Source organism: Thalassospira sp. CH_XMU1420-2 (genome assembly GCF_037029325.1).
Taxonomy (GTDB): domain Bacteria; phylum Pseudomonadota; class Alphaproteobacteria; order Rhodospirillales; family Thalassospiraceae; genus Thalassospira; species Thalassospira povalilytica.
The window spans coordinates 866,509-924,179 of sequence record NZ_JAYMEG010000001.1 but is presented as its reverse complement, the minus strand read 5'-3'; the positions used below and the strand labels follow the sequence as shown (position 1 = coordinate 924,179).

At 54.8% G+C, this 57,671-nt stretch carries 48 protein-coding genes and 2 tRNA genes (2 of these 50 only partly in view); 16 read left to right on the top strand and 34 right to left on the bottom strand.

Translation table 11 applies throughout. From position 1 onward, the window contains the following. Positions 1 to 296: the final stretch of a DoxX family protein gene (locus WA429_RS04145; RefSeq protein WP_287466690.1), read on the top strand. It extends 373 nt beyond the left edge of the window; only the last 296 of its 669 coding nucleotides appear in the window; the start codon falls outside the window, past its left edge; its stop codon occupies positions 294 to 296. Between the two features lie 65 nt (positions 297 to 361). Here WA429_RS04145 and WA429_RS04140 read toward each other — a convergent pair. The 10 genes from WA429_RS04140 to WA429_RS04100 form a co-directional block, all read right to left on the bottom strand. Beyond that, positions 362 to 439 (bottom strand) — tRNA-Ile (locus WA429_RS04140). A gap of 154 nt (positions 440 to 593) precedes the next feature. After that, the gene (locus WA429_RS21415; protein WP_353799186.1) at positions 594 to 794 is read right to left on the bottom strand and encodes an MbcA/ParS/Xre antitoxin family protein; all 201 of its coding nucleotides are present in this window, start codon (positions 792 to 794) and stop codon (positions 594 to 596) included. Positions 795 to 1,065: 271 nt separating this feature from the next. After that, entirely contained in the window at positions 1,066 to 2,619 is a 1,554-nt protein-coding gene (locus tag WA429_RS04135; protein WP_287466689.1) for a TniQ family protein, read from the bottom strand. Then, positions 2,606 to 3,556 (bottom strand): TniB family NTP-binding protein, encoded by a 951-nt coding sequence (locus tag WA429_RS04130; RefSeq protein ID WP_287466688.1) that lies wholly within the window; start codon positions 3,554 to 3,556, stop codon positions 2,606 to 2,608. Before WA429_RS04130 ends, WA429_RS04135 begins: the two co-directional genes overlap by 14 nt. Next, positions 3,549 to 5,639 carry a Mu transposase C-terminal domain-containing protein gene (locus WA429_RS04125; RefSeq protein WP_287466687.1) on the bottom strand — a complete coding sequence of 697 codons (2,091 nt, stop codon included), beginning with the start codon at positions 5,637 to 5,639 and terminating at the stop codon, positions 3,549 to 3,551. The genes WA429_RS04130 and WA429_RS04125 overlap by 8 nt, the downstream gene beginning before the upstream one ends. Further along, positions 5,636 to 6,274 carry a TnsA endonuclease N-terminal domain-containing protein gene (locus WA429_RS04120; protein ID WP_287466686.1) on the bottom strand — a complete coding sequence of 213 codons (639 nt, stop codon included), beginning with the start codon at positions 6,272 to 6,274 and terminating at the stop codon, positions 5,636 to 5,638. The genes WA429_RS04125 and WA429_RS04120 overlap by 4 nt, the downstream gene beginning before the upstream one ends. A gap of 791 nt (positions 6,275 to 7,065) precedes the next feature. Continuing rightward, positions 7,066 to 7,142 (bottom strand) — tRNA-Ile (locus WA429_RS04115). Between the two features lie 112 nt (positions 7,143 to 7,254). Beyond that, positions 7,255 to 9,312 (bottom strand): RNA polymerase sigma factor RpoD, encoded by a 2,058-nt coding sequence (gene rpoD, locus WA429_RS04110; protein ID WP_101245610.1) that lies wholly within the window; start codon positions 9,310 to 9,312, stop codon positions 7,255 to 7,257. A gap of 114 nt (positions 9,313 to 9,426) precedes the next feature. Beyond that, positions 9,427 to 11,316: a DNA primase gene (dnaG, locus tag WA429_RS04105; RefSeq protein WP_250282104.1), complete on the bottom strand. Its 1,890-nt coding sequence runs from the start codon at positions 11,314 to 11,316 to the stop codon at positions 9,427 to 9,429. A gap of 169 nt (positions 11,317 to 11,485) precedes the next feature. Next, the gene (locus WA429_RS04100) at positions 11,486 to 11,941 is read right to left on the bottom strand and encodes a GatB/YqeY domain-containing protein (RefSeq protein WP_068518837.1); all 456 of its coding nucleotides are present in this window, start codon (positions 11,939 to 11,941) and stop codon (positions 11,486 to 11,488) included. A 368-nt stretch (positions 11,942 to 12,309) separates the two neighbouring features. Here WA429_RS04100 and carA point away from each other — a divergent pair, with 368 nt between their 5' ends. The 3 genes from carA (at position 12,310) to greA (ending at position 17,394) form a co-directional block, all read left to right on the top strand. Continuing rightward, positions 12,310 to 13,476 carry a glutamine-hydrolyzing carbamoyl-phosphate synthase small subunit gene (carA, locus tag WA429_RS04095; protein WP_287466685.1) on the top strand — a complete coding sequence of 389 codons (1,167 nt, stop codon included), beginning with the start codon at positions 12,310 to 12,312 and terminating at the stop codon, positions 13,474 to 13,476. A 96-nt stretch (positions 13,477 to 13,572) separates the two neighbouring features. After that, positions 13,573 to 16,815 carry a carbamoyl-phosphate synthase large subunit gene (gene carB, locus WA429_RS04090; RefSeq protein WP_068518839.1) on the top strand — a complete coding sequence of 1,081 codons (3,243 nt, stop codon included), beginning with the start codon at positions 13,573 to 13,575 and terminating at the stop codon, positions 16,813 to 16,815. 105 nt (positions 16,816 to 16,920) lie between these two features. Then, on the top strand, positions 16,921 to 17,394 hold the full coding sequence (greA, locus tag WA429_RS04085; RefSeq protein WP_068518840.1) for a transcription elongation factor GreA: 474 nt from the start codon (positions 16,921 to 16,923) through the stop codon (positions 17,392 to 17,394). A gap of 168 nt (positions 17,395 to 17,562) precedes the next feature. Here the strand turns inward: greA and WA429_RS04080 are convergent, their stop codons facing one another. From WA429_RS04080 to WA429_RS04070, 3 genes are all read right to left on the bottom strand, one after another. Further along, on the bottom strand, positions 17,563 to 19,026 hold the full coding sequence (locus WA429_RS04080; protein WP_287466684.1) for a methyl-accepting chemotaxis protein: 1,464 nt from the start codon (positions 19,024 to 19,026) through the stop codon (positions 17,563 to 17,565). A 17-nt stretch (positions 19,027 to 19,043) separates the two neighbouring features. Next, a complete protein-coding gene (locus tag WA429_RS04075) occupies positions 19,044 to 19,421 on the bottom strand; it encodes a hypothetical protein (protein ID WP_287466683.1) in 378 nt (125 codons plus the stop codon). A 323-nt stretch (positions 19,422 to 19,744) separates the two neighbouring features. Further along, a complete protein-coding gene (locus tag WA429_RS04070) occupies positions 19,745 to 20,230 on the bottom strand; it encodes an Lrp/AsnC family transcriptional regulator (protein ID WP_068518843.1) in 486 nt (161 codons plus the stop codon). Positions 20,231 to 20,575: 345 nt separating this feature from the next. Between WA429_RS04070 and trxB the strand changes: the two genes are divergently transcribed. The 5 genes from trxB to WA429_RS04045 all read left to right on the top strand — a co-directional run bounded on the left by trxB (position 20,576) and on the right by WA429_RS04045 (position 29,045). Continuing rightward, positions 20,576 to 21,526, top strand: a complete 951-nt coding sequence (gene trxB / locus WA429_RS04065; protein ID WP_068518883.1) for a thioredoxin-disulfide reductase — start codon at positions 20,576 to 20,578, stop codon at positions 21,524 to 21,526. Positions 21,527 to 21,912: 386 nt separating this feature from the next. Next, on the top strand, positions 21,913 to 22,842 hold the full coding sequence (locus WA429_RS04060) for a LysR family transcriptional regulator (protein WP_068518844.1): 930 nt from the start codon (positions 21,913 to 21,915) through the stop codon (positions 22,840 to 22,842). 1,290 nt (positions 22,843 to 24,132) lie between these two features. Beyond that, on the top strand, positions 24,133 to 25,509 hold the full coding sequence (locus tag WA429_RS04055; RefSeq protein WP_287466682.1) for an adenylate/guanylate cyclase domain-containing protein: 1,377 nt from the start codon (positions 24,133 to 24,135) through the stop codon (positions 25,507 to 25,509). Positions 25,510 to 26,345: 836 nt separating this feature from the next. Further along, on the top strand, positions 26,346 to 28,406 hold the full coding sequence (locus WA429_RS04050) for an elongation factor G (protein ID WP_287466681.1): 2,061 nt from the start codon (positions 26,346 to 26,348) through the stop codon (positions 28,404 to 28,406). 168 nt (positions 28,407 to 28,574) lie between these two features. Beyond that, positions 28,575 to 29,045: a Dps family protein gene (locus tag WA429_RS04045; RefSeq protein ID WP_068518847.1), complete on the top strand. Its 471-nt coding sequence runs from the start codon at positions 28,575 to 28,577 to the stop codon at positions 29,043 to 29,045. Between the two features lie 78 nt (positions 29,046 to 29,123). Here the strand turns inward: WA429_RS04045 and WA429_RS04040 are convergent, their stop codons facing one another. The 7 genes from WA429_RS04040 to WA429_RS04010 form a co-directional block, all read right to left on the bottom strand. Continuing rightward, the gene (locus WA429_RS04040; protein WP_287466680.1) at positions 29,124 to 30,392 is read right to left on the bottom strand and encodes an amidase family protein; all 1,269 of its coding nucleotides are present in this window, start codon (positions 30,390 to 30,392) and stop codon (positions 29,124 to 29,126) included. A 49-nt stretch (positions 30,393 to 30,441) separates the two neighbouring features. Continuing rightward, on the bottom strand, positions 30,442 to 31,125 hold the full coding sequence (locus tag WA429_RS04035; RefSeq protein WP_068518849.1) for a DUF2848 domain-containing protein: 684 nt from the start codon (positions 31,123 to 31,125) through the stop codon (positions 30,442 to 30,444). 159 nt (positions 31,126 to 31,284) lie between these two features. Continuing rightward, the gene (locus WA429_RS04030; protein ID WP_068518850.1) at positions 31,285 to 32,565 is read right to left on the bottom strand and encodes a TRAP transporter large permease; all 1,281 of its coding nucleotides are present in this window, start codon (positions 32,563 to 32,565) and stop codon (positions 31,285 to 31,287) included. Beyond that, the gene (locus tag WA429_RS04025) at positions 32,562 to 33,110 is read right to left on the bottom strand and encodes a TRAP transporter small permease subunit (protein WP_082817813.1); all 549 of its coding nucleotides are present in this window, start codon (positions 33,108 to 33,110) and stop codon (positions 32,562 to 32,564) included. Before WA429_RS04025 ends, WA429_RS04030 begins: the two co-directional genes overlap by 4 nt. Positions 33,111 to 33,138: 28 nt before the next feature. Beyond that, positions 33,139 to 34,191 carry a TRAP transporter substrate-binding protein gene (locus WA429_RS04020; RefSeq protein ID WP_068518852.1) on the bottom strand — a complete coding sequence of 351 codons (1,053 nt, stop codon included), beginning with the start codon at positions 34,189 to 34,191 and terminating at the stop codon, positions 33,139 to 33,141. 26 nt (positions 34,192 to 34,217) lie between these two features. Continuing rightward, complete coding sequence (locus tag WA429_RS04015) at positions 34,218 to 35,081, bottom strand: putative hydro-lyase (RefSeq protein ID WP_082817808.1); 864 nt, start codon at positions 35,079 to 35,081, stop codon at positions 34,218 to 34,220. Between the two features lie 89 nt (positions 35,082 to 35,170). Further along, positions 35,171 to 36,064: a LysR family transcriptional regulator gene (locus WA429_RS04010; RefSeq protein ID WP_101245893.1), complete on the bottom strand. Its 894-nt coding sequence runs from the start codon at positions 36,062 to 36,064 to the stop codon at positions 35,171 to 35,173. A 223-nt stretch (positions 36,065 to 36,287) separates the two neighbouring features. Between WA429_RS04010 and msrP the strand changes: the two genes are divergently transcribed. Then, positions 36,288 to 37,256 (top strand): protein-methionine-sulfoxide reductase catalytic subunit MsrP, encoded by a 969-nt coding sequence (msrP, locus tag WA429_RS04005; RefSeq protein WP_287466679.1) that lies wholly within the window; start codon positions 36,288 to 36,290, stop codon positions 37,254 to 37,256. A gap of 199 nt (positions 37,257 to 37,455) precedes the next feature. On the opposite strand, the gene WA429_RS04000 is transcribed toward msrP, so the two are convergent. Both WA429_RS04000 and uvrB read right to left on the bottom strand, forming a co-directional pair. Further along, a complete protein-coding gene (locus WA429_RS04000; protein WP_287466678.1) occupies positions 37,456 to 38,232 on the bottom strand; it encodes a substrate-binding periplasmic protein in 777 nt (258 codons plus the stop codon). Between the two features lie 177 nt (positions 38,233 to 38,409). Beyond that, positions 38,410 to 40,545, bottom strand: a complete 2,136-nt coding sequence (gene uvrB / locus WA429_RS03995) for an excinuclease ABC subunit UvrB (protein ID WP_068518856.1) — start codon at positions 40,543 to 40,545, stop codon at positions 38,410 to 38,412. A gap of 320 nt (positions 40,546 to 40,865) precedes the next feature. Between uvrB and WA429_RS03990 the strand changes: the two genes are divergently transcribed. Together WA429_RS03990 and WA429_RS03985 are read left to right on the top strand one after the other, a co-directional pair. Continuing rightward, positions 40,866 to 42,068 (top strand): aspartate transaminase, encoded by a 1,203-nt coding sequence (locus tag WA429_RS03990; protein ID WP_101245600.1) that lies wholly within the window; start codon positions 40,866 to 40,868, stop codon positions 42,066 to 42,068. Between the two features lie 127 nt (positions 42,069 to 42,195). Further along, positions 42,196 to 43,002, top strand: a complete 807-nt coding sequence (locus WA429_RS03985; RefSeq protein WP_287466821.1) for an alpha/beta fold hydrolase — start codon at positions 42,196 to 42,198, stop codon at positions 43,000 to 43,002. A gap of 85 nt (positions 43,003 to 43,087) precedes the next feature. On the opposite strand, the gene WA429_RS03980 is transcribed toward WA429_RS03985, so the two are convergent. Both WA429_RS03980 and WA429_RS03975 read right to left on the bottom strand, forming a co-directional pair. Then, positions 43,088 to 43,624 carry a carboxymuconolactone decarboxylase family protein gene (locus tag WA429_RS03980; protein ID WP_068518859.1) on the bottom strand — a complete coding sequence of 179 codons (537 nt, stop codon included), beginning with the start codon at positions 43,622 to 43,624 and terminating at the stop codon, positions 43,088 to 43,090. A gap of 178 nt (positions 43,625 to 43,802) precedes the next feature. Further along, positions 43,803 to 44,330 carry a peroxiredoxin gene (locus WA429_RS03975; RefSeq protein WP_068518860.1) on the bottom strand — a complete coding sequence of 176 codons (528 nt, stop codon included), beginning with the start codon at positions 44,328 to 44,330 and terminating at the stop codon, positions 43,803 to 43,805. 166 nt (positions 44,331 to 44,496) lie between these two features. On the opposite strand from WA429_RS03975, the gene WA429_RS03970 reads away from it, so the two are divergent. Genes WA429_RS03970 through WA429_RS03955 form a run of 4 tightly spaced genes read left to right on the top strand, consistent with a single transcriptional unit; the run spans position 44,497 to position 48,048 of the window. After that, entirely contained in the window at positions 44,497 to 45,420 is a 924-nt protein-coding gene (locus WA429_RS03970; protein ID WP_068518861.1) for a LysR substrate-binding domain-containing protein, read from the top strand. Positions 45,421 to 45,477: 57 nt separating this feature from the next. Next, positions 45,478 to 46,455, top strand: a complete 978-nt coding sequence (locus tag WA429_RS03965; protein ID WP_287466820.1) for a rhomboid family intramembrane serine protease — start codon at positions 45,478 to 45,480, stop codon at positions 46,453 to 46,455. Positions 46,456 to 46,497: 42 nt separating this feature from the next. Beyond that, on the top strand, positions 46,498 to 47,538 hold the full coding sequence (locus tag WA429_RS03960) for a zinc-dependent alcohol dehydrogenase family protein (protein ID WP_068518863.1): 1,041 nt from the start codon (positions 46,498 to 46,500) through the stop codon (positions 47,536 to 47,538). Positions 47,539 to 47,541: 3 nt separating this feature from the next. After that, on the top strand, positions 47,542 to 48,048 hold the full coding sequence (locus tag WA429_RS03955; RefSeq protein ID WP_068518864.1) for a DUF2478 domain-containing protein: 507 nt from the start codon (positions 47,542 to 47,544) through the stop codon (positions 48,046 to 48,048). Positions 48,049 to 48,172: 124 nt separating this feature from the next. Here the strand turns inward: WA429_RS03955 and WA429_RS03950 are convergent, their stop codons facing one another. The 10 genes from WA429_RS03950 to rfaD form a co-directional block, all read right to left on the bottom strand. Then, positions 48,173 to 48,901, bottom strand: a complete 729-nt coding sequence (locus WA429_RS03950) for a glutamine amidotransferase-related protein (protein WP_250282078.1) — start codon at positions 48,899 to 48,901, stop codon at positions 48,173 to 48,175. A 151-nt stretch (positions 48,902 to 49,052) separates the two neighbouring features. Continuing rightward, entirely contained in the window at positions 49,053 to 50,156 is a 1,104-nt protein-coding gene (ychF, locus tag WA429_RS03945) for a redox-regulated ATPase YchF (RefSeq protein WP_068518865.1), read from the bottom strand. Between the two features lie 65 nt (positions 50,157 to 50,221). Beyond that, positions 50,222 to 51,007, bottom strand: coding sequence for an aminoacyl-tRNA hydrolase (gene pth / locus WA429_RS03940; protein ID WP_068518866.1), 786 nt, complete (start codon positions 51,005 to 51,007; stop codon positions 50,222 to 50,224). A gap of 15 nt (positions 51,008 to 51,022) precedes the next feature. Beyond that, positions 51,023 to 51,646, bottom strand: coding sequence for a 50S ribosomal protein L25/general stress protein Ctc (locus WA429_RS03935; RefSeq protein WP_068518867.1), 624 nt, complete (start codon positions 51,644 to 51,646; stop codon positions 51,023 to 51,025). A 123-nt stretch (positions 51,647 to 51,769) separates the two neighbouring features. Further along, positions 51,770 to 52,702, bottom strand: coding sequence for a ribose-phosphate pyrophosphokinase (locus tag WA429_RS03930; protein ID WP_068518868.1), 933 nt, complete (start codon positions 52,700 to 52,702; stop codon positions 51,770 to 51,772). Positions 52,703 to 53,040: 338 nt separating this feature from the next. Next, complete coding sequence (locus tag WA429_RS03925) at positions 53,041 to 54,054, bottom strand: hypothetical protein (protein WP_287466819.1); 1,014 nt, start codon at positions 54,052 to 54,054, stop codon at positions 53,041 to 53,043. 114 nt (positions 54,055 to 54,168) lie between these two features. Then, positions 54,169 to 54,990: a peptidoglycan editing factor PgeF gene (gene pgeF / locus WA429_RS03920; RefSeq protein WP_287466818.1), complete on the bottom strand. Its 822-nt coding sequence runs from the start codon at positions 54,988 to 54,990 to the stop codon at positions 54,169 to 54,171. A 34-nt stretch (positions 54,991 to 55,024) separates the two neighbouring features. Continuing rightward, positions 55,025 to 56,158, bottom strand: coding sequence for a class I SAM-dependent methyltransferase (locus tag WA429_RS03915; protein WP_250282071.1), 1,134 nt, complete (start codon positions 56,156 to 56,158; stop codon positions 55,025 to 55,027). Next, positions 56,155 to 56,988, bottom strand: a complete 834-nt coding sequence (gene lgt, locus WA429_RS03910; RefSeq protein ID WP_068518870.1) for a prolipoprotein diacylglyceryl transferase — start codon at positions 56,986 to 56,988, stop codon at positions 56,155 to 56,157. Before lgt ends, WA429_RS03915 begins: the two co-directional genes overlap by 4 nt. Before the next feature lie 130 nt (positions 56,989 to 57,118). Beyond that, positions 57,119 to 57,671, bottom strand: partial view of an ADP-glyceromanno-heptose 6-epimerase gene (gene rfaD, locus WA429_RS03905; RefSeq protein WP_287466817.1) — the 3' portion only. 434 nt of this gene lie beyond the right edge of the window; 553 of the gene's 987 nt are visible here — the last part of the coding sequence; its start codon lies off the right edge, out of view; the stop codon is at positions 57,119 to 57,121.

Sequence of the window (57,671 nt, the reverse complement as noted above, 5' to 3'; positions counted from 1 at the left end):
CAGCAGCCATACTTCTTGTGTTTCGCGCGACACGCCTACTCGGTGCAGCATTAGCAGGAAGCGTTATGATCGCGTCAGCTGGAACACTCATAATAAACGGTGAATACGCCTACAGCATCGAACCAATAACGGTTCTGGTCCTCGTTGCGGCCTACGCGATGATTCATGCCAAAATGAACGATGAAGAAAGAAGCGATCCATCAAAGAGCCACATAACGGACCTGAAGGCTCAGCAACCGAGCAACATTGTTGCCTCATTTTCCAATGCGAGACTACTCGAAAACCCCGAATTATGACAATTCAGCTCACAACAGTTTAGCGCGAGACAGGCAATAAAGTTCTTGGTCACAAAATTGGGGAGTGGTGGGCCCGGCGAGACTTGAACTCGCAACCAGACCGTTATGAGCGGTCGGCTCTAACCAAATTGAGCGACAGGCCCTGCATGAGCAGGCTCGCAAATGCGCGCAACCCAACGCGGTTGGACAAACTAGATATTTTCCGAGCTGCGTCAAGCACTATGACATTACGCAAAAATCATACGACAGCCACAGTCTTGTTCTTACCTGCATCACTCCGCTTAAAAGTTGCTTCCTTCATCCGAAACGCCACGCATTTAGATAGCTAGCCACAGTGTCTATCCCGTTGTCTTCAGTTTCCAACAAAACAGCCAAAGGAGCGCGTCCGCCAAAATCCTGCGCAAAATGCTTACCACTCAGCCACGTTAGCGCCTCCTCTTTGACCGGAAACAGCTCTATGAGACTTCTGTGAACATTCAACACCCCCGAAATTCGCATAAGTACGGCATACGGAATGACCAACTGCTCTCCAGACCTCTGCTTTCTCAGCCATCTGTAGTAAGTTGACCTTGAGGGCTGCCCAAGCAACTTGACTTGGTCATTTCTACTTAGCCCCCAAGCGGATGTAACATGGCAAAACGCCTTTAACCCCGGACCACTGAGACGAGCACAGTCTTCCTCTGCAATTGAGGCCGGAAAGGATAGAGCATCACCGTTCAACGACATCAGACCACTCCACTAAGTTATGTCAAAGATTACCGAAATGTTGTTAGTGGACGTTGCTATACCAGTTTTCCAACTGAGCTTCGTCGACGTGAAGAGCCTGTAAACCCGTCTCCTCATCTTTCCGAAGGACATACAGCTTCAAGAGACCTTGATTGATTGCAGTCAGAAGCTTGCTGTAGCTCAAACCCTGCTTGTTAAACTTGGCAACAGCCTGCCCCAAACGCAGTGTCTTTTTGACCTTTGGAGGTCGTTTTGCACCTGCTCTCAGATCCGTCATCCAAGAGTCAACAACCTTGCGGTCGTAGAACCACTTCGGCCAACCGTCTCCATCCGGGGAATGTATCGGCGTCAAGATGTTCGCTGCACTGAGACAATACAGCACATGCTGGGATATCCCGAGCTCATCTGCCAGTTGCTTACGTTCCACAAGACGGCTTCTGGTCTCTCCGTACTCCTTGACGCTCTCGCGGTGAACACAGATCATCCGACCGTAGTTTGTCTCAAATACCCTGCTCTGGAGATATTTACGCTCCACCAGCCTTTTGAACTCTTGCTTGCCAACGCCCAGCTGTTTGCGGGCAACAAACCCCGGCATAAAGGCCCTGCGATCTCTCACCTTAAACACCGCAGGACTTCCACGCGCACTCACATAACCCGCACTCAGCCGGTTGTTCATATAGTCCTGTAAAGCATCGAAGAGGAACCCGAGCTGAGTTCGCTGTGACACCAGTGCCTTATAAAAACTCCCAAACATCTGGTGCATTACAATCATGCCGCTTGGTGCCCCCTTGCCGGCACAAACATCATCTACGAAATCACAGAAACCATGTGGCCAATTCGCTAGCGCTGCGGCTACCCGCTCGACATTTGAAATAACGATATCACTGGTTTCTTCGTGCCACTTCTCGTCCAAATCTTCATTCTCGTGCCATAGGCGCGTCGACAAGAAAGATATCGTGCGCAGAAGAAAATATAGATCTCCATCGACCAGCTGAGCTGGCAACCGTTGCGCACTGAAGTCGAACTGTGTGCCCATGAACTTGTTAGAGATCAATTGCATCAAGGCTATTACTGGGCTCGAACACTCAGCGGTTGCAGCCTTGAACTGACACCCGGGAAGGCAGGGGACTACACGCCCCCTGTTAGAAACGACATCTTCTCCGCAGGATGGACAAGCATTCCTGAGAAGCTCTCCATGCTCTGGGCAATGAGTGACAAATTTGAGGTCCCAAAGCCCTGAAACAAAACCCTTCTCCCTCAAACACGAGAAACAGACGCGCTCACTCGGCCAATAGAGGAATTGCCTCGGGATGATTTCACCTGTGGAAAGAATCACATGAGAGTTGTTACCGCGTGCGCTTGTGTAGAAGGACAGAGACTTCATCTCATCCTCCGCCACACCGATGATTTTGGAGAGTTTCCCAAGCTTATCGGCGATTTTCGATTGCGCTTGGTCAGTTAGGCTCACACCAGCCAGATTTCCGATCCAGGACATTCTGGGATACCGGTTTAGTTCTGCAACACGGATAAGGTAACCGATTAAGCTCTCATGCTTGATTGGTGGAGACTGGAACAAAAGCGTTTTAGAAGATGTCATGATCATCCTCCTTACCGATGCCTTTGTCTTTTGGCGTTTTCTTTTTTCCCGGTCGGATTGTCGCTTCTCCGACATCAAATTCTACCGCCCCCAAAATCCGGACAGCTTCATGAAGATGATTTAGGCGAAGGGTTTCATCGCCTTCAAGCATTGCTAGCTCAGTCGCACAATGCACAGTCCGCATCATGTATCCAAGCAATCCCTTGTTTTCATCAACGACATACTTGATCGCAACAGGATCATTTAGTGCCGAGACCTCTGGCCTCGGCAAAGGCAGGTGCTTATTGAGCATGTGGAAAAAGAGAACCACGGACTTTCGTGCTTCCTCCGCATCAAGATTGAATGGCTCAATCCCGATTTTTCCATTTCTTCTCGTCTCAAGCTGAGGATTCACAGAGAATATATTGTGAACTTCTGGCAAGCCTGCGAACACGATGGGTTTTCGCAGTATTTCTACCTGCGTCTTTAGCCAGTCTGCAGCATCATATTGTCTTCGTGCACTACCGCGGTTCGTTAGATGCTGGAACTCGTCAAAGATCAGCAATTCAACGCCAGTCCGACCAATATAATCTTTGATTCTCAGCTCCATGTCCTGCCGTGTGCCTTTCACACTCGACAGGTCACCTAATGCCATCAAAATGCTGGCAGCAAGGTTCTTAACCGTGCAGCTTTCAGGTACGATGACAAAAAGAACCTTCTTGAACCGGCCGCTTTTGTTGTGGAAATTGCAATAGTCCTCGATGATAGAGGTCTTACCAGCCCCCGTTTCACCAACCATAGTCAGAATTCCAGGCCTTGAGGCGTATCGACCAGTTTGGTGGAAATTCGCGATCTTGGTCAGCGCATCCTGAAAGGCATCATGAGCAATCCTGCGATCCCGAAATTCAGCGAGTTTGATAGCTTGTTCGTTGGTTAATCCGTTTTCGAACTCATGCATCGGTCTCACCTCCGCCCTGGTTCGGATCTCCCGCACGCGAGGTACGCCATCCCCGACGTTTCAACTCGTCCTCCAGTTCTTCTGGTGAATGGAACGGTGAAGCAAAGGTCTCATCAGAACTGATATCGTCAGTTTGCTCGTCGATGGTATGCTCTGTCTTTGGAAGCGGTCCGTTGTCGTTCCCTGCCTTCTTCTCCTCACTGGTGAAACGATTGGCTGCCTTGCGTTTACGTTTCTGACGGCTCTCGATGAGCTCTTCAGCAACCTCAAACAGGGATTGCCGCATCTCAAGAAAATCGTCCTCCGAAGCTTTCCTGAGGTCCAACTCCCGTTTAAGCATCGCTCTGCGGATTAGGCGGTGACGCCAAATTGACAGTTGCAGAGCGTAAGTCTCAAGAGTGCAGTTCACAGGAATGAACAACTTGGCTCGGCTGTCCTCGACATGAATTGTCGCCAGGTCTTCTGGATCAAACTTGATCCGAACTTCTGGATTGGGAAATTTGCCTGAAGAATTCGTCATCAAACGTTGACGGAGGAGCTGCAGGCTGTGCGACTGATAGTTCAACCCCATGATCCTGATACCGGTTCGGGTTAATTTTTTGACCTTCACTTTGAACAGCAACACGGCAACATCTTGCTGGCTCGAGATGAACCGAACAGGATGCTCGCGAACGCCATTCTGCCATTTTTCTAAAGGGAGTTGCTTGAGGGTAGAGTGCTCTGTGACAGCGTGTTCATCTACGATAAACTTCGTCAAAAGGAACTCTAGGTCCTCAATAGTTAGGCATGCTGACTTGCCAGAATTGTAATCACCTCGTTGCTCAGGGTTAGAGAAAGTTGTCCCTGGCAGGGTATGGATCAACTTTGTATTCAATGTTCCGAAGAAACGTTCTACAGCTCCCTTGTAATGAGGGGTTCTTGCCGGATTATACTCCACTGAAATTGCAAGCTGGCTGCAACTATCCAGCAGATCTTGCGAGTGAAACTCCAAGGCATTGTCGAGCACCAAAGTGTCCATCACCCCAAAACAGGGCCAGATTGACGCAAAGTTGGCATCCGATGTGGTGCCGGGTTGAGCCTTAAATTGAGCGAGCACTTGCTTGAGATACTCTTCTTTTGGAAGGATCGCATGCTTCAAACAATGCATCACAGAAACGTAGCCTGGGCTTTCAAAACTAACGTAAAACCCAACAGGCATTCGGCTATACAGATCCAAGGCTAGGGTTAACCAAGGTCTTCCAATTACCTTTCCATCCTTGGTTCTTAGGATTATGTCCATAAGCTGGTGATCAACTTGGACGATGTGCAAAGGAAACTTCGCAACGATGCCTGGTCCGACACCAGCAAACACTTTATCGGCTTGCCGTCGGCCCTTTTGCGCCGCCATCACTTCATACGGATTAAGACCTGCCAAAAAACGATAGATGCTTCTCGAGGATGGGATGTGCATTCTCCCAGCTTCGGGACAACGCTTGTTCTCCTTCATCAGCCGACTTTTAAATAACTTAAAGATGCCAAGCTTGTTCTTAGGCGTTCGAACGAGATAGTGGTCCTCGACAACTTCCTGCAGGATTTCAAAAGACCGATTGCACATACATGTTGGCTTACGACCTTTGAGATGATGCCTCGGAACCAAAGCGGTGATATCTCGGCCACCTTTTAGCCAGTCGTTGTACCATCTCCAAATCGCACTAAAACTTGGAGTGACAGCTTTTCCGTCCCGTTCTGTGCCCTCGATAACTTCGTTTATCGCCGTGGTTAAATTACTGCTGATCAACAGCTCGTCGACTTTGTTGATGTAACTTAGCCGCTCTCTCGCTACAGCCTTGTCACTTTCACTGAAGGCGTCAAAACGCTTCTCGAGCTGTCCCTTGGGAGACGTATCTATTTCAGGTATTTGCTGGTCAATAGACGCCTCTCCCTCAACCACTTTCTCAGCCAGCTCTCGTGCAGAGATCAAAAGAGGTTTACCTGTTCGAAGACAGGTCAGGTTCAGCTCGTCGGACTCGGTGTGACAAACTACCTTGTAAACCTCTGCATCTAGACACACTCTGGTATTTACAGGGATGTAGATCATACTCATTTTTTGATCTCCCCTTCGTAGAACCAAACTAGACTGTCGGCTGTGATCGGCTCATTGAGATCGACGCAGAGTTTTCCCTCTGCGATATATGGCAAGACTGCTTCCAGCGCATTGTCAGCACTGACTTCCTTAGCCAGTTCACCGATTGAAATGCGATCGTGTCCATTGAATGCGCGATAGATTGACAGGACGGAGTAAAGTGTGCCTCCAAGCAGCCGGTAGGGTTGCAAGAGCTTTACGTTTGACCAAAGCGGCTCTTTCCTGATTTGGTCTTCCGTCCAGACTTCAAATCCGTATCCTTCCTCACGCAACATTTCACGCATGAGCTCAAGCCTCTCAAGCACACCATGCTCAAAGAGTTTCTTGACGGGCTTCACTTCTAAAATTTTACGACCGGTTCTGGTTAGAACCTCGATATCGGGATAATAGAAGCGGCTTCTTCCGTCGCATTCATAAATGAAGCGGAATGGCTGTGCCTTGTACTTGACGACCTCGGGCAACACATCAAGTACCCGCATGCAATCACGCTCTAGTTGTGACTCCCACGCGATCTGTCTCCGGTTCTTCCTGCTGTAAAAATAGCCTACGACACGACCTTTACTCCGGGTGACAACCCGGCGTGCTGGTTCATACATTTTGATCTCCTTTAGCTGAATTTAGGCAAAGTGATCCTGTTGCGTGATTGACACGCAGTACTTGCCTGACAGGGGGAAACGTGCTAAAGGAGAAAAATTCCACAATTCCTCGCTTAGGCGACGTAACCAACCGCTTCAGACATTCTGTGGCGGTTTTTGCGTTTGGAGCTCCCAACTGGTTTCTGTTGGGTTGAAATGATTCCGATTTGTTAACAATCGGTCAATGTCTGGTCCGAGGATTTATCAACTGAAGTTCGGACAACCTCGGTCAGGTCACAGTTCAGAATGTTCTATCCTGCAAAATCTGTGAAAGAGGTGCGTTTATATTCTGACGCGGGTCCTACAGAGGAAGCACCATTGCTCTACCGGTCATATTTTCCCTGTAAGAGAGTGATTATTACATTGCAAAGGATGTATCCATCTCTCAAGCGATTGGCTGCAAACTCAATCAGACAGTCCTTATTTGAGCGGCTGCAATGTCACTTAGTTAAGTGACATTTTTTTCTGTGAACAACTGTCCGAACGCCACCTCAATGCGTTTCGATCAGAACTGAGTGGGGACTCGGGAAAGCCTTTGGACCGAACTTACGGCATTCTCTGGCTTAAAATTCCACGCAAAAAGCGGAACTCGAATCGCGCAAACAACGGTCTAGGCCGAATTTAACTGGTGGCAACAAAATTTGGGAATTGAGAGGGATGCATTGTCGAGTGCCAGTTTCATCATTTCCGGCGAGAATTTCATCTTCTCTGGCGAAAATTTCAACTTTTGTGGCACTCGACAACGGGAAAAGTGGTAGGCCCGGAGGGACTTGAACCCCCAACCAGACCGTTATGAGCGGTCGGCTCTAACCAATTGAGCTACGGGCCCCCAAGACAAGATGTGTCAGGGTAAAGAAAAGACCGCACCGGATTACCGGTGCGGTCCCGAAAACTAGCGATTTTCCGGCCAAGGTCAAGCCCGAACGTCGCCTGTAATCCTATTAATAATCGAGGAACGACCGCAGCTTGCGCGAGCGCGACGGGTGTTTGAGCTTGCGCAGTGCTTTTGCCTCAATCTGACGGATACGTTCACGGGTAACGGAGAACTGCTGACCAACTTCCTCAAGGGTGTGGTCGGTATTCATGCCGATCCCGAAACGCATACGCAGAACACGTTCTTCACGCGGGGTGAGCGATGCCAGAACGCGCGTGGTGGTTTCACGCAGGTTGGCCTGGATCGCTGCATCAAGCGGCTGAACGGCGTTCTTGTCTTCGATGAAATCGCCAAGATGGCTGTCTTCCTCGTCCCCGATCGGGGTTTCGAGCGAGATCGGCTCCTTGGCGATTTTCAGAACCTTGCGAACCTTTTCAAGCGGCATCTGAAGTTTTTCTGCCAGCTCTTCCGGGGTCGGCTCACGACCGATTTCATGCAGCATCTGGCGCGAGGTACGCACCAGCTTGTTGATGGTTTCGATCATGTGAACCGGAATACGGATCGTACGGGCCTGGTCGGCGATAGAACGCGTAATGGCCTGACGGATCCACCAGGTCGCATAGGTCGAGAATTTGTAACCGCGACGGTATTCGAATTTGTCCACCGCCTTCATCAGGCCGATATTGCCTTCCTGAATAAGGTCAAGGAACTGAAGACCGCGGTTGGTATATTTCTTGGCGATCGAAATCACGAGACGCAGGTTGGCCTCGATCATTTCCTTTTTCGCACGGCCGGCTTCGCGTTCACCCTTGTTTACAACACCGTAAACACGGCGGAACTCGGAAATCGGAAGTCCGACCTCGGCCGAAACACCACCGATATCTTCGCGCAGCTTGGCGATTTCTTCGGGATAGCGTTCGATAAAGGTTTTCCAGCCCTTGCCCGGCAGACCGGCAACACGTTCCATCCAGTTCGGGTCAAGCTCATTGCCCTGATACTGTTTGACGAAGTCCGGACGCTTGATCTTGCAACGATCGGCAAAGCGCAGAAGCTTGCCCTCAAGACCCAGAAGACGGTTGTTAAGGCCGGTCAAATGGTCAAGAAGCTCTTCGATGCGGAAATTGTTCAGGTGAACATCTTCCATCAGTTCGACCATCTCGTTCTTGAGCTTGGTATAGCGCTTCTCGGTCGCCGCCGGAACGGTTTCACCCTTGTTCAGCGCCACCAGACGCTGTTCCTGCGCCTTGTGCAGCTTCTCATAGGTCTTGGCGATCAGTTCGAATTTCTCGAGAACCTGCTCGGTCAGTTCCTCTTCCATCTTGGAAAGCGAAACATTGACCTGCTCGTTCTCGTCTTCGTCCTCATCATCGCCTTCGCCGCCTTCTTCACCTTCGGAGTCTTCGGACTCATCGTCCTCTTCCTCTTCGGTTTCCTCGCCACCGATCGCATCGGGGGTTTCGGTTTCGGCGTCTTCGTCCTCATCATCATTGGCAGAGTCAAAGCTTTCGACATCTGCCTCTGCATCAACGTCTTCGTCCTCGCCTTCCTCGGCACCGATTTCGGCATCCGGGCCACCGCCATAGGTGGTTTCAAGGTCAATGACATCACGGAGCAAAAGTTCACCAGCCTGAAGCTGATCATGCCAGTTCACGATGGCACGAATGGTCAGCGGGGATTCGCAAATCCCGCCAATCATCATGTCACGGCCGGCCTCGATACGCTTGGCAATGGCGATTTCGCCTTCACGCGACAGCAGTTCGACACTGCCCATCTCGCGCAGATACATACGTACCGGGTCATCGGTACGGCCAACATCATCGGCAGAAATATTGCCACTCGGATCGTTGTCGGAATCGTCGTTGTCGTCATCATTGTCATCGGCCTCATCACCATCGATGACATTGATGCCCATCTCGTTGAGATTGCTCATCACGTCTTCGATCTGCTCAGAGGAGAAATGTTCTGACGGCAGTGCCGCGTTCAACTCATCGACAGAGATGTGGCCTTTCTCCTTGCCCTTGGCAATGAGCTTTTTGATGGCCGCTTTATATGTATCGAGAAGAGGTCCGTCTGCGTTTTCAGAAGAGTTCTTTTTCTCTTCAGCGTTCGAAGTCTTAGACGACATCTATTCCCCGTTTCCCGCTGGGTACGTTCGTACCGTTGTTGTCCCACGCACTGTCTTTTCAGCGCAAATCACAAATAGCCCGATCGCCGATCCTGAATGCAAGGCACCCAAAGATCAGTCGTCGAGCTTAAACACTTTTTCCCGGCGACGGGCGAGATCCTCACGCCTGTGAGAAAACCTCTCCCATTCTTCCTGACTGATATCTGCTGCCAACTGTCGGACGGCGTATTTTGCCTCTTCGTCCTCCAGGGAGCTTACAGCCATGGAAAAAACCTGTTTCCAACCCGTTCTGGCCCGTTCCAGCGGCGTTTCGGGCTTGGCGAAAGCAGCGTGCGCGATTACATCCGCACTAACCACCCGCAAAACTGTCTCTGACAGCCCGTCGCGCTCCAAATGAGCCCGGATTGAATCGGAATCAAGTCCAGGATCGTCATCAAGCAGCTTTAAGACGGCCCGACGAAGATTGTCAAGCGCGGAGTCTGCACAACTATAGATTCCAAGCTGTTCACCGATCTCATCATGCAGGGCAGGATGATTGATCAGCGTCAGCAAAAGAATGGAGTCCTGTAGATCGCGCTTCTTCTGCATTGGCGGTCGCGACATGCCCGGTACGGCTTTTCCGGCCGGACCCCAGAAATGGTCATTTTTTCCGCGTTTGCCACCCCGTGCGGGTTTTTTATTTTGATAACCGCCGCCAGATGCCCCGCGACCGGCAGTGTTGCCGCCGCGGTCGCCCTTGAACAATTTCCAGATGCGATCACTGAACATCGACTTGTACTGGCTGCGTACTGCTTCGTCGGCAATCACCGAAATCCGCTGATTGATATCGGCCTCAAGGGCCGCCCGCCGTTCCGGGGTATCGATCTTGTGCGCCCCCACATCCATACGCCAGACCAGCTCGGCCAGTGGCACGGCCTGTTCAATGATCTTTTTGAAATTCTCAAACCCGCCCGGCGCGCCCATCAGACTGTCGGGGTCTTCGCCCTCGGGCAGAATGGAAAACAGCAATGACTTGCCCGGTCGCAGGATCGGAAGTGCCCGTTCCGCCGCACGCACAGCTGCACGTTTGCCCGCCGCATCCCCGTCCAGACACAGGATCGGCTCGTTGGTCATTTTCCAAAGTTCGCCAATCTGTTCTTCGGTAACCGCGGTACCAAGCGGCGCCACCGCCCCGCGGAACCCGGCCCGGTGCAGGGCAATGACATCCATATAGCCCTCGGTCACAATGATCGGTGCATCGTGACGGGCAGCTTCGCGCGCCTGGGGCAGGCCATAAAGAAGGCGCCCCTTGTGAAACAGCGGTGTATCCGGACTGTTAAGGTATTTCGGCTTGGCATCGCCCATCACGCGGCCGCCAAACGCCACCACCCGCCCGCGCCGGTCAAGGATCGGGAACATCACCCGCCCGCGGAACCGGTCATAGCTTTGCCGGCCGCTATCTTCGGGTTCGATCAGAAGCCCGGCCTCGATCATCAGCTTTTCGTCGATATCTTCGCGTTTGAGTGCCGCCTTCAGCGCGCCGCGATTGTCGGGCGCAAAGCCCAGGCGGAATTCGGCAATGGTTTTGTCATCAAGGCCGCGACGATGAAAATAATCCAGCCCTTCCTTGCCTTCGGGCATGCGCAACATGCGTTCAAAAAACACACAGGCCGCTTCCATCACCTCGTAAAGGGTTTTGGCCTTCTGTTCGCGTTCCTGGGCTTCGCGCGACGGTTTGGGGACATCCATGCCAACCTGATTGGCCAGCACCTCGACCGCTTCGACAAAGGTCAGCCCGCGGGTATTCATCACAAAACTGATGACGTCCCCGTGCGCCCCGCAGCCAAAGCAGTGATAGAAACCCTTTTGCTCATTGACCGTAAAGGACGGGGATTTTTCGGAATGGAATGGGCACAGCCCGGAATATTCCCGGCCGCGTTTGATCAGCTTCACCGATGAACCGACAATATCTGCCAGTCCGACCCGTGCCCGCAGGTCGTCCAGAAACGACTGGGGAAAGCTCATGATGTCCCGATCCCGTGATGATGCTGTTGCGCACATGCGCAACCCTGTTGTTGGTCCTTGTCCCGGCGCGGCATTATGAATTCGTCTGTGCGAAGTGCCGGCTCTGGGACGACGAAAGCCGGACGATTTTACACGCCCGGCTTTCTAAATAAAGATAGGTCTTCCGGGACTAGCCCAAAAGTTTTTTGGCAACACCACCGGCTTTGCCGAAATCCATGGTGCCGCTGTATTTTTCGCGAAGGGCCGCCATCGTGCGCCCCATATCCTTAAGACAGGTCGCACCGATTTCGCTTACCGTACCGCGAACAGCTTCTTCGATTTCCTCATCGGAAAGCTGTGCGGGCAGGAATTTCTCGATTACCGCGATTTCTGCGGCTTCCTGTTCGGCAAGCTCGGGACGGTTGCCCTTGGTATACATCTCGATGCTTTCGCGACGCTGTTTCACCATCGCCTGAAGCAGATTGATGATTTCGTCATCCGAAATGCCATCGGTGTTGCCTTCGCCCCGTGCGGCGATATCGCGTTCTTTCAGTGCTGCCAGAATAAGGCGCACGGTGGTAACGGAGCAGGCATCCTTGGCAAGGACAGCCTTTTTCAAAGCGTCATTAAGCTGCGATCGCAGCATGGCTCATCTCTGATTCTGTGGAAGAAAGGAGCGAACATACCGCATTACAGCATAAGACGCAAAGAAAACCTTCCCCCGCAAACCGTTGATTTTCCTTGGGAAATAAAAGTTTCGATGCGTCCTTGACATGGGTCCGCGACTCCCGTAGACATCCGCCAATTTGCCTACCGGGATCACGATTTGCCCCGCTTCCAGCACGGTCCGCTGTCGCATCAACGGTGCACAGTTCAACATGCTGGGAACGACTTGGCACGTCCGCATGTCCGGTATGCAGGCAAATTGCAGTCGTTTTTATCGGCTTGCCCGCATTTATTATATATAAAAAGACTCCGTGTCTCACCGTGGAAAGATCGAAAGGACATTTGCCAATGTCAGCGCCCACGCACACCCCGCCTCCTGGTGCTTCTGCCGTACTGGTTCTCGCAGATGGTTCAGTTTTTTGGGGACGCGGCGTCGGGGCCCGAGGAGAGGTCGTCGGTGAAGTCTGCTTCAACACCTCCATTACGGGCTACCAGGAAATCATGACCGACCCGTCCTATGCCGGTCAGATGATCACCTTTACCTTCCCGCATATCGGTAACGTCGGCACCAATGACGAAGATATCGAAAATGCCAAACCGGTCGCCCTTGGCTGCATCCTGCGCCAGGACATTACCGAACCTTCCAACTACCGTGCGCGCAAACATTTCAATGACTGGCTTGCCGAGCATGGCCGCATCGGGATCGCCGGTGTAGACACCCGCCGCCTGACCAAACGCATCCGTACCGAAGGCGCACCGAACGGTGTGATCTGCCATAACCCGGACGGCACCTTTGACATCCCCGCCCTGATCGCCAAGGCCAATGAATGGCCGGGTCTTGAGGGCATGGACCTTGCCAAGGACAACAGCTGCACCTCCGGTTACGACTGGGATGAAGCCCTGTGGTCGCGCGAAGGCGGCTACGGCAAACTTGGCAATGCAAAACACCATGTGGTTGCCATTGACTACGGCGTGAAACGCAACATCCTGCGCAACCTCGCAAGTCTCGACTGCAAGGTTTCGGTCGTCCCGGCCACCACCACCGCCGAGGAAGTCCTGGCGATGAACCCGGATGGCATCTTCCTGTCAAATGGTCCCGGTGACCCTGCGGCAACCGGCGAATATGCCGTTCCGACCATCAAGAAACTGATCGATAGCGGCAAGCCGGTCTTTGGCATTTGCCTTGGTCATCAGATGATGGCCCTGGCGCTTGGTGCTAAGACCAAGAAAATGGATGTCGGCCATCGCGGCGCAAACCACCCGGTCAAGGACACCACCACCGGTGTCGTCGAGATCACCTCGCAGAACCACGGCTTTGTCGTCGACAAGGACAGCCTGCCCGACAATGTCGAGGCAACGCACTTCTCGCTGTTTGACGGCTCCCTTGCCGGGCTGCGCGCCAAAGACAAACCGGCCTTTGCGGTTCAGTACCACCCGGAAGCATCGCCGGGGCCGCATGACAGCCACTACCTGTTCAAACGTTTCGTTGGTCTGATCGAAGAAGCAAAATCCTGATCACCCGATCAGGACACGCTCCGAAGATACGCGATTAACGGACTTAAACGAGGCGGTGCAGCACGCGCGCCCGCCCTGCGAAAAGCGGAAAACGACATGCCGAAACGTACAGATATCAAATCAATCCTCATCATCGGTGCTGGCCCGATTGTCATTGGTCAGGCTTGCGAATTCGACTATTCCGGCGCCCAGGCCTGTAAGGCGCTCAAGGAAGAGGGTTACCGCGTCATTCTGGTCAACTCGAACCCGGCGACCATCATGACTGACCCGAACCTGGCCGATGCCACCTATATCGAGCCGATCAAACCGGCAATGGTCGCCAAGATCATCGAAAAGGAACGCCCGGACGCGCTTCTGCCGACCATGGGTGGACAGACCGCGCTGAACACGGCACTGGCCCTGTTCAATGACGGCACCCTTGAAAAATACGGCGTGGAAATGATCGGTGCGAAAAAGCACGTCATCGAAAAGGCCGAAGACCGCCAGCTGTTCCGTGACGCCATGGACAAGATCGGTCTGGAAAGTGCACGTTCTGCGATGGTCAGCACCTTCGAAGATGCGGTCAAGGCACTTGAAATCACCGGTCTGCCGGCAATCATCCGTCCGAGCTTCACCCTTGGCGGCGAAGGCGGCGGCATTGCCTATAACCGTGAAGAATTCGAACAGATCGTGCGCAACGGTCTGGCGATTTCCCCGACCCACACGGTTCTGATCGAAGAATCCATTCTCGGCTGGAAAGAATATGAAATGGAAGTCGTCCGCGACAGCGCGGATAACTGCATCATCATCTGTTCGATTGAAAACGTCGATCCGATGGGCATTCATACCGGGGATTCGATCACGGTTGCCCCGGCCCTGACCCTGACCGACAAAGAATACCAGATCATGCGCGACGCATCGCTTGCCGTGCTCCGCGAGATCGGTGTTGATACCGGTGGTTCCAACGTTCAGTTCGCCGTCAATCCGGACGACGGTCGTCTGATCGTTATTGAAATGAACCCGCGCGTGTCGCGTTCATCGGCCCTGGCATCCAAGGCAACCGGCTTCCCGATTGCCAAAATCGCGGCCAAGCTTGCGGTTGGTTACACCCTTGATGAACTTGACAACGACATTACCGGTGTGACCCCGGCTTCGTTCGAGCCGACCATCGACTATGTCGTCACCAAGATCCCGCGCTTCACCTTTGAAAAGTTCCCGGGCGCCAAACCGCTTCTGGGTACGGCCATGAAGTCGGTCGGCGAAGCCATGTCGATTGGCGGAAGCTTTGCCGAAAGCCTTCAGAAAGGCCTGCGTTCGATGGAAACCGGCCTTACCGGTTTGAACGAAGTCAAAATCGAAGGCGCCCCGGACAAGGCCGCAATCCGCGCCCAGCTGACGCAGCCGATCCCGTTCCGTATTCTTTACGCGGCCCAGGCCTTCCGCCATGGCATGACGCTCGAAGAAATCCAGTCGGCTACCAAGTTTGACCGCTGGTATCTCAAACAGCTTGAAATGCTGGTCGCCGAAGAAGAAAAAGTCCGCGCCAACGGCATTCCGACCGACAAGCAGGAATTGCTGCGCCTTAAAAAGCTCGGCTTCTCTGATGCCCGTCTGGCTGAACTGGCCGGCAAGGACGAAGACACCGTGCGTGCTGACCGTCAGGCCCTTGGCCTGCGTCCGGTTTACAAACGCATCGATACCTGTGCTGCCGAATTCCCGTCGCGCACCTCGTATATGTATTCCATGTATGAAGGCGACGGTTTCTTCGAGCCGGAAAACGAAGCCGAAGTCACCGACCGCAAGAAAGTCATCATTCTTGGTGGTGGTCCGAACCGTATCGGTCAGGGCATCGAGTTTGACTATTGCTGTGTGCACGCGGCCTATGCGCTGCGCGAAGCAGGCATCGAAGCCATCATGGTCAACTGCAACCCGGAAACGGTTTCAACCGACTATGACACCTCCGATCGCCTGTATTTCGAACCGCTGACCGCCGAAGACGTGATCGAGCTGTGCCAGCTTGAACAGTCCAAGGGCGAGCTGATGGGCGTGATTGTTCAGTATGGCGGCCAGACCCCGCTGAAACTTTCTGCTGCTCTTGAAAAGGCCGGCATTCCGATCCTTGGTACCAGCCCGGACAGCATCGACCTTGCCGAAGACCGCGACCGGTTCCAAGCGCTGATCAACAAGCTTGGCCTCAAACAGCCGGCCAACGGCATTGCCCGTTCGGTTGACGAAGCCGTCAAGATTGCCGAAAGCATCGGTTACCCGATCGTGATCCGCCCGTCTTACGTGCTTGGCGGTCGTGCGATGGAAATCGTTCACACCACCGAAGACCTGCTGCGCTACATGCACGAAGCCGTTCAGGTTTCCGGCAAAAGCCCGGTTCTGATCGACAGCTTCCTTCAGGATGCGATCGAAATCGATGCCGATGCGGTTTCCGATGGTGAAAACGTCTTTGTCGCGGGCATCATGCAGCATATCGAAGAAGCCGGTATCCATTCCGGTGACTCTGCCTGCTCGCTGCCGCCCTACTCTCTTGACGAGGCCATGATTGAACGCCTCAAGGCACAGACTGTCCAGCTGGCCAAGGCGCTTAATGTTGTTGGTCTGATGAACGTTCAGTTCGCGATTAAGGATGACACGATCTATCTGATCGAGGTTAACCCGCGCGCTTCGCGTACGGTTCCGTTCGTTGCCAAGGCAACCGGCAACCCGATTGCAAAAATCGGCGCACGTATCATGGCGGGCGAAAAACTGGGCGACTTTGACATTGATCACGGTCCGTTCAAACATATCGCCGTCAAGGAAGCAGTCCTTCCGTTCAACCGCTTCCCGGGTGTCGACACCCTGCTTGGCCCGGAAATGCGTTCAACCGGCGAAGTCATGGGCCTTGATACCGATTTCGGTCGCGCCTTTGCCAAGGCACAGATGGCCGCAGGCCACACTCTGCCGCAAGGTGGCAAGGTCTTCATCTCGGTCAAAAATCATGACAAACCGGCTGCTGTTCAACTCGCACGCGACGCAATTGCCCTTGGCTTTAGCGTGGTTGCGACGCACGGCACCGCAGAAGCTCTTGAAAAAGAAGGGCTGGACGTCACCCCGGTCAATAAGGTACAGGAAGGACGTCCCCATATCGTGGACATGATGAAGAACGGCGATATCAACCTGGTATTCAATACCACGGAAAGCAAACAGGCCGTGGTCGACAGTTTCTCGATCCGTCGTACTGCCCTTACCGATGATATTCCGTACTACACCACTGTCGCCGGTGCCCGCGCAACATTGCGCGCCATCGACAACCTGAAACGCGGCGCACTTGCAGTTCGTCCGGTTCAGGAATATCTTGGGGACAAGTACTAAGGTTCCTTACCGAACCTGACGGAAGAATTCAGACCGCCCGGCGGTAAAATGCCGGGCGGTTGATTTTGTAGTATCGACCGCTAATAAGAATAGGCTGTGAGCGCGATGGAAAAAGTACCAATGACCCCGCAAGGGCATCAGCGCCTCGAAGAAGAACTGAAGCATCGCAAGTCCGTCGAACGTCTTGAAATCATCAAGGCCATCGCGGAAGCACGCGAACATGGTGATCTTTCGGAAAACGCCGAATACCATGCCGCACGCGAACGCCAAAGTTTCTGCGAAGGTCGTATTGCCGAGCTCGAAGATGTCCTGAGCCGTTCCGAAGTGATCGACGTGCCGTCTCTGGCCGGCAACGTTGTGAAGTTCGGTGCCAAGGTTGATCTTGTCGACGAAGATACCGACGAGGAAACCACCTATCAGGTTGTCGGCCCGATCGAGGCTGACATCAATGCTGGCCGCATTTCAACCACCTCGCCGATCGGGCGTGCGTTGATCGGCAAGTCTGTCGGTGATTCCGTCGAAGTAACCGTCCCGGGCGGCACCAAAAGCTATGAAATTCTGAAGGTCGATTTCTCGTAAATCGGGAAATGTCCCAGTGATCAAAACGGTCCGATGATTATCGGGCCGTTTTTTTTATGCCCGCATGCCAGATATCCCCGTTTCAGCCCCCGTCACGACAAACAAAAAAGCCGGGCACATTTGCCCGGCTTTCTGCTGTCTGCCATTTTGGCAACGGATCTGCTGGCCTTAACCGCTTTTGGCCAACCGTTCGAGAACGGCCTCCACATTGCGATTAAGATCGGTTGCCTCCGATCCCAGATGATCGGCACTGCCCAGAAGTTCGGTTGCCATCTCGCCGGTTTCGGCCGAAATCTGTGACAATTGATGGATCAGGTCCGACAGATCGCGGGTTGCCTCAACCGTGCTGCCCAGACTGTGCGCGATCTCGCGGGTTGCACTTTGCTGCTGTTCCATGGTGGCCGAAATGGTTGCCGCCACTTCGACCATATCGCCGATGGTTTCGGAAACCCCGTTTACTGCCGATACCGAATCCCCGGTCGCAGCCTGGATTTCGGAAATTTGCTGGGCGATCTCGTCCGTTGCCCGCGCGGTCTGGTTGGCCAGGTTTTTGACCTCGTTGGCAACAACGGCAAAGCCCTTGCCGGCTTCTCCTGCACGGGCGGCCTCGATCGTCGCGTTGAGCGCCAGAAGGTTGGTCTGGGATGCGATATCGGTAATCAGATTGACGACTTCGCCAATCTTTTCGGCCGCATTTGACAACCATTCGATCCGGTCGCTGGCGGTTTTTGACCGCTCCACCGCATTGTCGGTAATCTCGCGGGCGCGTCCGATCTGGCGGGCGATTTCTTCGGCCGATGCATTGATTTCATCAACTGCCGATGCCGCTGATTCAACGTTTTGCGACGTTTCTTCAGACGCGTGTACCGCCCCTTTGGATGCTTCCTTTGCAACCAGTGCACGGTCATTCATATGCTGTGCACGTTTCTGCAACTGAACAGATTCATCATCAACCGCCCCGGCCGATTTGCCGATCATCGCACTGATCTGGTCGGCCAGTTCACGTTTGAACTGTTCGCGTTCGACCTGACGCTGTTTGCGCAATTGTTCATTCTGCGCCAACAGATCTTCGGCCGCGGTCGCAGCCTTGACCGCTTCGTTGCGTGCGGTTTCGGCATTGGCAAGCGTGGTATAAAGGCTTTTGCACGACCAGATCAGAACGCCCGCTTCGACAATCACCACCACCGCATGCAAAACCACACGCCAGAACTGGCCGCCTTCGGGGAACACCCAGTAAGGCACCGCAAAATTCAGGATCAGGTGATGCAGCGCGATCACGCCGGTCACAACGACAATTGTTTTCCAGCATACCAGCGCGCCAAGAACCGCAAGGGCAGCAAAGAAATACATATGCACGTCAATCTGCCAGTGATGCCCGCGAAACGCATAAACCAGCACACCAACCTGCAAAATCATCGCCGAGGCCACAACAAACCGCGTGACCTGTGCCTGCGTTCCCGCCAGGCGATAAACCACAAAGGCAACAGCGGCAAAAACTGCGCTGGCAATCAATGGCGACCATGCATCACTGCTGGCGACATATCCGGCAATCCCGCTAAGCGGGATGTGCAGGGCCAGGATCACGAACAGTGTCTTTATCGCGTTGGCCCGAATTTCTAGTAACTTTTCCATGGACTTACACCCAGACGTCAAAAGGCGTTATTGGTATCGCCGGACTCAAAACATGCTGAAGCAATCAGCGGAGACAGGGTAAACATCGCGCCGAAATCTTCGGCCTTCGGGACGGCACCATCGTCGCGAACAACGACCGCCATATGGCCAAAGCCGCCAAACCGCACAACGCGCCCGCCAGACGCTCCGACTTGCGCAAGAATGTCATCTTCAGACAGCGAAAGTGGAAACACCATACCGACACCGGTCATGTCATCGGCCGGGCGATAGGACAAAAGCACCAGCAACACCACACCGCACAGGGCAAATAAACCTGTCGGCACGATCCCCGACCATCCCTGATCGATGACCGGTTCAATTTCGCGGGCGTGATGCTGTGATCTGAACGCTTCCAATGACTAACCTTTGATATAAAACTTATCCCATTGGTATAGGTACTTGGTATGTATGCCTAAACCACATCCTTTACAAGGATTTTCATCCCTGCGTTTAGCAGGGTTATTCATCTGCACGTGTATTTGACCGTATTGCTCGATCACGTTTTTCCATCATGATATCAGTCCGCTAGCCACACCCTGCACGCGATATCGCCGCACGACGGCCCATAAACCCGGGCGGCATGCGCTGCCCATGGCGGGTTGCACGGAAACAGGGTGCAAAAACAAAACCGGCGCCAAATTGGCACCGGTTTACATTACGCAGCAAATGTCCGAAGCGATCAGTCTTCGGCGTCGATATCAATCGGAACGCCGGGCATGTTCTTTGCGGTTCGAATCGACAATGCCGATTTGACGTGATTGACGTTTTCGGCAACCGTCAGTTCGGTGGTCAGGAATTTCTGATATTCGTCCCAGCTGTGCGAAACGATTTTCAGCAGGAAGTCCATTTCACCGGCCACCATGTGGCATTCACGAACTTCCGGCCATTGCGCCGCACGGGCTTCAAAGGCACGCAAATCATGTTCGGCCTGGCTGGCAAGACCGACCATCGCAAACACCGTCACGTTATAGCCAAGCGCCTGCGCATCGACATCGGCATGATAGCCCTGGATAAATCCGGTTTCTTCGAGTGCGCGCACACGACGCAAACAGGGCGGGGCCGAGATACCTGCACGTCTGGCAAGTTCCACATTGGTCATGCGGCCATCTTCCTGTAGATCGCGCAGGATTCTGCGGTCGATCTTGTCGAGTTTGACCCGTTGCATTTATTCCTCGATTCTGTGCGCGAAAGTTACCCCGATTGAAACAATATTACAGCGAGGCAAGTTGCTGGCAATAATATATTCCGAGCAAGAATGCAATCTTGCGCTTGGATGCCGTAACTGAAAATGCAGTAAAATCCGCTTTTTGGCATCGCTGACGATGCAGAATTCCGGCATTGTCGCCGGCCTTCAACAGTCTGGCGAAACTACCGGTTTGTTGCGTAAAATTTCACCATCCAAAAAACGCGATATCTGCCGGTCAAACTTTGCGTGAAGCGGTTGCGTCTTGTCCGGACTGCCCATATGTTCGACGTCAGCTTTTATCAATCTCGGACATATACAAAGAACATGGCCCAGGAACATCAGACCAAAGTCCTCATCATCGGCTCCGGCCCTGCCGGTTATACTGCGGCAATCTATGCGGCACGCGCCAACCTTGAACCCATGATGGTGATGGGCCTTCAGCCGGGTGGTCAATTGACGATCACCACCGATGTCGAAAACTTCCCGGGCTTTGCCGATGTCATCCAGGGTCCGTGGCTGATGGACCAGATGAAGGCACAGGCTGAACATGTCGGCACCAAAATGGTGCATGACCTGATCACCGAGGTCGATTTTTCCAAACGTCCGTTCGTCTGCAAAGGCGACTCCGGCGATACCTATATCGCTGAAACCGTGATCATTTCGACCGGTGCGCAGGCACGCTGGCTTGGCCTTCCGGGCGAAGAAAAATTCAATGGCCGCGGCGTTTCGGCATGCGCGACCTGTGACGGGTTCTTCTATCGCAACAAACCGGTCACGGTTGTTGGTGGCGGCAATACCGCCGTTGAAGAAGCCCTGTATCTTGCCGGTATCTGCTCGAAAGTTACCCTGATCCATCGTCGCGATGAATTGCGTGCCGAAAAGATGCTTCAGGAACGCCTGCTCAAGCATGAAAAAATCGACGTGGTCTGGGACAGCGTTGTCGAAGACATTCTGGGCGGTGACGGCCCGATGGATGGCGTCGAGGCGGTTCGCGTCCGCAATGTCAAAACCGACGAAGTCACCGACATTCCGGCGGACGGCTTCTTTGTTGCCATCGGCCATGATCCGGCGACCGCCATCTTCAAGGGCCAGGTCGACATGGATGACGAGAACTATGTTCTGGTCAAGCCGGGCAGCACCGTGACCAATGTCCCGGGTGTGTTTGCTGCTGGCGATGTCACCGACAAGATTTACCGTCAGGCCGTGACCGCGGCTGGCATGGGCTGCATGGCCGCGCTTGAGGCCGAAAAGTTCATCGCTGAACACGAAGCCTGATCTGACAGGGCATTGACCGTGCTTTGACAACACGTCAATCGCCGGGCCAAACACGATGATTGCCCGATTGCGCGAAGTGGTCAGAAACACCTGCAAGGGGATGCAACATGCATCCCCTTTTTTCATGCTTACAAATTACCTGATCCCGCCAATCGTCTGACATTTCAAAAGAATCACGCATCTGCGAAATCAACATTGCGGAAAATGCCTGCTTGCAGAAAATGCTACAGGCCTCATATTGGTAAAGGGTCTGAACCCAATTACGGGCTTGGGTCGTTTGTGTGACGCGCTTAACAGTGTTGAAACCAAATTACCCATAAAAGAAGAGAAGTATTATCAGGGGACTGGCGCAGAGCCGTGCGGCAGTGACATCTAGGAGCGGGTCTATGGACTGGGACAAGCTGCGTGTATTTCACGCTGTTGCGGAAGCCGGAAGCTTCACTCACGCAGGGGAAAACCTTAATCTGAGCCAGTCGGCTGTCAGCCGACAGATCAGCGCGCTTGAAGAAAGCGTCAAGGTTCCGCTTTTTCATCGCCATGCCCGTGGCCTGATTCTGACCGAACAGGGCGAGTTGCTGTATCGCACCGCCCATGACGTCTTTGCCAAGCTTTCCATGGCCGAAGCCCGCATTCGTGAATCCAAGGAACGCCCGAGCGGCCCGCTGAAAGTCACCACCACGGTGGCCTTTGGCTCGACCTGGCTGACCCCGCGCATCAATGAATTCCTGGAACGCTATCCGGAAATCGAACTGTCGCTGGTCCTCAATGACGAGGAACTTGATCTTGCCATGCGTGAGGCCGATGTCGCCATCCGCATGCAGCCACCTCGTCAGGCCGATCTGGTACAGCGGCAGTTGATGACCCTGCGCTATCACGTCTTTGCGTCGCCGGAATATATCAAACAGTACGGCATGCCCAAGACACCCGAAGATCTGAAAGATCACCGGCTGATCATTTATGGTGCGGATGCCCGCCCACCAGTTTCGAACGTCAACTGGATGATGGCCACTGCCCAGCAGTTCAAACCGGACATGCGCCCGATTCTGAAGCTGAACAATATTTACGGCATTTTCCGCGCGACCGAATCCGGTCTGGGGATTTCGGCCCTGCCTGATTATCTGCTGCCGACCAACAGCAATCTGGTCCGCATCCTGCCCGAGCTCGAAGGGCCAAGCTTTGATGCCTATTTCGTCTATCCGGAAGAATTGCGCCATTCAAAACGCATTGCCGTGTTCCGCGACTTCCTGATCGAAGAAATCTCCAAGGTAAAAGCCAAGGCCGCGGCCGCCGCCAGCAGTGCCAGCGCCGATAAATAGCGTAAGGCTTACCCAAATCCCGTTTGATACGGCCCGGCAGTTTCGCCGGGCCGTTTTGCATTGCGCGCAACGCATGGATAATTTCGCCCCATCCCCATGGTCAGCGGGGGCTGGCCCCGGCCCCCGGCCAGCCCCCACTGCCTGCGCCCTTGCCCGCATGGCCCCTGCCTTCACCGGGGTGATCCGGATATCCGGATCACGGGAATACACGCGGAATACACGAACAATCCGGGACCACGCTTTGCGAACCCGCCAAATGCGGCACGCAAATTCATCTCTGTCCCTTGAAAAGGCGACCTGATCGGCGTTGATCCCCGCCGATATCTGGCCAACAGAATCGCCATATGCTGTTTTTCGGGTCGCAGAACGGTCCGTTACATGCAGAATCGCGCGGACAAGCCATCCGGATCAGGGGCTAATATAAGTGTTTTGTAATGCGCCAGACGCGGGGCTGGTCATAATTTCTTAAAATTATTGACATTTTTCTGCCATGCATTCCCTGCATGGTTGGTCTGAGCTTATTCTACTTTAAATCGGAAGTAAGCATACTTACATTTGCATCATAAGTTGTGAGCAGACGCGAAATCGTGATCGCTTCAGCTTCCCTGATCTCCGCATGATCCGTCCGTCGGAACGAAATCCGGCACCGGAATCTTCCCCAAGATTCCCTACGTCTCCCAGACGTAAGCCTCCCTGTTGATCTTTGCCGGTAGCGCCCCCCTGCTACCGGCATTTTTTTTGTGCTGTTACACAATTGATTTCGCGGTCAAATGCCCATTTCACACGCAAGCGACACAGATCGCCCAAATAAAATAGCGCAATTTCAAATAGTTAAACCACAAATCTTCGCAGCCCAACATTTATGCAGATTTTGCATGGCTGAAAAAGCAATTTGGCAGTGGTGTTTCCCGGCAAAAACGCTATCTTCCCTCTCGAACCGCAGCGGCAAACACCGCACCGCGGTAAAGAGTTTTCTCCCTGACCGAATTTCGGTCTTAGCCGGACGCCCTGTCCGGCTTACCCAGGGCCCTGCGAAGGGTCCTACGTCTCCCAGACGTGAAGCCTCCCTGATAAACTTGCCGGGCACATTTGTTGCCCGGCTTTTTTTTTTGCCCGCATCCTCCCCCCATCTGCACACCGGCTTCTTTAACCGGCACCGGCATGGCCTGTTTGGCGAATGGGCGATGATTAACAATGCCCGTTGGTCGTGTGCGCGATTGCCGGGTCTGTTAAGCAATCCTGTGCTATTGTCTGATGGTTTCGGCCACAGCAATCGGGATTCCGATCACAATGAAAAGCACACTTGGTGCATTCCTGTTTGGCAACAAAGCCCAGTCCCACCTGCCCGAACGGGTTCAGACCGCGATCGACAAACAACAACATGACAGCGAAAAGCTGATTGGCTGGGTGCAATTGTTGCTGGTGACCATTTTCGCCAGCCTGTATGCGATCTCGCCAAGTGCCACCATGTCCAATGGCATTCAGCCGGTGCCATGGGCGCTGGGGCTTTATTACCTGTTCACGCTTAAACGGTTGATGCTGGCCTATCGCAATGCCCTGACCGACGGTTTTCTGACCTTGTCGGTGATTGCCGATATCGGGCTTCTGATGGTCCTGATCTGGAGCTTCCATATCCAGTATATGCAACCGGCCAGCTTCTATCTCAAAGCGCCGACGGTGATGTATGTCTTTATCTTTATCGCGTTGCGCAGCCTGCGCTTTGATCCGCGCTATATCCTGATTGCCGGCGGCACGGCCGCGCTGGGCTGGCTGATCCTTGCCGGTTACGTGATCTGGAGCGAGGGCGGCCAAAGCATGATCACCCGTGACTATGTCACCTATCTCACCTCGAACTCGATCCTGATCGGTGCGGAAATTGACAAGATCATCGCAATTGTTCTGGTCACCCTTGTTCTGACGATTGCGGTGATGCGTGCCAAACGGTCCTTTATCCGTGCGGTTACTGATGAAATTGCCGCCCGCGACCTGTCACGGTTTGTATCGCCCGAAATTGCCGATCGCATCACCCATGCCGACCAACAGATCAAACCCGGCGATGGCGAAGCGGTTAGCGCAACCGTGATGTTCACCGATATCGAAGGGTTCTCATCCATCTCCGAAAAACTGAGCCCCCAGGCACTGGCGACCATGCTGAACGAGTATTTCACCCAGACCAATGCCATCATTTCGCGTTTCGGCGGTGTGATCACGCAGTTCGAAGGCGATGCCATGCTGATCACCTTTAACGCGGTCACCCCGGATGCCGATCATGCGCTGAATGCTGTGCGCACCGCACTTGCCATTCAGGAACTGTCCGAAAACCGGGTCTACAGTTTCGGTGGAAAGCTGAAAACACGATGCGGGATCAATACCGGTGAAATCGTGATCGGGGCCATCGGATCGGAAAACCGTCTGACCTTTACCGTCCATGGTGACAACGTCAATATCGCCGCCCGCCTTGAAGGCATGAACAAACAATATGGAAGCTACATCCTGGCCACAGAAAGCACCGTCAGGGCCTGTGGCAATCATGCCGATATCCCGAACTGGATTTCGCGCGGTGAGGTCACCATGCGCGGGCGTGAAACCCCGACACGCATATTCGGGATTGCCCCGCCGCAGCCACGTCACGCCGACACGACACAAACAACCCCGCAACAGGCCTGATCGCTGTTCTGTTTGCGCACCATGCCACAGACAAAAAAAGGCCCGGGGAGCTTGGGGCTCGCCCGGGCTTTGGGGACAGATGGTCTTGGGGAGACCGATCGGAAGCGTTGCCTTGCCCGTGGGGTGTGAACGTTTCGGGGGAGAAAACGTTCATTCGGGCCCCGATGCGTCGTGAGGGAGGGCACTGCATCGGTGTTTGCGCTTCCGATAATTAGGAATTTGCCATGTAATTGGGGCTTAAAAATCTACGCTTGATGACCATTTGCGGGCGAAATGGGGCAAATACGGCACCTGTCCCCACCCCGGATCAGGACATAAAAAAAATGGGGCGGGATAAACCCGCCCCAACATATTCGGGGTCATTACGGTCTTGGGGAGACCTTGTCAGTCGCGGCATTCCAGGTGGGGGAACTAACCTGAAAACAACCGGCCCAGCCTTGTGAGGGGGGACAGATTTGGCTGGCCATGTCCTCGACTGACAAGAACGAATTTGACCGAAGAACAAGGCAGGAAAACAGGCCTGATTGGGCCATTTCGGGGCGAATTATGTTCAAATCTGGGCACATTTCCTCCAACCACTTGATACCAATGCCCCAAGCCATGATCTACTTAAGGGGGTGTATCGGACAGCAAGAAACATGCAAACAGGGCTGCATATCCACCAAACGGCTTTTGCCTGACGCCCATTGTCCCCACCCTGCCTTAAAAAGACATCCCGGACAAAACCGGGCATTCGAAACGTCCAGACCGGCTGCCAGGATTGCTGCAGCGTGGAACAGATCGCAACACACGCCCGGCACCATGGGATATCGGTCTTCCTGTTCAAGGAGATGCCAATGCCCAGCACCGCCCGTTCGACCACTTCACCCGGCACCCATCCCCCGCGCGTTGCGGCCCTGATCGGCCCCTATTCCAGCGGCAAGACTTCCCTCTTTGAAAGTTTGCTGTGTGCAACCGGGCGCATCCACCGCAAGGGAACCATCCGCGACCACAATACCGTCGGCGACAACAATCCCCAATCGCGCACCCGCGAAATGAGTACCGAACTCACCTGCGCCCAGACCACCTATCTTGACGAGGAATGGCATTTTATCGACTGTCCGGGATCGGTCGACTTTGCCCAGGATGCCCGCGAAGTCGCGATGATCTGCGATGTCGCCATTGTCGTGGTTGATTGTGATCCCGCCCGGGTGATGACGGTTGCCCCGATCCTGAAATTTCTTGATCGCAACCGCATCCCCCATCTGATTTTCATCAACAAGACCGATCATGCCGGCGTGCGATTGCGCGATAATATCGACGCCCTGCAATCCATTTCCGAACGCCCCCTGATCCTGCGTGAAATACCGATCCGCGATGGCGATGGTCATGACGATGCCATCACCGGCTTTGTCGATATCGTTTCTGAACGGGCTTACCAGTATCTCGAAGGTCAGCCTTCCAAACTGATTACCATGCCCTCCACGCTGGCAAGCCGCGAAGACGAAGCACGCGAAGGCCTGCTCGAAACTCTGGCTGATTTCGATGATGATCTTCTTGAACAGATTCTCGAAGATCAGACACCCGCCCCTGCCACGATCTATGACAATCTTAAACAGGATCTTGGCCGCGATCTGATCGTGCCGGTGTTTTTCGGATCGGCCGAACAGGATCACGGGATCATCCGGCTACTTAAGGCATTGCGCCACGAAGGCCCTGCGGCGGATGTCTGTGCCCATCGTCTTGGCGTGGATCCCGATGACCAGAAAACCATCGTTCAGATTTTCAAAACCCTGCATCTGTCCCATGCCGGGCGGTTCTGCTTCGGGCGCGTGCTGTCGGGGGGTCTTAAAAACGGTGATGCGCTTGGTGCGGACAAGCTGTCAGGACTTTGCACCATCTTTGCCGACAAGCATGAAAAACTTGATGCTGCCCGAACCGGGGCAATTGTCGGCCTGCCGCGCGTTGAACATTTGCGCACCGGAAGCCTGGTTGCAACCGATGGCCCGATCGACAGTTTATGGCCCGATCCCCTGCCCCCGCTTTATGAAACCGGGCTTGAAGTCACCAAACCGGGTGATGATGTCAAACTGACCGAAGCCTTGCGACATTTATGCGAACAGGACCGTTCCCTGAGCTTCACCCACAATGACAGCACCGGACAACTGGTTCTGGCCGGTCAGGGGGACATTCACCTGCAATGCGCACTGGCACATCTGCGCGATCACTATCATCTGGAAATCACCACGACGGCGGTCCTGACCGGTTATCAGGAAACCATCCGCAAACCGTCCTCGGCCCGCGGACGATACAAAAAACAAACCGGCGGACATGGCCAATTCGGGGATGCGGCAATCGAACTGCGCCCGCTTGGCCGCGGCGAAGGATTTGACTTCAGCGACCATATCGTTGGTGGCGCCATCCCGCGGCAATATATCTCGGCAGTCGAAAAAGGCATTCGTGACGGCTTGCGATGCGGGCCACTTGGCTTTCCGGTGATTGATGTCGCCGTCAAGCTGGTTGACGGGTCCTATCACACTGTCGACAGTTCCGATCAGGCCTTCCAGATGGCCGGCCGCATCGCCATCGGCGAGGCACTTGGCAATGCCGGTCCGGTGCTTCTTGAACCGGTTGATCGCTGTACCATTTCGATCCCGTCAGATTTCACATCCAAGGCCCAGCGGCTGGTCAGCACCCGGCGCGGTCAAATTCTTGGCTTCAATGCCAAGGATGGCTGGCAGGGATGGGATGAAATCGACGTTCAGATGCCGACATCGGAAACCGCCGACATGGTGACGGAATTACGTTCTTTGACACAGGGAACCGGCTTTTTCACACGCTGCTATTCCCACATGCAGGAACTGACCGGAAAGCAGGCCGACACCATCGTCACCCAGCAACAGAAAGCCGGGAAATAGCCCTTGGCATGACACAATCTATAACCACACTTTTTGTAATAGAATTGATCTATTGCAAATCAATAAACTATTGATTGGCGTAACGTTTCTGCGTGTTTCATACTCCTTCTCAAGACAGAAACACAAAGAACCTTCGTGGGTTGCGCCCTCGACGAAAGGAGATCGACCATGCAGATTGATATTGGCATCAATGAAACCAACCGCACTGCAATCGCCGACGGCCTTGGCCGCGTTCTGGCTGATTCCTATGCGCTGTATCTCAAGACTCACAACTTCCACTGGAACGTGACGGGTCCGATGTTCCAGACCCTGCACACCATGTTCGAAGAACAATATACCGAACTGGCCACCGCGATTGATGAAATCGCCGAACGTATCCGTTCGCTGGGTGCCTTTGCACCGGCCAGTTTCTCGGCCTATGCCGAACTGTCTTCGATCGAGGAAGAAAAAGGTGTCCCCGCTGCCAAGGACATGATCCGTCAGCTGGTATCGGGCCATGAAACCGTGATCAAGACCGCGCGGTCGCTTTATCCGATTTGCGACAGCTCGGACGATGACGCGACTGCCGACCTTCTGACCGCCCGCATTCAGGTTCATGAAAAAACCGCCTGGATGCTGCGTTCCCTGCTTGAAAGCTGATCATCAGATCAATCTTTCCCAAACAGAAAACGGCCCGGAAATCCCGGGCCGTTTTTTTAATCTGTCAGGCAGGTGATCTTAGCCAAACAGCGGATCGATCTGACGGGCGGCATTCAGGACCACTTTATCCGCCCCGTGCGGGGCTGCGATCATCAAGGCCGCCGGGACGGTTTCGCCTTCGACATGGACCGGGATCGAAATGGCACAGGCATCAACCAGATTAAGATAACTGGTATTGCGCAACATCTGCGCATTCAAATGATCGAAATCGGCTTCGACCTCGGCAATTTTCGGTGCCATCATCGGCAAGGTCGGCGCAATCATGACATCGACATCGGCCATCGCGGCATTAAACATCGAAACAATGTCGGCCCGCTTGGCATAGGCTGCGATCATTTCGTCCTTGGACAGGGTTTCGGCAAATTTGATCCGTGCCAGAACACGTGGATCACCGACCGTTTCCAGTGCCTCCAAATCCCCCGAATAGATCGCGTGGGCTTCAAACGCCACCAGCATCTTATTCAGGATCGCATTCTCGGCAACAAAGCCAAGCTCGATCTCGACCAGTTCATGGCCCGCCGATTTCAGCTTGTCACAAATCGCGGCAAAGTCGGCTTTGACCCGGTCATCCAGCCCGTCGACAAACCCGCTGGTCGGCACACCGATCCGGATGGATTTCGCAGCAGTCTGCGCAACGGTCTTGCCGGTCATGACTTCGAAAACCGTGATCGCGGTTTCCAGATCACGCGCAAGCGGGCCTGGCGTATCAAAGCTTTTTGCCAACGGATGGATGCCCTTGCCCGAAACGCACAACCGGCTGGGTTTGAAACCATAAAGCCCGTTAATTGCCGACGGGATCCGGATCGATCCGCCGGTATCGGTGCCAAGTGCAAAATCAACCAGACCATGGGCAACGGTCAAACCGCCGCCCGATGTTGAACCGCCCGGAATGCCTTCAGGGTCGAACACATTGCCAGGTGTGCCGTAATGCGGGTTAAGCCCGACACCGGAATAGGCAAATTCGCTCAGGCTGGTGCGCCCGAACGGGATCGCACCGGCTTTTTTGACCTGGGCTACAACATCGCAATCCTGATCGGCCGGTGCGCGATCAAGCAAAAGCTTGGATGCCGCCGTGGTGGCAATTCCGGCCTCGTCATACAGGTCCTTGATCGACACCAGCATCCCGGCCAGTGGCAGGTCAGGATTGGCAGCAGCCATTTCTTCGGCCTTTGCCGCAGCAGCCAGAATCCGGTCCGGGTCAAATTCGGTAAAGATTTTACCTTTCAGATCCCCAAGTTCATTGACCTTGTCGATTGCTGCTTGTGCCTTGTCGATCATCGCACCCATCTGGCTGCCTCATCCTTGTTTTATCGTTATGTTTCAGACGGAAACTGGCTCAGGCAATTTCCGGCAGTTCATTAATTGCATAAGAATGCTCGATCGTGCGACCAAGTACCGGATCATGCAACGCCATTTTGAAACGTTTTGCCGGACGCACGCCACCCTTGGCACCAAGGGTCCCGCACAGCATCACCGATGCCTTGCCGGCCGGGGCCGATGACATCAGACCCGAACCATCAATCAGGTCAGTCAACGGACGGATCGAGGCAATCGTGCCTTCCTGATACAGAACCCAGTCATCCCCGTCCTTTTCCGAAATCCACGACCGCATTTCGATCTGTTCGATATGGTCGGCCACTTCGTCAAAACGCCAGATGTCACGTGCCACCGGCTTTTCACAGATCTGTTTGGACAGGGCAACCGAATGCGCTTCAAGTTCACGGTCGGTATGATCCGATGCCAGACCGATATAAAGCACGCCGTCACTTGCAATCAGGAACGGTTCGATCTCACCCGATGTGCCTTTGCCAACCACTTCAATCACGTCCTGCTGGGTCACCATGCCCGATGCCGTCCGGTAATAAAGCGGAACGCTTGATGGCGGTTTGACACCGATTGCGGCCAGCTCGTCGATGTGATGCTGAATGGCCTTGGCATCGCGTCCGGTCCAACCGGCAACGGTGCAATGGCTGATATCAAAGGCGATCTCTTTGCCAGAAAGGCTGAATTTCATCTGCATTTTTATAGTCCCGTTCAACTTGTTTTTTGGGGCGTCCGGCCTGTTGCGCGGTGCGGATACGCGATGCAACAGGCGGACGCGGGGCCCGAATGCGGATCGGTTGTGGATCCGCATTCTTTATCGGCCCGTTCAGGGAAATGGGGTCTGCGCGTTCCCGGTTCAGAGATATTCCGGCAGGAACAGTGCAAGATCAGGCAGGAAGATCAGACCGATAATCATCGCCACCATCACCAGAACAAACGGGATGGTACCCAGCATGACCTCGGACAATCGTCCGGTCTTGCGTGCGCCTTGCACGACATAAAGGTTCAATCCGACCGGCGGGGTAATCAGCGCCATCTCGATCAGAACGATCAGAAGAATGCCAAACCAGACCTTGTCAAACCCCATGCCGACCATGATCGGCACAATGATCGGAATGGTCGCCACCATCAGCGACAGGGTCTCGATAAAGAAGCCCAGCACGATATAAAGCGCGATCACCACCAAAAGGGTTCCCATCGGGCTCAGGTTCAGACCGACCAGAAGCTCCTTGAGCTCGCGGCCCATACCGGCCGCCGTCAGGGTGAAGTTCAGGAAATAGGCGCCGATAATCACCAGCATGATCATCGCGGTAATCCGCACCGTGCCCAAAAGGCACATTTTGACCATCTGGTTGGATACACCCTTGTTAAAGGCTGCAATCCCAAGTGCAATCGCAACACCAACCGCGGCTGATTCCGTGGGGGTCGCCCAACCGGCATAGATCGATCCGATCACCACAAAGAACAGCACAAGGATAGGCAGCAAATGCTTCAGGCTGACAATGCGTTCCGACCATGTAAAGGACCGGCTTTGCCCGCCAAGCGACGGTTTGATTTTGCAAAGGGCCGCCGTCACCAGCATGAAGGCCACCGCCATCACAAGGCCCGGCACCAGACCGGCAAGGAACAGGCGCGGGATCGATGTTTCAGTCAGGAACCCGTAAACAATCAGGTTGATCGATGGCGGGATCATGATGCCCAATGTACCGCCGGCGGCAATCGCCCCGGAAAACAGTTTGGGATCATAACCAAGCTTCTCGGCCTGCGGCATGGCGACTGTCGCAACGGTGGCAGCCGTCGCAACCGATGACCCCGAGGTTGCCGAAAACATGGTTGCCGTACCGATATTGGCATGGATCAGACCACCGGGCAGCCATGAGAACCACTTATCAAGTGCCTCATAGGTTTTTGCGGCAATCCCGCCACGCACCAGGATTTCACCCAGCAATACAAAGAACGGAATGGCAATCAGGGTCGAAGAATTGGACGACGACCAGACAACCTGCCCCAACCCGCGCAACAACGGGAACGGGGTAAAGAACTGATCAACACCAATCCCCAACAGGAAAAGAACAATCCCCACCGGGATCGACAGGGCCAAAAGACCCAGCAAGGATGCGGTAACAGCAAAAATCATGATTCCAGCTCCAGTTCAGAGCGGGCACCAACAAGCGTATCGGCCTGTTCAAGATCGCGTCGCATCAAAAGAATAAGGGTAAGGATCACCAGCGCACAGGAACAGACCGCAAACCACAGCCAGCCGGAAAACCAGATGGCCTGCGGAATCCAAAGCGGCGTTTCAAGCGGCGTGTTTGCGGTTGATCCGCGTTCGATCGTCTTGGACAGCACCGGCCAGCATTGAATGGCAACAATCGATGCCACGGCGGCCAGCGCAACAATTGCCAGCAGATCAAGGAACGCCTTGCCGCGCTGCTGCAATTTCAGACGAATAAGGTCAATCCTGACATGGGCAAGCTCGGTCAGGGCAAATGAAAGGCCCCAGCTTGCAACGCCTGCCATGACGTAACCTGAAATTTCTTCTGATCCGCCAAGCGATATGCCGACTTCACGCAGCAAAATCTCGGCGATGATCAGGGCCACGCTGCCCATCAGAACAAGTCCGACGAGCAGCGCGATAATGCGGTTTGTGCGGCGGATGGCCGCAATCAGTTTCTGGGTCACGATCTCGGTCTCCGCCATGCACTATTGATTAGTTCAGCGGTACGGTAACACCGACGGTCGCACCAACGCTATCGTTCCAGCGTTTGACCCAATCGTTACCTGCGCGCTCTGCCCATTCCGGCAGAACCGTGGTGGTCAGGATTTCCTTGGCCTTGGCAACGTCGGCTTCGGAAACTTCAACCAGTTTCATGCTTGCCGCATCACCTGCCGGGCAGGTGCCATTGCCGGTCAGGCAGGCAACATCGTTTTTAAGGGCATCTGCCGCCGATGCCCAGGCCGGTGCTTCGAACTTGGTTTTGACTTCATCCATGATGAAGGCCTGCTGTTCGGCACTCAGGCTGTTCCATTTGTCCATGTTCATCGCGGTCACAACCGGATCCCAACCGCCAAGCGGAATGGTCATCAGGTGATCGGAAACTTCCCACCAGCCTGCGCTATAGCCCGAACCGGCACCGGTAACGGCACAATCGATAACACCACGCTCAAGACCGCCCGGAACTTCCGAGAAGGCAACGTTCACGCCGGTCGCACCCAGTGCTTCCAGGAACTTGGTGGTCATACGGCCCGAACCACGGACTTTCTTGCCTTTAAGATCGGCAAGCGTGTTGACTTCACCGGCACAGAAAACAACCTGCGGCGGGTACGGTGCAACTGCCAGAACCTTGGCGTTGAAACGATCGGCAAAGATGTCATCAACCATCGGACGGGCTGCTTCGACCATTGCTTTTGCTTCGGCTGCGGTGTTGGCAACCAGCGGCACGTCAAGGCCTTCAAGCTCCGGCGCATCGCCAACTGCGTAATCGCCAACAGTCATGGCAACGTCAAAAACGCCGTCGCTCAGGATACGGAACACGTCACCGCCACCGATGCCCATCTGGTCATGGGTGGTCATTTCAACATTGAATTCGCCGTTGGAATCTGCCGGAAGGGTTTCGGTCCAGAACGGGCTTTCATACTGTTTGTAAAGCGGCAGGCTGCTCCAGCTGCCGACAACCGAAAGATCCTCGGCAAAGGCCGGGGTTGCGGCAAAACCTGCACCCAGGGCAGAAACCGCCAAAAGCGAAGAAACCATCTTTTTCATAAGAAAAGTCCTCTCTGATAGATCGTTTATGATTGGTGTGTGTGTGGTTTGGTCTGAAGGGAAAACTCCGCGGCCTCGGCAAGGACATCGGTCACAAGCATCAGGCCGGGTTCGTGCGTGATGGCAAATTCGGGTAAGACATTGCGAATTGCCATTTGCGGCGTGACTCCGCACGCCCAGAAAACCGGAATGTCCCCTTCATGAATGACGGGTTCATCTCCAAAGTCCGGTTTCATGATATCCGCAATACCGATCTGGGCCGGGTCACCGATATGAACCGGTGCGCCGTGGGCCAGACGATATCGATCGGAATACAGGATCGCCCGGATCGCGTCGCCCGGGGTGAATGACCGCATCGATACCACCAGCGGACCATGGAAACGCCCGGCTGGGGACGTTTCGATATTGGTCACATACATCGGCACATTGCGGTTGGCATCCATGTGACGCAGCGGCACACCGCCGCGCGTGATTGCCGCTTCAAACGAAAACGAACAACCCAGAACGAATGTCACCAGATCATCGCGCCAGACATCGGTCAGATCGGTCGCACTGGTGTAATCAGCACTGCCGCGGAAAATGCGATAACCCGGAAGATCGGTGCGAATATCAAGATCCGCGCCCAGTGCCGGGATAAACGGCGATCCCGGTTCGGACATCCCGATCAACGGGCATGATTTGGGGTTCTTTGCACAGAATTGCAGAAACTCGTCTGCGTAGTCGGCCGGCAGGATCGCCAGATTGCCCTGAAGGTAACCTGATGAATAACCGGTGGTCGTCCCTGTATGTTCGCCGCTACGGATCGCCTTGCGCAACGCCAGTGGCGTAATTGCGGAAATGGCTTCTTTCGCGATGTCAACGGAACGGGGGGCGCTTTTTGACGCGTTCATTTTTCAGTCCCATTCTCTGCCTCTTTGTAAAGATTGAGAAACCGGACCGATCTTGTCAAGAAATCATTTTATCTGATTTTTGATCGTATTTAGCGATCAGTTTGATCAAACAGTTTTGCTGCTTCCTGTACTGCTGCCCCGATTTCGCGGTTGCGTTCCGGGTAATAGGTGATGACAAAATGCAACGCCGTCAGCGATGCTTCATCGCGGACCGGGATTTGCTTAATATGTTCATCCCAAACGGAATTCTTGACCATCAGGGTCGGCAAAACCCCGATCCCGAAGCCCCCCGCCACCAGATGTTTGACGGTCGAAAGCGATGCCGAACCATGCAATGCCGGCTGGGAAATATCGGGCGCGGCAAAGATGCTTTCGACCTCGCGGAATGGCGGGGTGCCCTTTGGAAATGTCACGATGGCGTGGCTTGCCAGCTCACTTAGTGACAGAGGTGCATCCCCCAGTTCCATCGTTTCGGCGCAATACCAGCCCAGTTCAACCGGTTTTAACGGGGCTGCCACCGCACCTTGGGGCACGGATTCGCGCAGCATGATCGCGACATCCATCTCGTCATCTTCAAGCGCCTTGCCAAGCTGCCCGGATGTATCAACCGACAATTCGAACCGGACCTTGGGGAAGTCGTTTTTCAGCTTGTTGAGCATATCGGTCAACAGCGTATGCACGATGGTTTCGGCAACACCGATGCGCACGGTTCCGCTCAATTCGCCCGGATGGGTCAATTCCTGCCAGATGCGGTCGCGCGCCCGTGACAGGCGCTGGGCTTCCTCGACAAAGCGCAAACCCGCCGCCGTCAGGCGAACCTGCCGGTTGCTGCGATCAAACAGCATGATGCCCAGTTTCTTTTCCAACCCCGAAACCCGGGCCGAAATCGCCGATTGCGACAGATTGTATTTCTGGGCTGCTGCCCGAAAACCGCCAGCCTTGACGATATCTTGCAGAATTTCGATATCCTTGAATTCAAACACGCCATCCACCCTGATCAATATTGTTTGTGATCACTTTACCCTCCATCCGATCACTTCGCACGATCAATTGATCAATCTTTTGATCAGAAGCCCGTCTTTTGCCGTAAATCCAAGATACCGGACCGCGCGCCAAACCGGGTTTCACCAACCGATCACCGAGGCGTGACTTGCCCAAAGATGCTTTTGCACGGACATTGAACCAACCGGGTAATTGGAGGACGACATGCTGATACGCCGCAAAAAGGGCTGGGAAATTCCTGAACGTGATGCCACACCACAAGCGGTCTACCAGAACCGCCGTCAGTTCCTTAAGGGGATTGCCGCCGGATCGATCGGTGCGACCGCCGCGTCCCTGCCACTTGGCAGTGCGCTGGCACAAGGATCGGCATCAACCGCCGACCTTTATCCGGTATCGCGCAATCCCGCCTACACGGTGGATCGCGAACTGACCGAAAAGGCCAAGGCGCTGACCTATAACAACTTCTATGAATTCGGATCGCACAAATCGATCTCGCAGGCCGCCCAGGCGATGAATATCCGCCCCTGGACAGTCAAGATTGACGGGCTGGTTGAAAAGCCGATCGAAATCGATTTCGAAGAACTCGTGCGCAAAATGCCGCTCGAAGAACGGGTCTATCGTTTCCGCTGTGTCGAGGCATGGGCCATGACCGTGCCCTGGTCGGGCTTCCCGATGAAGGCACTGGTTGATTTTGCCAAACCGCTTTCAGGCGCCAAATATGTCGAAATGGAAACCGCCAGCCAAAAGGAAACCATGCCGGGGCTTCGTCAATTCTGGTACCCTTGGCCCTATATCGAAGGCCTTTCATTGGCCGAGGCCACCAATGAACTGACCATGATCGCGACGGGCATTTACGGCGAAGAACTGCCCAAACAAAATGGCGCGCCCTTGCGTCTGGTCACCCCGTGGAAATACGGTTTCAAAAACATCAAATCCATCGTCCGCTTTACCTTCACCGATGAACGCCCCAAAAGTTTCTGGGAAGATATCAACAGCGATGAATACGGCTTCTGGGCCAATGTAAACCCCGAAGTCCCCCATCCGCGATGGAGTCAGGCTTACGAACGCCTGCTGAATAATGGCGAAAGCGTCCCGACCCGGATTTACAACGGATATGGCGAATATGTCGCCGATATCTACAAGGGCATGGAAAACGAAAAACTGTTCATGTGACCGGTCATCCTAGAGCGCAGCAAACACGCTCCTTGCAACCGATCTTGCCGTTATGCGCGCCGGCCATCATTACTGATGGGCGGCGCGTTCGGTTTTCGGGACCGGCATTACGGCCTGAAAATTTGCCCATGGCGGCGCACAATCATCCCCGTTTCGTAATGGGGATGATTGATGCAGGGATGCATAATGTCAGGCCTGCCTATTGGGCGGGCTGGGCATAACGGGCATAGATTTCATCAAACGTGCCGTCATGGCGCATTTCAACCAATGCGGCTTCAAGTGCGGTAAAGCTGCCATCGGTGAAATATGCGGACTGGCGGGACAATCCGATAAAGGATGGCTGACCTTGCAACACCAGATCGGCCTTGCGAATGCGAAACGGCCCTTCGCGTCTGATCAGTTCAACCGCCAGAAGTTCCGGAACGATCAAGGCATGGATCCGATGCATATCAAGCATCCTGAACAGGGTCGGATAATCGGCCGCCTCGACCAGCCGGATATCGGCAACTTCGTCAAGCTGGCGGCTGTGATTTGCCCCGCGCAACACGCCAACCGACTTTGCGCCCAGATCCTGAATGCTTCGGATATCGCCATCAAGCGCCCCGATATAGATCGCCTTTGGCTCGTCGGGTAAGGCCGCGCCGAAATAATACATATATTGCTGGCGTTCATCGGTACGGTTGGGGCCCAACATCAAATCGGCCTTCCCCCGTTCGATCAGGTAAAGAGCACGCCTGAACGGCACCACTTCGAATGCAAGATCAATACCGACCCGGCGTGCGGCTTCGCGCACCACTTCAACATAAATGCCCGAATATGAAAGCCCGTCCGGCGTTTCCTTGACGATGCGATAAGGTGGCGCGGGATTGATCACCACGCTCAGTTCGCGCGCAACGGCATTGCCACCGGCAAACAATCCACCTGCCCCGGCCAAACAAACCGCAACCCACAAAAGCCAAGATCTCAGACGCAGCATAAAGCTGTTCTCCAAGGCCACCAGAACATCAGGATAGGGAAAGAGCCCGCTCCCTTCAACACTGCGACTCCCGTCGCCCGTCATGGCGCTTTATATGCGGACTAAATCACCCCGAACAACCGTTGTTTTTGCAATGCTCGCCCATCTGATGCTGCGTTTTCTGCATTGGTTTTCGGCTTATGGTCCCTTGCGCCGGCGGCCTTTATATTTCGGTTTGTTGGCCGATTTTGATCCGGGGCCGGCCGTTCCGATGCTTCGCGCCATCGGTCCGGCTTCCGCAAGACCAAGTTCCTGGTCTTCCAGTCGCTTGACCTCGTCACGCAGGCGGGCGGCCTCTTCGAATTCAAGGTTGCCTGCGGCTTCGCGCATCCGTTTTTCAAGATCTTCGATATGCGCACGCAGGTTATGACCAATCAATGTGTCGCCCGAAACGCCGGTATCGACCGTGACGTAATCCTGTTCCGCCACACTTTCAAGAACATCATTGATCTTGCTGCGAACCGTTTCCGGCGTGATGCCATGTTCCTCGTTATAGGCCATCTGCTTTTCACGGCGGCGGTTGGTTTCGCCAATCGCATATTCCAGGCTGTCGGTCATCTTGTCGGCATACAGCAACACCCGGCCATCAACGTTACGCGCCGCGCGACCAATGGTCTGAACCAGCGATGTCTTGGACCGAAGGAACCCTTCCTTGTCCGCATCAAGGATCGCCACCAGCGCACATTCCGGGATATCAAGGCCTTCGCGCAGAAGGTTGATGCCAACCAGAACGTCAAACACGCCCAGACGCAAATCACGGATGATCTCGATCCGTTCAAGCGTATCAATGTCGGAATGCAGATACCGTACACGAATGCCGTGTTCATGCAGATATTCGGTCAAATCCTCGGCCATGCGTTTGGTCAGGGTCGTGACCAGAACGCGCTGGCCCTTGGCCGCACATGCCTTGGCCTCACCCAGAAGATCATCGACCTGGGTTTCAACCGGACGGACAATACAGACCGGATCAATAAGACCGGTCGGACGGATCACCTGTTCGGCAAAGACACCACCGGTGCGTTCCATTTCCCAATTGCCCGGTGTTGCCGAAACAAACACGCTTTGCGGGCGCATGGCGTCCCATTCCTCGAATTTCAGCGGCCGGTTATCAACACAGCTTGGCAGGCGGAACCCATGTTCGGCCAGGGTGAATTTGCGATTATAGTCCCCCCGGTACATGCCGCCGATCTGTGGGACGGCCACGTGGCTTTCATCGACAAACAGCAACGCATTTTCCGGAAGATATTCAAACAATGTCGGCGGCGGATCGCCGGGATTACGGCCCGACAACCAGCGGGAATAGTTTTCAATCCCTTTGCAGTGTCCGACCGTTTCCATCATCTCAAGATCAAAGGTCGTGCGCTGTTCAATGCGCTCGGCGGCAAGAAGTTTGCCCTCCTCGCGGAACTGTGCCAGACGGTCTTTCAGTTCCTGCTTGATGCCGGCCATCGCCTGCACAAGGGTCGGGCGCGGTGTCACATGGTGCGAATTTGCATAAACCGTGACCGAGTCCATAGTCGCAAATTTATGCCCGGTCAGCGGATCGAATTCGGCCAGTTCCTCGATCTCGTCGCCAAACATCGAAACCCGCCATGCCCGGTCTTCGGCGTGGGCCGGGAAAATCTCAAGCACGTCACCGCGCACCCGGAAGGTGCCGCGCGAAAAGGCCGCGTCATTGCGGGTATATTGCAGTTCGACCAGCCGCTTCATGATGTCGTTGCGATCGACCTCGTCGCCAACCGAAATGCGCTGGGTCATCTCAAGATATGTTTCCACCGCCCCGATACCGTAAATGCAGGACACCGACGCCACGATGATACAGTCGTTGCGTTCAAGGATTGCACGCGTTGCAGCGTGGCGCATCCGGTCGATCTGTTCGTTAATCGAACTGTCTTTTTCGATATAGGTATCGGTCCGCGGAATATAGGCTTCGGGCTGGTAATAGTCGTAATAGGAAACGAAATACTCGACCGCGTTTTCCGGGAAAAATCCCTTCATCTCGGCATAAAGCTGGGCGGCCAGTGTCTTGTTTGGCGCAAGAACAAGGGCCGGGCGCTGGGTATTGGCGATGATATTGGCCATGGTAAAGGTCTTGCCCGACCCGGTCACACCCAGCAGAACCTGATCGCGTTCATTCTCGTTGATGCCCGCCATCAGTTCGGCAATCGCGGATGGCTGATCGCCGGCGGGCTGATATTCCGTCACCAGCTTGAATTCCCGTGACCCTTCAACGGGCGGGCGACGTTTGGTCAGAAATTCCGGTAGCGCATCCATCGGGCAAATCCCTTGTTTGATCTTGCCCCTAGTTATAGGTCAGATAGCACCAATCGCAAGCCCCACCCCTGACAGTTCCTGTCAGGAAATGTCAGGAGCCGTCAGGATCAGGATTGCCGGAACAAGAACCATTTTACCGCGTTATGCATTCTGTTCTGTTCGATCTGACATCCTGTGGACGGTTAAATTGGATAAATTCATCCCAAAGAACCCGCAAAACGCGACAAACTGCCTTGAATTGCATTTAAGGCAGGCGTAGGGTCCGATCCGAAAGAACGCGATTCTTTTCACTTCTTTTTTCATTCCAGGGAAACAGACCAATGGCGTTTATTGCCGACCGTTTGAGCCGTATCAAACCATCTCCCACCATTGCCGTAACCACCAAGGCCGCTGAACTCAAGGCAGCAGGCGTTGACGTGATCGGCCTTGGCGCAGGTGAGCCGGATTTTGATACCCCCGACAACATCAAAGAAGCTGCCAAGGCGGCACTCGATGCTGGCAAGACCAAATACACTCCGGTCGCTGGCACTCCCGAGCTGCGCAAGGCCATTGTCGAGAAGTTCAAGCGTGAAAACGACCTGGAATACACCATCGACGAAATCACCGTTGGTTGTGGTGGCAAACAGACCCTGTTCAATGCGTTCTTTGCAACGCTGAACCCGGGCGACGAAGTCATCATCCCGGCTCCGTACTGGGTTTCCTACCCGGACATGACCCTGATGGCCGAAGGCACCCCGGTCGTGGTCGAATGCCAGGAAGAAAACGACTTCAAAATCACCGCCGCCGAGCTCGAAGCCGCGATCACGCCGAAAACCAAATGGGTTGTTCTGAACTCGCCGTCGAACCCGACCGGTGCGGCTTATTCGCGTGCCGAACTGCGTGCGATTGCCGACGTTCTTCTGAAACACGAAAACGTCTATGTCATGTCTGACGACATGTATGAGCACCTCGTCTATGACGGTTTCGAATTCACCACCATCGCCCAGATCGAGCCGAAACTCAAAGAGCGTACGCTGACCTGTAACGGTGTGTCGAAATCCTATGCGATGACCGGCTGGCGTCTTGGTTATGCTGCCGGCCCGAAAGACCTGATCAAAGCGATCAACAAGGTCCAGTCGCAGTCCAGCACCCACACCTCCTCGATCAGCCAGGCTGCTTCGATCGAAGCGCTTAGCGGTCCGCAGGACTTCCTTAAAGAACGCGCAGAAGTCTTCAAAAAGCGCCGTGACCTTGTTGTCGCAGCTCTGAACGAATGCGAAGGTCTGTCGTGCAAAACCCCGGAAGGTGCGTTTTACGTCTATCCGTCTTGCGCGGGCGCGATTGGCAAAACCACCCCGGATGGCAAGAAAATCGAAACCGACACCGACTTCGTCACCTACCTGCTCGAAGCAGAAGGCGTTGCTGCGGTTCAGGGTTCGGCATTCGGTCTGGCTCCGTATTTCCGCATTTCCTATGCGACGTCCGATGCGGCCCTTACCGAAGCATGCGCACGTATCAAACGTGCTTGCGCTGCACTGAAATAAGGTTTCTGCACCCGATATTTCGGGGCATTGATCACCAAACAGGGTCCGGCACTTGCCGGGCCCTGTTTTTTTGTCCATTATCGAATTCAATAATTACGCACTGAATTACCGATAAATCGGACACATCATGATCAACGAGAACTTCTACGCCACCGTCGACGGAATAAGCCTGTTCTGTCAGCGGATCACCCCTGCCGATGTTCGTGAAGATGCCCCGACCATTATCTTCCTTCACGAGGCCCTGGGCACCATTCGCATGTGGCGGGACTTCCCCGCCAAACTGGCAACCGCAACCCGGCATCCTGTCATTGTCTATGAACGGCGCGGCCATGGCCGGTCCGACCCGCATGCCTATGGCGACATTCCCCGTGCGGTCGATTTCCACAACACCGAAAGCGATGTCTATCTGCACGGACTGATCACCGAACTGGGACTAAGCAAACCCATCCTGTTTGGTCACAGTGACGGCGCGACCATTGCCCTTAAATACGCCGCCCGTTTCCCCGACAATGTCACTGCGGTGATTTCCGAGGCCGCCCACGTCTTTGTCGAAGACGTCACCATTGCCGGCATCAATGATGCGGCGGGCATTTATGCCAATACCGACTGGAAAACCAAACTTGAACGCCATCACTTCTTCCAGACCGATGCCGTTTTCAGCGCCTGGGTCGACACCTGGCGGCAACCGGCTTTTCGTGACTGGAACATGGTCGACGAACTTGCCAGCATCACCTGCCCGCTTCTGGTCATTCAGGGCGATGATGACCAGTTTGGCAGCGACGAACAGGTCCACACCATCTGCGCCAATGTCAGCGGCCCGTCGACCGGAATGCTGATCAAGAATTGCGGCCACATCCCGCATTTCGATCAACCCGATCAGGTGATTGCCGCCAGCCTCAAGCATCTGGGCCTTGCCGAACTTGTCGATGGCTAACACCAACTTAGCGCCCAAACAAAAAAGCCCCGGCTGCGTCATGCAACCGGGGCTTTTGCTTGGGCTATGCCCGAATTCTGTCGGCTTATTCGGCCAGTGCGTCTTCGGCGTCGATCACGACCGCAACCGCATGAATGACCGATGCAATACGGATGGCGTTCTGGATGGTTTCCTTTTTGACGCCGGCACCTTTGAGCACCTTGTCATGGGAATCGATGCACATGCCGCAACCGTTGATCGCCGAAACCGCGATCGAAAACAGTTCGAAATCGGCCTTGTCGATGCCCGGCTTGCCGATGATGTTCATACGAAGGCGGGCCGGCATCGAACCGTATTCGGCATCCGAAACCAGATGCACGAAACGGTAATAGATGTTGTTCATGCCCATGATTGCCGCTGCACCCTTGGCAGCTTCAATGGCTTCTTCGGACAGTTTTTCTTTTGCTTCGGCGGCAACTGCCTTGATCAGTTTGGCGTTGCGCGATGCGAATGCACACGCAAGGGCTGTGCCGTAAACCTGCTGGTCGGTCATGCCCGGATTGTTGGCCATGCTCGACAGGTTCAGTTTTAGATCCTTGGCATAGGACGGCATTGCGTCTTTGATTTCGACGATAGAAGTCATTGTTTAACCCCTGAATTCATTGCTGCTTTGAAAGCGAAAATCACAAAACTCTTCAGCCATCACCAAGCCGCCGACCATATCGGCAGATGGATCAATCAAATTTTCCCGATGGGCTGAAAACGGGACCGGACAGGTGTCCGGCCCCAAAATCGGTCTGGACCAAGTCGTAAAATACGACTTAGAGGGTCGCGTCACCCTGGTTCCAGTTGCACGGGCAAAGTTCGTCGGTCTGCAGTGCATCAAGAATACGCAGGGCTTCCTGCGGGTTACGACCAACGTTAAGGTCGTTAACCTGGACGTGACGGATGATGTTGTCCGGATCGACGATGAAGGTCGCACGCAGGGCAACACCGGCATCTTTCGCCAGAACACCAAGGGCTGCCGACAGTTCTTTTTTCTCGTCAGCCAGCCATACGAACGGGCTGTCACCCAGATCTTCGTGGTGGGTACGCCATGCTGCATGGACGAAATCGGTGTCGGTCGAGCAACCCAGAAGAACCGCGTCACGGTCTTCGAATTCACCGTTCAGTTCGCCATAACCGACGATTTCGGTCGGGCAGACAAAGGTGAAGTCTTTCGGCCAGAAGAACAGGATCTTCCATTTGCCTTCATAGGACTTGTCGGTCACCGGTGCGAAGCTGTCCGGGGTTTTGCCCGAAACACCAGTCAGATTGAATTCAGGAAGCGTATCACCAACGGTAAGCATTATTTTGGTACTCCATAACCCAGTTAAAATTCCCGATTAACGGCCCCCGACAGGCCGCGTCATCTTGTGTGCAAGTGCAAAAAATGCACTCCCTGCTGGCGATTTGTAGTGAAATGGACTAACTAAGACAAATAGATAAATCCTCAGTTGGTGATAGGAAAAATTTATGGCTGCCCAACCAAGTATCAAGCAGCTCAAGTACTTAGTTGCCCTTGCGGAATGCGGCCATTTTGGCCGTGCGGCCGAGGCCTGCTTCATCACGCAGCCCAGCCTGTCTGCGGCAATCAACGAACTTGAAAACCTTCTTGGCGCGCAGCTTGTCGAACGCAACAAGCGTCAGGTCCTGATCACCCCGCTGGGCGAAGAAGTCGTTTCGCGGGCGCGAAGCATTCTTCAGGAAGTCGACGAACTGACCACCATGGCACAGGCCGCGACAGAACCGCTGTCGGGCCCGATCCATATCGGCGTCATCCCGACCATAGGTCCGTATTTGCTGCCCGATGTGATGACCCAGATCAAGTCCGGCTTCCCGAAATTGCAGCCCTTCCTGCGCGAAGACCAGACCGGCAACCTGATCAAGCTTCTGTCGGCGGGCAAACTTGATCTTGCCCTGATTGCCCTTCCGATCGAGGAAGCCTGGCTTGAAGAGTTTGATCTGTTCGAAGACCAGTTCGTCTTTGCCTGCAGCCCCGACAACCCGCTGACCAGCAAAAGCCGCCTTGAAATTTCCGATATCAAGGATGAAAAACTTTTGCTGCTTGAAGACGGCCATTGCCTGCGCGATCAGGCCCTTGAAGTCTGCCAGAAAGCCGGATGGAGCAAATCCGCTGACTTCCAGGCCAACAGCCTGTCGACCCTGGTTCAGATGGTGGCGGCGGGTGTCGGATCGACCCTGCTTCCCGAAATGTCGCTTGAAGTCGAGGCCCGCCGCCCCGACCTTTTGAAAATCATGCCGTTTGAAAACCCGGTCCCGATCCGGCGCATCGGCATGGTCTGGCGCAGAAGTTCGGCCCGTAAACGTGAATATCGCCAATTGGCAACCTATTTGCGTGATCGGCTTACCCCGCGGCATCAGGCCGACGTTGCCTGATTTGCCCGGCGTCATTGATTTGCTTTACGGGTAAAACAGGAAACAGGCTTATCGTCGATGTTACCGATCAAGGATAACAACCCGACCACCATCACCCCCTGGGTGACCTACGCAATCATTGCGCTCAATGTGGTGGTGTTTCTGTTTACCGTCTCGCTTGATCCGCGGTCGGCCCAGCTGGTCAATCTGCAATATGGCGCAATCCCCGCCATTGTTTTCGGCCATGCCGACTTGCCACCGGAATTCTCCCCCTTCCCGCCGGGCTTTGGCTTTTTGTCGATCTTTTCGGCCATGTTCATGCATGGCGGCTGGATGCATCTTGGCGGTAATATGCTCTATCTCTGGATCTTCGGAAACAATGTCGAAGATGCGATGGGGCATTTCCGCTTTTTGATGTTCTATCTGATTTGCGGCATTGCCGCGGCCCTTGGCCATGGTTTGCTTGATACCCAGTCCCATATCCCGATGATCGGTGCATCCGGGGCGCTGGCCGGTGTGCTGGGGGCGTATTTCCTGCTTTATCCCAAGGCACGCGTGCTGGTCTGGTTCTTCTGGGTTTTCATTTTCTATGTGCCCGCCGTTTTCGTGCTCGGTTTCTGGTTTGTCACCCAGATCATCAATTTCGGAAGCGGTGCCGATGGCGGCATTGCCTGGGTTGCCCATATTGCGGGTTTCGTTGCCGGTCTTGCCCTGATCCCGCTTTTCAAGCATCGCAACATCCCGCTATGGCATGACGGCTCCCCCGCCCCGGCCTTTGGCATTTATCGCCCCGGCCGCAAGACCCGCGACGCTGGCACGGGGGCCAACATCCCGCCATGGGCCGCCGCCTACGAGGCTGAACGTGCGGCAAAACATGCCAGCATGCGCGACGATCAGCGCGGCCCGTGGGGCAAGGAAGGCGACAATCGCGATACATCACCCTGGGGGCGCTATCGCCCTGCCACGGGCCCAAAGCAAAAGCAGCCCACAAAGCCGTCTGTTGGTGTTCCGAAAGTTGTTCGCTTGCATAAAGACGCCAACCCGGACGATAATTGAACTCACCCCATAAGGGTCCCCTAACCCCGTCGGAGGATTGCCATGCGCGCCGCCTATTTCACCGAATATCAGGGTCCGATCGAAGTCCAGAAACTTGACGATCCGACCCCGACCAATGGCGGTGTCGTGATCAGGGTTGGCGCGACGGGCCTGTGCCGCAGTGACTGGCATGGCTGGATGGGTCATGATTCCGATGTGCAATTGCCCCATGTTCCGGGCCATGAATTTGCCGGAACCGTGGTTGCGGTCGGCAAGGATATCAAACGCTGGCAGGAAGGCGACCGGGTCACCGTCCCGTTTGTATCGGGCTGTGGTCATTGCCCGGAATGCAACAGCGGCAATCATCAGGTCTGTGACCATCAATTCCAGCCGGGCTTTACCCACTGGGGCAGTTTTGCCGAATTTGTCGCCATTGACTATGCCGACACCAATCTGGTGCGCCTGCCCGATGAAATGGATTTCGCAACTGCCGCCAGTCTTGGCTGTCGCTTTGCCACCAGCTTCCGTGGCGTGATTGACCAGGGCAAGGTCAGTGCCGGTCAGATCGTCGCTGTGCATGGTGCTGGTGGTGTGGGTCTGTCTGCAATCATGATTGCCGCCGCCGCCGGGGCCTATGTGGTGGCGGTTGATATTGACGATGCCAAGCTTGAATTTGCCAAGGAACTTGGCGCCAATGCGGTTCTCAATGCCGCGGCAATTGATGATATCCCGACCGCGATCAAGGACATCACGCGCGGCGGTGCGCATGTCTCGGTCGATGCGCTTGGCAGTGCGGTGACCTGCTTTAACTCTGTCGCGTCCCTGCGCAAACGTGGCAAGCATATCCAGATCGGCCTGATGACCGGCGACCATGCCCATGCCAAAGTTCCGATGGATCGGGTCGTTGCCCATGAACTTGAAATTCTGGGCAGCCACGGCATGCAGGCATTCCGTTATGATGCCATGGTCGACATGATCATGACCGGCAAACTGGCCCCGCAAAAACTGATCGGCGATCGTGTCACCCTTGCCGAAGGCGCCACCGCGCTGATGAATATGGATCACTTCGCCGGAACCGGCGTCACTGTCATTGACCGGTTCTGATCGATGCTGGCGGGTATTGCGTTTCTTCCCAAACAACCGATTGACGATATCCTTGCCGATATCGCAGCGGGCTATGATGCCAACCGCATCGCCGGTTATGTGCAAAAACGGCGCAAGGACCGGGACTGCGGCACACTGGTTTATGTCCGCAATCTGCGCAGCGGCGATGAAATGCCGATCACCAAGAACCGCGGCGCCATGGCAAAGGGCTGCAAGCTTGATGGTGATGCCCTGTCATCCCTGTCCGAACAGCTTGAACGCGATGTCGAAACCGATTGTGATCTGTTGATTGTTGCGCGCTTTGGCCGCAGCGAAGCCGACGGGCGCGGTTTGCGCGATGTGATTTCACGCGCCCTTGAACTGGGCGTGCCGGTGCTGGTCGGGGTGCGCGGTGAATATGCCGATGCCTGGGCCGACTTCCATGGCGGCATTGCCGAAAGTCTCGACCTTGATCGACAGGCAATTTTGGACTGGCTGAACCATCAGACAAGCCTGCTGCAAGACGCGTGATGACTGGCTGCTGATCCCTGACCGGCAATGGAAAAATCGGCAAATCGGTGAATGGGCATGACGGCCTGATATCACGCTAGCAAATCAGCCCGGCTGCACGAACCAATCCGCGCCTGCGTGGGCCTTATCCGGTCTGAAGGGTCGTGCGTTCACGGACCAGAACCCGGGCGGCAAACCGTTCGAACCATTCCCCGAATGCCTGATCATATTTGATCCGTCCGGCGCGTTGTTCATCGGGTCCCTGACCATTGGGTCGGTCGGTTTTATCCCCGCCATTGGCAAGCCAGCGTTCATGGGTTTCATCATCGACTTCGGGATGAAACTGAATGCCCCAGATACGTTCATCAATGTGATAGGCCTGATGGGGAAATGTCGGCCCGGTCGCTACAAGCTCCGCGCCCTCGGGCAATCCGAACCCTTCGCTGTGCCAGTGATAGACCATCATCTCGTCGGGGAAAAGATCACGCCCGGCATCGGTTGCCTGCACCGGGTAATATCCGATCTCGGTCAAGCCTTCGGGATGGGGTTCCACATCCGCCCCGAGATGGCGTGCCATCATCTGTGCGCCAAGACAAATGCCCAGATACAGAACGTCACTTTCGACGACCTTGGGCAGGAATTCCATGATTGCCTGCACATTGCCAAGATCATCGTCATTGGCACTCATCGGGCCGCCAAACACCACAACAAGATGATAGCCCGACAGGTCATCGGGCAAGGCATCGCCTTCGCCCGGACGGCGAATGTCGAACTCGTAACCATATTTGCGCAAAACCGTTCCCAACCGCCCCGGCTGTCCGGTGGCCGAATTGAAAATCAGCAAAATGCGATCATTGGTACTCAGTTCGTTCATCGGGTCCTCATCATGGTGCGAAACTGGGGTCATTAAATCTGTTTCACGCCCTCTTTGACAAGCCCCCTGCCGTCAAAAACGCTGTTCCCCAAAGGAAAAGCCGCCGCACATTGTGCGACGGCCCTTGAATTCGATCCGAAATCCGGACGGCTTAGACGTTGAATTTAAAGTGGAAGATATCGCCATCCTTGACGATATAGGTCTTGCCTTCCTGGCGCAGCTTGCCGTTATCGCGCGCACCGGCTTCGCCATTAAATTCGATGAAATCGTCATAGGCAATGGTTTCGGCCTTGATAAAGCCGCGCTCGAAATCGGTGTGGATGACACCGGCAGCATTGGGTGCAGTGGCCCCTTCATGCACGGTCCATGCGCGGGCTTCTTTCGGACCAACCGTAAAGAAGGTCAAAAGTTTCAAAAGCTTGTAGCCTTCGCGAATGACACGGGCCAGACCGGTTTCTTCAAGACCAAGACCTTCAAGGAACTCTTTCTTGTCTTCGGCACTTTCAAGCAGGGCCACTTCCGATTCAATGGCCGCAGAAATCACCACCGAACGCGCGCCCTGGGCTGCGGCCATTTCGGCAACCTTGGCCGAAAGTTCGTTGCCTTCTGCCGCACTGTCTTCATCAACGTTGCAGGCATAAAGGATCGGCTTGCTGGTCAGAAGTTGCAGCATACGGAATGCTTTTTCTTCGTCCTCGCCATTGATTTCAACCACGCGGGCCGGCTGGCCATCGCGCAGAACCACAAGCGCGCGCTCGATCAGATCAAGCGCCAGCTTGGCATCCTTGTCATTGGAACGGGCTTTTTTCTGCAAGGCCGGAACGCGCTTTTCAAGGCTTTCCATATCAGCCAGCATCAACTCGGTCTCGATGGTTTCCGCATCACGTACCGGGTCAACCGATCCGTCAACATGGGTGATGTCGCCATCTTCAAAGCACCGCAGAACATGCACAATCGCATCGGTTTCGCGAATATTGGCAAGGAACTGGTTGCCAAGACCTTCGCCCTTGGACGCGCCACGGACCAGACCGGCAATATCAACGAATTCAAGCTGGGTCGGAATGATATTTGCCGATTTTGCAATCGCGGCAATCTTGTCCAGACGATCATCAGGAACGCTGACACGACCGGTATTCGGCTCGATGGTGCAGAACGGGAAGTTTGCTGCCTCGGCAGCTGCCGTCTGGGTCAGGGCGTTAAAAAGGGTCGATTTGCCAACGTTGGGCAGACCAACAATACCGCATTTGAATCCCATCTTCGGGCTCCGTCACTTGAATTTCTGTTCATCAGGATCGGCCCGGGCAGCCCCCGACCGAAAGACTATTTCTTTTTGCCAAATGCCTTGGCAAGGGCTTCGGCCATGGCCGAAGCAGCATTGCTGACCGGTGTGTCCGCACGTTCAACGCGGACTTTTGCTGCACCGGACAAATCATCCAATCCGTCGCCGTCGCGCTTTTGCAAACCGGCATCCGCATCGCCATCCTTTTTGGCCGGCTTGGCATCCGGCTTGTCCTTTTTCGGTGCCTTTGGCTTGGGCGGGTTCACAATGGCCGAGACCTTGCTCATAAAGCCACCGTCATCACCCTTGACCAGCCGCCCGAATTCGGCGGCAACACCGTCCAGAAGCGTCATCAGCCAGCCATCCTGCTCGGCCTTGGAGAAATCCCCAAGAACATGGCCATGCACACGGGATTTGTCCCCGGGATGACCAATGCCAAGACGAACGCGGCGATATTCCTTGCCACAATGGGCGTCAATGGATCGCAAACCGTTATGCCCGCCATGTCCGCCGCCGCGTTTTACGCGCAATTTGCCCGGTGGCAAATCCAGCTCATCATGAAGAACAATAACGTTTTCGACCGGAATTTTATAAAAGCGCAGCACTTCGCCAACGCTTTGCCCCGACAGGTTCATGAAGGTTTCCGGTTTCAGAACCAGAACTTTCTGACCGTTCAATTCACCTTCGGAAATCTGGCCCTGAAACTTTTTGCGCCAGGGACCAAAAGAATAGCGGCGGACGAGTTCGTCCGCCGCCATGAAGCCAATGTTGTGGCGATTGGCGGCATATCCCGATCCCGGGTTTCCCAATCCAACCACCAAAAACATCGTAAGACCTCGATCTTATTCTTCGGTTGCTTCTTCTTCGTCTTCGTCTGATTCGGCATTTTCTTCCGATTTCAGAGCGGACGGAGCAGCAACAGTCGCAACGGTGAAGTCACGGTCGGTGATCGCAAGCTCGACACCTTTCGGCAGGGTAATTGCCGAAATGTGGATCGAGTCACCAACTTCAACGCCAGAAAGGTCGAAGACCAGCTCTTCCGGAATTGCATTCGGAGCGCAGATGACTTCAACATCGTGACGAACAACGTTAAGAACACCACCTTTTTTGATGCCCGGGGATTTCTCTTCGTTTTCGAAGCGAACCGGAACTTCAACGTGGATGGTCTGGCCTTTTGCAAAGCGCAGAAGGTCAACGTGCATGATTTCGTCGGTAACTTTGTCGAACTGAACGTCGCGCGGCAGAACTTCGTATTTCTCTTTGCCGACTTCAACAGTCAGAACATGAGAATAGAAGCCCGGCTTATGCAGAAGTTTCCAAAGCGGACGCGGGTCAATCTGGAACAGAACAGGTTCCTGTTTTGCACCATAAATAACACCAGGGACCATACCGGCACGACGCACGGCACGGGCGGCCCCCTTTCCGGCCCGTTCACGGATTTCCGCAGAGATAACAGTATTTGCCATCGGAAAATCTCCTTGAACTAGTAAAATATTGTCTTCGCAGGTTGGTGAAAATCACCGCTGAAAGCCCACGAAAACAAGCGCGGTGGCCTCCAGGGGTGCCACCGCGGCGAGGGCCTTATACCCTCAATCGAAAAGAACGGAAACAGATTTTTCTTCCGAGATACGGCGAATGGCTTCTGCCATCAGCGGCGCAATCGGAAGCTGTCGGATTTTTGCGCAATCACGCACCGCATCCGAAGCCCGGATGGAATCGGTGGTAACGACTTCGGTCATCGGCGAATTGGCAATACGTTCGACCGCCGGGCCCGACAGGACACCGTGGGAAACATATGCCGCAACCGACGATGCGCCGCGCTCTTTAAGGGCACCGGCTGCATTGCAAAGGGTGCCGGCCGAATCAACGATATCGTCAACCAGGATGCAGGCCGCATCCTTGACGTCACCGATGACGTGCATCACTTCGGAAACGCCGGCCTGCGGGCGACGTTTGTCAATGATCGCAAGTTCGGCATCCAGACGTTTTGCAACGGAACGCGCACGGGCAACACCGCCGACATCCGGGCTGACGATGACCAGTTTCTGGCCTTCGAACTTGTTGCGGATGTCGCTGGTCAGAACCGGCGATGCAAACAGGTTATCAAGCGGAATGTCGAAGAAGCCCTGGATCTGACCGGCGTGGAGGTCCATGGTCAGAACGCGGTCTGCACCGGCAACCGTGATCAGGTTGGCAACAAGCTTTGCCGAAATCGGGGTACGGGGACCCGATTTACGATCCTGACGGGCATAGCCGAAATACGGAATGACAGCCGTGATGCGACGTGCAGACCCACGACGCAGCGCGTCGAGTATCACCAGAAGTTCCATCAGGTTGTCGTTTGCGGGGAAAGAGGTGCTCTGAATGACAAAAACGTCCTCACCGCGGACGTTTTCCTGAATTTCACACCAGATTTCCTCATCGGAGAAACGCTTAACATCTGCACGGGTAAGCGGCAGATTCAGATGGTCAGCAATTGCCTCAGCCAACGGGCGGTTACTGTTACCAGCGAGGATCTTCATAGCGGGGCCTCGGTTAATGGGTGCCGGGAAAGCGAAAAAACAAATTCTATTGCGAATCCGGGTCGGTGCATTCTGCCGGGATGGTTCCCTGCTTGCCTTGTCGCCCAAAAGCCCGGAAACCGGGGAAACCCCGCCCGGATCGACGACATGTTCACGACACTCAAAGACCATATATAGGCAAACCCGCACCTTGGCAGATCGCGGCGGCTTTATAACCAGCCGTTAACAGTCTGTAAATGGGCCCAGTGACAAATCACGACAAGGCAGTCATGCATCAGGCGATCATCCCGGCCCGTCTCCCGGTTCCTGTCCGGTTCTCGCCCGGTTCTCAAACTGCCCTATCGCGACGAAAGTGTCTTTTTATCTGCGCGCAATTGCAATTGCTTGCGCGTGGCAATCTGCCCCAGAACCCCTTCAAGGGTTTCGACCGCGGCCTGTGCCGCAAGTGACGCCACCGCCCCCCAGTATTTATCAAGACTGCCATGGGGCACGACATTGTTCTGGTTCATCTGGCCAAGCTCACTGCCATCGGGTTCCATGATCACCCATTCGATCGAAACCTTGTCGACCGGCGGTTTCTGACCGTTTTCAATCGGGCTGACATCAATGGTCGCAGACAGAATGACACTGTGTTCGCCGATATCCTTGTTATCGACAAGAATGCCCTTTGACTGCAACAAGGCCCCGGCGGACCGCGCAAGGGCGGTGTTCCCGTCACCCGGCGCACCGGCAAAATCGATCAGGGCAATCTTCATGAAGGGTGCCGCCTTGAAGGCCGACCGGTCGCCGGTAATCATAAAGGCAATCTGATCGGCGGACTCGGCCACCAGCCCGTCATAGGTCTTGTGGATCGGGTTTTCCTTGATGCCGTCAAGCTCGCGCACTTTCTCGGCAAACTCCTTGGGCAGGGCAAGATTGCTTTCTTCCGGGCCGTTCGGACTGTCGGCAAACCATTGTTCGGCAGACAATTCACCCTGGGCGCGCGCGGTATCGATCGCAAGCCCGTCCGGGCTCATCAAAACCCAGGTCACATCAAGCTTCGCGCCGTCTTCGACCAGATTGGCCACCACATTGGGACGCAGGATATAATCCCCGCCAATCAGACTGTCGCTATAGGCCGGGATATCCCGATTGCGAAGGGCACGCGCCATCGCCCGCGCCAGATGTGCCGATGCCCCGTCCGGCAAATCATCCCCTGCCTCGACCCGAACCGTTCCGGCATCGCGCAATTCCAGAAGCGACGGATCACCTTCGCGTCCGGCCCCCTCGAACGGGCGGGGCAAATCACCACACGCCGCCAGCGGCGCCAACATCAACATGCAAAGAACAAGGGAACGGAGGATCGATTTCATAACGTCACTTAATATATTCACATCAAAACGCAACCGACCATGGTCACGATGATCATAAAGAAAAACAGCATAATCATATGCGGCATGACGTATCCCCCAGGACCGTTTGCGGCCCTACGCCTCGGTTAACATGATTGCGGAAAGTTGCCGGCCATAATCGGGCTCCTTGCGAAGCGTGGTCCGGCGATAACTGTAAAACAAGTCTTCTTCAGCCAGGGTATCGCGCGCCACCAGTTCGACCGATGCAATACCGGTCGCAATGGTCCGGCGGCGTACATATTCGGGCAGATCGAACATGAAATGCCCGTCGCGCACCGATGGATCGAACAAATCATCACTGCCTTCCGGGCCGCCCAGAATGGTCTCGCGAAACGCGCCATCCACTTCATAGGATTTTCGCGCAATGCACGGGCCAACAGCGGCGGTGATATTTTCGCGCTTCGCACCAAGCTTTTCCATCGCCGCAACCGTGCTGGCCGAAATGCCGCCATATGATCCGCGCCATCCGGAATGGCACGCGCCGATCACGCCCGCAACCCGATCATGAAACAGAACCGGCGTGCAATCGGCGGTCAGAATTCCCAGCATGATACCCGGCCGGTCTGTCACCATCGCATCGGCCTTGGGGGCCTCGTCACGTGAAAGCGGCCGGTCAAGAACCGCAACATCGGTGCCATGAACCTGATACACCGTCGTCAGGTTTTGCGCATCCGTTGCAAAGGCCGATGCCGCGCGGGCCCGGTTTTCGGCCACCCGGTTCTTGTCATCATCTGACCCGAACCCGACATTCAGCCCGCCATGGATGCCATCACTGACCCCGCCCTTGCGGCTCAGGAACCCGTGGCGCACCCCGTCGCTCCCCGAAAGACGTTCGGCTTCAAACCAGATCAGACCGTTTGACGAACGTTCAATACCGTCAGTGATCGGATGGGTCATGGTTTGCGGGCTCCAAGGTTTGAATGGTCGGTATTTATCCTGCGACACCGCTGACGCAAGGTGGCGGCGTGGTCTCGCGACCATACCCGATCAGAACTTTAAAAAGCGTTCCCATCTGATCGGCATCAACAAGTCGCGCCAGCGCCTGGTCAATCGCAACCGCCTGCTGGTCATCGGCACCGGTTTTCAAGAGCTCGGCACGCTGTTCAATGCCCAGCATCCTGAGAAACGTCCCCTGGGTCAGAACCGCACCGGTTCGTGCCCCGGCTTCGTTCATCGCCCGTGCGATGGCGGCAAAATCCACATGCGCCGTCAGATCGGCATCCCCCGGATCACGCAGGACCGGATGATATTCATGCCCCTTCAATGCCTGCAAGGTATCGCCAAAGGCACTGCTTGGATGACCGTAATCAATAAACAGTGCCGCCCCGTGGGTTTCATTCAGACGGCGCGCGACCTGATCGGCGATGGCAATTGCCGGCGCGCAGCTTTCAAAGATGTCACCTTTTTTTGCAGACCCGCGCAAGGTCGCAGGGATCAGCGCATCGGTCACCGGTGTTTCACGCCCGCGTACAAATCCCAGTTCACCACTGTCGGCATCAACACCGACAAGCCGCTCTGCCCAGCCATGATCGCCGCGCTCGAACTGGCGGATCGGCAATGCATCAAAGAATTCATTGCCGATGATGATGGCCGGAACATCCGCACGGACCGGAATATCGTCAAACGCTTCATGCCATGTTGCCGGTATGCCCGATGCCATGATGGCGGTTTGCTGATGGGTACGCAAAACCGGGCTGGTTTCGACAAACCGCACGGTCAGCGCATCCCCAAACCCCGGCACATTGCGCACCGCCCGCAGGGCATCGGCCATCAAGGTGCCGCGCCCCGGTCCCAGTTCGATCAGATCAATCTTGGGCGGACAGCCCATCTGTTGCCAGCTTACCGCCGCCCACAGCCCGATCAGTTCGCCAAACATCTGGCTGACTTCGGGCGCGGTGATAAAGTCACCGGCCCGCCCGAACGGGTCCTGCTTGCGGTAATAACCATATTCCGGATGGGCCAGGGCCTCATTCATGAAATCGGCAATGCTGATCGGCCCGGAAAGCGCGATCCGGCGTTTGATATGATCAAGAAGTGGCGACGGGGTTTCAGGCACCTGGCTCACGCGGCTTCTGCCTCTTTGGGATGCTGGCGGGTTTCAATCGGGGCTGATTTCATCGCATAGACAATACATCCGACACCAACCAGCACCATCGGAACCGACAGAAGCTGCCCCATGGTTGCCCCGCCGGCAAGGAAGCCAAGCTGCGCATCGGGCTGACGGAAGAATTCGACAATGATCCGCGAAATGCCATAGCCGGCAACGAACGTGCCGCCCAGAATACCCGGGCGATGGCGTACAAACGCACTGCGCGACAGAACAAACAGCACAACAAACAGGATCAACCCTTCAAGGGCTGCTTCATAAAGCTGGCTGGGATGGCGCGGTTCGGGTCCGCCATTGGGGAACACAATCCCCCAGGCCACATCGGTTGTGCGTCCAAACAGTTCGCCATTGATGAAATTGGCAATCCGGCCAAAGAACAAACCGATCGGGGTTGCCACCGCGGCGGCATCCAGCACGGCAAGGATCGAAATCCCGCGTTTGCGCGCAAACAGGATGATGGCAACAATCACCCCCATAAAGCCGCCATGGAATGCCATGCCGCCCTGCCAGACCTTCAGGATATTGGCCGGGTTCTCAAGGTAATAATCCAGATTGTAAAACAGGATATAGCCCAACCGGCCACCAAGGATCACACCAAGCGTTGCCCAGAATAGCAAATCATCCACATCGCGTTTGCTCATGATGTTAGGCGTCTTGGTGCAGTAATAAACCACATATTTCCACCCCAGCAGCAACCCGGCAATATAGGCCAGCGCATACCAGCGAATGGCAATCGGGCCGATGGAAATCGCAATCGGGTCTATCGCCGGAAAGGCAAGGCTGAGCATCGGGAAAACTCCGGTTGGCAATCAGTTGTCAAAATGGATGATGTTCGTGTCCCAAAGGATATGGGCAGCATCATGGCAAACCGGCTGACGATATCGTGCGATTTGGCCCTTGCTGCGACACATCCGGCAATTACCGGAACGGGTCCTCGGTCGCGAGATAATCCTGAATATAAAGACGCACCCCTTCTTCAAGCGATGTCATCTCGGCGGCGTAACCGGCCTTGCGCAGCTTGGCCATATTGGCTTCGGTGAAATACTGGTACTTGTCGCGGATGGCTTCAGGCGTCGGGATGTAATTGATCACCGGCTCCTTGCCCATGGCGCTAAACACCGCCAATGCCAGATCCTTGAAGCTGCGCGCCTTGCCGGTCCCGATATTGAACAGATCGCTGACTTCCGGATTGTCATACAGCCACATGATGATATTGACGACATCACCGACCCAGACAAAGTCGCGTAACTGCCCGCCATCCTCGTAATCCGGGTGGTGGGATTTGAAAAGTGTGGCCGTTTCACCGGCTGACAGCTTGTCAAACATCTGCGAGACGACCGACCGCATGCCGCCCTTATGGTACTCGTTCGGGCCATAAACGTTAAAGAATTTAAGCCCTGCCCACTGTTTCGGGCGGAAACCGTTCTGATCAAGAATGCGACGGAACCGGCGGTCGGTCGCATGTTTCGAC

Bases quoted from the DNA above. Each gene is read 5' to 3' on its own strand.
- WA429_RS03930 (WP_068518868.1), bottom strand. From the start codon at position 52,702: ATGAAGATCCTCGCTGGTAACAGTAACCGCCCGTTGGCTGAGGCAATT.
- carA (WP_287466685.1), top strand. From the start codon at position 12,310: ATGTCAGCGCCCACGCACACCCCGCCTCCTGGTGCTTCTGCCGTACTG.
- WA429_RS04000 (WP_287466678.1), bottom strand. From the start codon at position 38,232: ATGCTGCGTCTGAGATCTTGGCTTTTGTGGGTTGCGGTTTGTTTGGCC.
- lgt (WP_068518870.1), bottom strand. From the start codon at position 56,988: ATGCTCAGCCTTGCCTTTCCGGCGATAGACCCGATTGCGATTTCCATC.
- WA429_RS04130 (WP_287466688.1), bottom strand. From the start codon at position 3,556: ATGCATGAGTTCGAAAACGGATTAACCAACGAACAAGCTATCAAACTC.
- WA429_RS03970 (WP_068518861.1), top strand. From the start codon at position 44,497: ATGGCTGCCCAACCAAGTATCAAGCAGCTCAAGTACTTAGTTGCCCTT.
- trxB (WP_068518883.1), top strand. From the start codon at position 20,576: ATGGCCCAGGAACATCAGACCAAAGTCCTCATCATCGGCTCCGGCCCT.
- pth (WP_068518866.1), bottom strand. From the start codon at position 51,007: ATGTTTTTGGTGGTTGGATTGGGAAACCCGGGATCGGGATATGCCGCC.
- WA429_RS03980 (WP_068518859.1), bottom strand. From the start codon at position 43,624: ATGACTTCTATCGTCGAAATCAAAGACGCAATGCCGTCCTATGCCAAG.
- msrP (WP_287466679.1), top strand. From the start codon at position 36,288: ATGCTGATACGCCGCAAAAAGGGCTGGGAAATTCCTGAACGTGATGCC.
- WA429_RS04070 (WP_068518843.1), bottom strand. From the start codon at position 20,230: ATGCAACGGGTCAAACTCGACAAGATCGACCGCAGAATCCTGCGCGAT.
- WA429_RS03950 (WP_250282078.1), bottom strand. From the start codon at position 48,901: ATGAACGAACTGAGTACCAATGATCGCATTTTGCTGATTTTCAATTCG.
- WA429_RS03960 (WP_068518863.1), top strand. From the start codon at position 46,498: ATGCGCGCCGCCTATTTCACCGAATATCAGGGTCCGATCGAAGTCCAG.
- rpoD (WP_101245610.1), bottom strand. From the start codon at position 9,312: ATGTCGTCTAAGACTTCGAACGCTGAAGAGAAAAAGAACTCTTCTGAA.
- greA (WP_068518840.1), top strand. From the start codon at position 16,921: ATGGAAAAAGTACCAATGACCCCGCAAGGGCATCAGCGCCTCGAAGAA.
- WA429_RS04050 (WP_287466681.1), top strand. From the start codon at position 26,346: ATGCCCAGCACCGCCCGTTCGACCACTTCACCCGGCACCCATCCCCCG.
- WA429_RS04055 (WP_287466682.1), top strand. From the start codon at position 24,133: ATGAAAAGCACACTTGGTGCATTCCTGTTTGGCAACAAAGCCCAGTCC.
- ychF (WP_068518865.1), bottom strand. From the start codon at position 50,156: ATGGGATTCAAATGCGGTATTGTTGGTCTGCCCAACGTTGGCAAATCG.
- carB (WP_068518839.1), top strand. From the start codon at position 13,573: ATGCCGAAACGTACAGATATCAAATCAATCCTCATCATCGGTGCTGGC.
- WA429_RS21415 (WP_353799186.1), bottom strand. From the start codon at position 794: ATGCGAATTTCGGGGGTGTTGAATGTTCACAGAAGTCTCATAGAGCTG.
- WA429_RS04020 (WP_068518852.1), bottom strand. From the start codon at position 34,191: ATGAAAAAGATGGTTTCTTCGCTTTTGGCGGTTTCTGCCCTGGGTGCA.
- WA429_RS04015 (WP_082817808.1), bottom strand. From the start codon at position 35,081: ATGAACGCGTCAAAAAGCGCCCCCCGTTCCGTTGACATCGCGAAAGAA.
- WA429_RS04080 (WP_287466684.1), bottom strand. From the start codon at position 19,026: ATGGAAAAGTTACTAGAAATTCGGGCCAACGCGATAAAGACACTGTTC.
- WA429_RS03965 (WP_287466820.1), top strand. From the start codon at position 45,478: ATGTTACCGATCAAGGATAACAACCCGACCACCATCACCCCCTGGGTG.
- WA429_RS04135 (WP_287466689.1), bottom strand. From the start codon at position 2,619: ATGACATCTTCTAAAACGCTTTTGTTCCAGTCTCCACCAATCAAGCAT.
- WA429_RS03925 (WP_287466819.1), bottom strand. From the start codon at position 54,054: ATGAAATCGATCCTCCGTTCCCTTGTTCTTTGCATGTTGATGTTGGCG.
- WA429_RS03985 (WP_287466821.1), top strand. From the start codon at position 42,196: ATGATCAACGAGAACTTCTACGCCACCGTCGACGGAATAAGCCTGTTC.
- dnaG (WP_250282104.1), bottom strand. From the start codon at position 11,316: ATGAGCTTTCCCCAGTCGTTTCTGGACGACCTGCGGGCACGGGTCGGA.
- WA429_RS03990 (WP_101245600.1), top strand. From the start codon at position 40,866: ATGGCGTTTATTGCCGACCGTTTGAGCCGTATCAAACCATCTCCCACC.
- WA429_RS03975 (WP_068518860.1), bottom strand. From the start codon at position 44,330: ATGCTTACCGTTGGTGATACGCTTCCTGAATTCAATCTGACTGGTGTT.
- WA429_RS03935 (WP_068518867.1), bottom strand. From the start codon at position 51,646: ATGGCAAATACTGTTATCTCTGCGGAAATCCGTGAACGGGCCGGAAAG.
- WA429_RS04125 (WP_287466687.1), bottom strand. From the start codon at position 5,639: ATGAGTATGATCTACATCCCTGTAAATACCAGAGTGTGTCTAGATGCA.
- WA429_RS04030 (WP_068518850.1), bottom strand. From the start codon at position 32,565: ATGATTTTTGCTGTTACCGCATCCTTGCTGGGTCTTTTGGCCCTGTCG.
- pgeF (WP_287466818.1), bottom strand. From the start codon at position 54,990: ATGACCCATCCGATCACTGACGGTATTGAACGTTCGTCAAACGGTCTG.
- WA429_RS04040 (WP_287466680.1), bottom strand. From the start codon at position 30,392: ATGGGTGCGATGATCGACAAGGCACAAGCAGCAATCGACAAGGTCAAT.
- WA429_RS04060 (WP_068518844.1), top strand. From the start codon at position 21,913: ATGGACTGGGACAAGCTGCGTGTATTTCACGCTGTTGCGGAAGCCGGA.
- WA429_RS04120 (WP_287466686.1), bottom strand. From the start codon at position 6,274: ATGTATGAACCAGCACGCCGGGTTGTCACCCGGAGTAAAGGTCGTGTC.
- WA429_RS04100 (WP_068518837.1), bottom strand. From the start codon at position 11,941: ATGCTGCGATCGCAGCTTAATGACGCTTTGAAAAAGGCTGTCCTTGCC.
- WA429_RS04045 (WP_068518847.1), top strand. From the start codon at position 28,575: ATGCAGATTGATATTGGCATCAATGAAACCAACCGCACTGCAATCGCC.
- WA429_RS03955 (WP_068518864.1), top strand. From the start codon at position 47,542: ATGCTGGCGGGTATTGCGTTTCTTCCCAAACAACCGATTGACGATATC.
- uvrB (WP_068518856.1), bottom strand. From the start codon at position 40,545: ATGGATGCGCTACCGGAATTTCTGACCAAACGTCGCCCGCCCGTTGAA.
- WA429_RS04035 (WP_068518849.1), bottom strand. From the start codon at position 31,125: ATGCAGATGAAATTCAGCCTTTCTGGCAAAGAGATCGCCTTTGATATC.